We start from the raw sequence: 56437 nt of genomic DNA, 5'->3' as shown, positions 1-56437 counted from the left end.
GCCGATGTCGCCGACGAGGTTCGTCTTGAGCAGGGCAAGGAGCGATCGGGCCTGTTGTTCGCCATGACCGTGATGACCGCCAAGATCGCCGGGGCGGTCTCCATCGGCCTGACCTTCTTTGTCCTCGATAAGGTGGGCTATCTGGCGAAGGAGGGGGCGGCCAACACCCCCGAGGCGATCCAACACCTGGAGCTTGCCTATCTGATCGGGCCCGTGACCTTCGTGATGTTGGGGGGCGCCTGCATGATCGGCTACAAGCTGGGCGCGGAACGCCACGCCGAAATCCGACGGGACCTGGACGCGCGCGACGCCCTCTATGACTCCGCCCCGATCCTGGAGAGCGTCACCGGCGAGGCCGCCAATGTCAGCCTGAGCAAGGATTGAGCCGGTCGGACGATAATCTGGCCCCAGCATCGCGAAACAGCTTGCCTGCACATAGGTGATCGCGCGTAACCTGACCGCCTGCTTCATGCTTCCGACAGAAGAGCTGGGCGGACGTGGAGGAAGCCAATCTTGACCAGCGCCCCGACAGCCAACCCTTCAGGGCGCCTGTCCCTTGCGACCATACTGGCCTTCGCATGCACCAGCCTGCCGCTCTCGGCGCTGGGCATCGCCTTATCGGTCTATCTGCCGCGCTACTTCGCCAGCCACATCGGGGTCGAGCTGGCCATAGTCGGCGCGGTGTTCGCCACCGTGCGGATGATCGACATCCCCCTGGACCCGGCGCTCGGCATGATCATGGATCGGACCCGGACCCGCTGGGGCCGCTACCGGCTTTGGACGGTGATCGGGACGCCGATCCTGATGCTGGCGCTGCTGATGCTGTTCCAGGCGCCGGAGGGGTCGGGCCGGCTCTATCTCGGGGGCTGGTTGCTGGTCATGTACCTGGGCACCTCGATCCTGGGCCTCTCGCACTCCGCCTGGGCGGCGACCCTGGCCACGAACTATCACGAGCGCTCGCGCATCTTCGGGGTGATGACAGCGGTGGGCGTGCTGGGTTCTGTGCTGGTGCTGGCCATCCCCATCCTGCTGGAACAGCGGGGGATGACCGAGGCCCAGAGCGTGCAGGCCATGGGCTGGTTCGTGATCGCCCTGACCCCCATCGCCGTCCTGCTGGTGGTGGCCCGGACGCCGGAGCGGATCACCAAGGACGTCCACACAGGCCACTTCACGCTTCGGGAGTACTGGGCGCTGATCTCCCGACCGAACATGATCCGCATCCTGGCCGCCGACCTTTGCCTGTCGCTCGGCCCCGGGTGGATGGCCGCGCTCTATCTCTTCTATTTCAAGGACGCCCGTGGGTTCAGCACCACCGAGGCCAACATCCTGCTGGCGGTCTACATCCTGGCGGGCTTCGCCGGAGCGCCGGCCATCGGCTGGCTGGCGGCCCGGATCAGCAAACACCGGGCGGTGATGGTCGCCACCACCGGCTATTCGCTCATGCTGATGATGGTGGGTTTCCTGCCCAAGGGCGCCATGGGGCTGGCCCTGCCGGCCATGTTCGCCGCCGGCTTCCTGGCCGCCGGCTTCGGCGTGATGACGCGGGCCATTACCGCCGACATCGGCGACGAGGTGCGGCTGGAGGGGGGCAAGGAGCGGATCGGCCTGATCTACGCCCTGACCGTGCTCACCTCGAAGGTGGCAGGCGCCTTCTCCATCTTCCTGACCTTCACCGTCCTGGCGCGCGTCGGCTACAACGCCAAGGAAGGCGCGGTCAATTCCGCCCAGGCGATCCACAATCTTGAGCTGGCCTATCTGATCGGCCCGATCGTCTTCGTCATGTTGGGGGGCGCCTGCTTCATCGGCTACAAGCTCGATGCGAAGAATCACGCCGAGGTGCGACGCCAGCTGGACGAGCGGGACGCCCTCTACGACGAGGCGCCGATCATCGCCAGCGTGACGGCCGAGCCCGGCAACGTGGTGGTCGAGCCGCGAACCTGAAATCTTTTCCGCGCCCCTTCGGCGCACTCTGAATTTTTAGAACAGGCGCAATAAGCGCCGCCCCATTAGGAGGTCCATCATGGCGGTTTCGCCCCCAAGCCAGCGGCTATCCCTGCCGGTCGCGCTTTCCTTCGCCTCGACGGCCCTGCCCATCGCGGCCATCGGCCTGGTGATGGGCGTCTACCTGCCCCGGTTCTTCGCCGGGCACCTGGGTCTGTCCATGGTGGCGGTGGGGGCGGCGATCACCATCGTGCGCCTGCTCGACCTGGCCGTGGACCCCCTGCTGGGCATGGCGATGGACCGGACCACGTCGCGCTGGGGCCGCTATCGCCCCTGGCTGGTGGTGGGCGCGCCCCTGGTGATGGCCTCGGTCTACATGCTGTTCATGGCCGATACCGGCGTCAGCGAGGGCTTTGTCATCGGTTGGCTGCTGGTGCTTTATCTGGGGATCTCCATCGTCACCCTGGCCCAGGCGGCCTGGGGCGCCGCACTCGCCACCGACTACAATGACCGTTCCCGAGTCTACGGCGTCATCAGCGCCGTCGGCGTCATCGGCGCCGTGCTGATCCTGGTGGTGCAACTGGCCGTGAAAGGCAGCTTCGCCGACAGCGTCCACGCCATGGGCTGGTTCTGCATCGTCCTGCTGCCCATCACCGTCACGCTCTGTATCTGGATCAGCCCCGAGCGGGTGGCGCCCAAGACCACCGGCGAGCACGCCAGCTTCTCCGACTACTGGAAGCTGATCACCCGTCCCGAGATGATGCGGCTGATCCTCGCCGATTTCGTCATGGCGCTCGGCCCCGGCACCACGGCGGCCCTCTATCTGTTCTTCTTCCATGACGCCCGCGGCTATACGGGCCCGCAGACCTCGATCCTGCTGATGTTCTATATCGCCGCGGGTCTGGCCGGCGCGATCTTCTGGAGCTGGCTGGCCCAGAAGATGGGCAAGCACCGCACCCTGATGCTGACCTCGGTCTGCTACGCCTTCACCCAGTCGGCCCTGATGATCATTCCCAAGGCCACCATGGCGCTGGCCATCCCCGGCATGTTCGCCGTGGGCTTCGTCTCCTCGGCCTTCGTGCTGATCGTCCGCGCCATGGTGGCCGACGTCGCCGACGAGGTGCGTCTTGAAACGGGCGAAGAGCGGGCCGGACTGCTCTACGCCCTGGTCACCACCACCCAGAAGATCGGCGGGGCCATCACCGTCGGCATCAGCTTCACCGTGCTGGGCATGGTCGGCTACAACGCCAGCGAAGGCGCCGTGAACACGCCCGAGGCCATCCGCGGCCTGGAGCTCTGCTACGTGTTCGCGCCGATCATCCTGGTGTTCGTCGGCGGGGCCTGCTTCATCGGCTGGAAGCTGGACGCCGCCCGCCACGGCGAGGTCCGCCGTCAGCTCGACCTTCGCGACGCCCTGGCCGCCGAGGCCGGCGTCCTGGCCACCAACTCCGGCGTCTCGCTGCCTGACGCCAAGGCCTGACCTCCCGCGTCCTGGCCTCAGCGGGCCGGGACGCCCGGCGCCCCTACGGAAAGTGCTTGCGCGCGCTCTCCGCCCACGCTCTCCTGACCGGCATAAGCGCCCCCAGAGGCGCACCAGTTATTTTTGAGGAGACGCCCGTGGCTTCCAACACCGCCCCTTCGGCGGCCGGTCGGCTATCGACCCCAGTGATTTTCGCATTCGCCAGCGCCGGGGTTCCCGGCGCCATGCTCGCCCTGATCCTCGGCACCTATCTGCCGCGCTTCTATGCGGGCCACATCGGCATTTCGCTGCTGGCCGTCGGCGGGGCGGTGGCGATGGTCCGGCTCATCGACCTGGGCTTCGACCTGGTGATCGGCGGCGCGATGGACCGCACCCGCACCCGGTTCGGCCGCTACCGCGTCTGGTACGCGCTGGGCATCCCGCTCCTGATCCTGTCGATCTACAAGATCCTCAATCCGCCGGCCGACGCCGGGACGGGCTATCTCGTCCTCTGGCTGCTGGTGACCTACACCGGCACCTCGATCACCGGCCTGTCCCACGCCGCCTGGGCCGCGGCCCTGGCCACCGGCTACAACGAGCGCTCGCGCATCTACGGCTGGATGCAGGCCGTGGCTGTGGCCGGCTCCGTCACCCTGCTGCTGATGCCGCTGCTGACCCATGGCGCGATCCAGCCCGGCAAGGGCGAGAGCATGCAGGCCATCGGTTACATCATCATCTGCCTGATCCCCTTCACGGCGGCGGCCAGCATCTTCTTCGCGCCGGAGAAGATCACCACCGAAAAGCCCGAGCACGCCACCCTGAAGGACTACATGCAGGTCTTCACCCAGCCCTCGATGGTGCGGCTGGTGATCGCCGACCTGTTCCTGGTGCTGGGCCCCGGCACGACGGGCCCGATCTACATCTTCTTCTTCCACGACGCGAAGGGCTTCCCGATCACCCAGGTCAGCCTGTTGCTGATCCCCTATATCGGGGCGGGTCTGTTCGGGGCGCCGTTCTGGGCGCGCATCGCTCAGAAGCTCGGCAAACACCGCACCCTGCAGGTGGCGACGGTCTGCTACGCCGTGGCCCAGACGGTGCTGATGGCGATCCCCAAGGGCCTGTTCGTGCCCACCGCCGTGGGCATGTTCGCCGTCGGCTTCTGCGCCAGCGCCTTCGTCCTGCTGATCCGCGCCATGGTGGCCGACGTCGGCGACGAGCTGCGGCTGAAGACCGGCAAGGAACAGACCGGCCTGCTCTACGCCCTGGTGACCATGACCCAGAAGTTCGGGTCGTCGATCACCGTGGCCATCGTATTCCCGGTGCTGGCCTTCGTCGGCTACAACGCCAAGGACGGCGCCATCAACACCGAGACGGCGATCCGCGGCCTGGAGATGTGCTACCTGTTCGCCCCCATCGCCCTGGTGCTGGTCGGCGGCGCCTGCTTCTTCGGCTACAAGCTGGACCGCGACCGGCACGCCGACATCCGCAGCCAGCTGGACGCCCAGGCCGCCACCCTGACCGAGGCCATCGAGGACGAGCCCCTGACCACGGTGGGTTCGGGCCCCTCGCCCATCACGCCGACGCGGCCGACTTAGAGCAGCGCCTTGGCGATCTGGTTGAAGACGTTGGCCGCGGGGCTCGAAGGGGCCGCCGCGGTCACCGGTCGGCCGTCGTCGCAGGCCTGGCGCAGGGCCTGGTCCAGGGGGATCTCGCCCAGCAGGGGCAGGCCCATCTTCGCCGCCTCCGCCTTGCCGCCACCCTCGCCGAAGATCGGGATGCGGGCGCCGGTGGCGGGGTCGGGGAAGTAGGACATGTTCTCCACGAACCCCAGGATCGGGGTGTTGGTCTTCTGGAACATGGCCACGGCGCGGCGCGCATCGATCAGGGCGATCTCCTGCGGGGTGGAGACGATGACCACCCCGTCGAGCTTGATCTTCTGAACCAGGGTCAGCTGGATGTCGCCGGTGCCGGGCGGCATGTCGACGACGAGGATATCGAGGGGCTCGGCCTCGCTGCCCCAGGCCACGTCGTTGGCCATCTGGCGCACGGCCGAGGAGGCCATGGGCCCGCGCCAGATCATCGGCGCGGCCTCGTCTACCAGGAAGCCGATGGACATCACCTTCATCCCCCAGGCTTGCAGCGGGATCAGCTTCTTGTCGGGGCCGAAGCCCGGATCGCCGTCGATCCCCAGCATGCGCGGGGCGGACGGCCCGTAGATGTCGGCGTCCAGCAGCCCGACCCTCAGGCCCATGGCGGCGAAGGCGGCGGCGAGGTTGACCGAGATGGTGGACTTGCCCACCCCGCCCTTGCCGCTGGCCACGGCGATGACGCGGCGGACGTGGTCGGGACGGACGGCGTCGACGGGCGGCTTGGGGGCGGCGGTAGGATCCTGGGTCACCCGGGCGCCCTTGACCACGCGGGTGACGCCCGGCGCGGGCGGCGGCGGCTGGTCGGCCTCGACCGTCAGCATGACGCTGGCCTGGGCCACGCCGTCGACCTGCATCAAGGCGCGCTCGGCCTCGGCGCGGGTCGGCTCGTAGAGCGGGATATCCTTTGCCGCCACCTCCAGCACGAAGCCGGCGCGGCCCGGCGCCAGGTTCAGGCCGTGGACCAGGCGGGCGGCGACGAGGCCCTTGCCGGTCTTGGGATCCAGCACCCGATCCAGGGCGGCCAGGACAACGGCGCGTTCGGGGGCGGTTTCGGCGTTCATGACACCCGTGTGTCTTGCGTTGCGGGCTTGCGCGCCTCATATCCGGCTGACAGCGCCGGTTTACAAGCCCGACGACAGGCAGCAACTTCCGCCGCCGCGCCGAGACAAAGAAGCAGACGACGCGACCATGCCCTGGAACGACAATGCGAACCCCGGCCCCTGGGGTACTCCGCCTTCTGGTGAGGGCGGCGACAAGCAGCCCCCCAAGAGCTCCGGCCCGCAACGCGGCGGCGGTGGCCCACGCCGTCCCGGCGGCCCTGGCGGTCCTGGCGGACCCGATATCTCGGCGACCCTCGACCGGCTGATCGCGCAGCTGCGCGGCCTGCTGGGCGGCGCCGGTGGTCCCGGCGACGGCATCCGTCCCGGCGCCGTGGCCGCGGTGGCCGGCGCGGGCTTCGCGATCTGGGCCCTGTCGGGCCTCTACATCGTCCAGCCCAACGAGGAGGCGGTGGTCACCACCTTCGGCGCCTATTCGCGCTCGGAGAGCCCGGGCCTGCGCTACCACCTGCCCACCCCCATCGAGCATGTGGAGAAGGTGGCGGTCACCAGCCTGAACCGGATCGACGTCGGGGGCGCCGCCGGCGCCGACGTGCCGGAAGAAAGCCTGATGCTGACCGGTGACGAGAATATCGTGAACCTGGACTTCAGCGTGACCTGGCGCGTCGCCGACGCCGCCAAGTACGTGTTTACTGTCCGCGACCAGGAAGACGCCGTCAAAGCCGTGTCCGAAAGCGCCATGCGCGAGGTGGTGGGCAAGACCACCCTGCAGGACATCCTGACCACTGGCCGCGGCAAGGTGCAGACCCAGTCGGCCGAACTGATGCAGAAGACCCTGGACGGCTGGGGCGCGGGCGTCAGCGTCGTCGAGGTCCAGATCCGCAGCGCCAACCCGCCGCAGGAAGTGGTCGCCGCCTTCCGCGAAGTGGCCAACGCCGGCCAGGACGCCGAAAGCGCCGTCAACGAAGCCAATTCCTATCGCAACCGGGTGATCAATGAAGCCAAGGGCGACGCCGCCAAGCTGACCCAGTCGGCCCAGGGCTATCGCGAGCAGGCGGTGCGGGAAGCCATCGGTGAAGCCTCGCGCTTCAGCCAGATCCTGACCGAGTACAAGCGCGCGCCGGGCGTGACCCGGGACCGCCTCTATATAGAGACCATGCAGCGGGTGCTGTCGCGCTCCAACAAGGTGGTCATCGACGGCAAGGGCGCCAGCGCCCCGATCATCCTGCCGCCCGATGTGTTCCGGCCCAAGACCGCCACCGCCCGTGTCGAACCCCAGGCGGAGGGCGGCCGTGTCGTCACGCCCAGTCCGGGAGCCCCGCAATGAACCGCCGCCTGACCACCTGGGGCCTCATCGCGCTTGGCGTCGTGATCGTCCTGTTCAACACCGTCTTCGTCGTCGAGCAACGCCAGCAGGCCATCGTGGTCCGCTTCGGCGAACCGGTCCGCGTGATCAATGCGCCGGGTGAGAACGCGCCGGGCCTGAAGATCAAGGCGCCCTTCCTCGAGAACGTCATCAAGCTGGACAAGCGCAACCTGAAGCTCGAGGCCGACCAGGAAGAGGTCATCGCCGCCGACCAGGAGCGCCTGGTGGTGGACGCCTTCGTCCGCTACCGCATCTCCAATCCGCTGCAGTACTACCGGACCCTGCGCGACGAGCGGACCGCCAACGACCGCATCGAGCGGCTGCTGAACTCGTCCCTGCGCCAGATCCTCGGCTCGGCGACCTCCAGTGACATCATTTCCGGACGCCGCGGCGCCCTGATGGCCCAGACCAAGGTGGACGTGGCCAAGCGCGCCAACTCCTCGCGCCTGGGCATCCAGATCATCGACGTACGGATCAAGCGCGCCGACCTGCCCGCCGCCAACCAGGCGGCCGTCTATCGCCGCATGCAGACCAGCCGCCAGCAGGAAGCCGCCCAGCGGCGGGCCGAGGGCGAACAGAAGAAGCGCGAGATCATCGCCGGCGCCGACAAGGAAGTGGCCATCACGCTGGCCACCGCCACCGAAGAGGCCGAGACCACCCGAGGCGAGGGCGACGGCCAGCGCACCCGGATCTTCGCCCAGAGCTTCGGCCGCGATCCCAGCTTCGCGGCCTTCTACCGCTCGATGCAGGCGTACGAAGCCGCCCTCGGCCAGGGCGACACCACGATGGTGCTGTCCCCCGACAGCGCCTTCTTCAAGTACTTCGAACGCGGACCCAACGCGCGGTAATTGGCCCAGGTCCCTTCTCCCCTTGCGGGAGAAGGAATTTAACCCAGCAAACCCCGCACCTCGTGCAGGTCCGCAGCGATGCGGACGCAGAGGGCGTGCATCTCCTGCGTGGGGTCCAGCAGGTCGGGGACCATGATGGTCATCATGCCGGCCGACGACGCGGCGCGGACGCCGTTGTGACTGTCTTCCAGGGCCAGGCAGAACTCCGGCGCGATACCGAGGCGTTCAGCGGCCTTGAGGAAGGGGTCGGGGTTGGGCTTGCCGTTGACGTAGTCGCCACGGGCGATGACCGCGTGGAAGCGCGGGAGGACGCCGGTCTTGCCCAGATGGGCCTCCACGGCCCGGTGGCTCGATGAGGTGGCGATGGCGCGCGGCAGGTCCAGGGCGTCGAGGGTGTCCAGCAATTCGATGACCCCGGTCTTCAGGTCGATGCCGCGCTCGCAGGCGATTTCCACATGCTCCGAGACCCGGGCGTTGAAGGCCGCAATCGGGAAGTCCTCGCCGAAGTGGTTGAGCACCTGGCGGTCGCTCATGGGGCCCGGCAGGCCGATCATGCTCTTGAACAGCGAGAGCGGCATGTCGTGGCCGTGCTCGGCGGCGGTGGCGAACATGGAGTCGCGGTAGACGACCTCGGTGTCGCAGAGCAGGCCGTCCATGTCGAAGACGACGGCCTTGGGGATGCGGGGCAATGTCATGGTCTGGCCTTAGCGCAAGGCCCGCCCGCCCGCCCAATCAAGCCTGGCGTCAGTCTGTAACGAAGTCGGCCGCCGTATAGCCCTGGAAGTAGAGCAGCGCCGTCAGGTCGGCATAGTCCACCTTGGCGTCGGCCTCGGCGGCGACGATGGGCTTGGCGCGGTAGGCGACGCCGAGGCCCGCCGCGTTGATCATGGCCAGGTCGTTGGCGCCGTCGCCGACCGCCAGGGCGTCAGCCGGGGTGAAGCCCGCCGCGGCGGTCTCCTCGCGCAGGGCGGCCAGCTTGGCCTCGCGGCCAAGGATCGGAGAGCCCACCTCGCCAGTGAGCAGGCCGCCAGCCTCGATCAGGGTGTTGGCGCGGTTGGCCTGGAAGCCGGCGGCCTGGGCCACGCGGCTGGTGAAGAAGGTGAAGCCGCCGGAGACCAGGAAGGCCCCTGCCCCATTGGCGGTCATGGTGCGCACCAGGGTCCGCGCGCCGGGGTTCAGCCTCACCCGCTCGTCGTAGCAGCGTTGCAGGACGTCGACCGACAGGTCCTTCAGCATGGCCACCCGCTCGCGCAGGGCCTGCTCGAAGTCCAGTTCGCCGCGCATGGCGCGCTCGGTGATCTGCGAGACCCTGTCCTTCACCCCGGCGAAATCGGCCAGCTCGTCGATGCACTCGCAGCCGATGATGGTGGAGTCCATGTCGGCGATCAGCAGGCGCTTGCGGCGGCCGTTCCAGTGCTGGACGCAGGCGTCGACGGGCAGGCCTTCGAGGGCATTGGCGACCGCGATGCGGACGGGCGCGATGGCGTCGGCCTCGACGGCGAGATCGACGGCGCCCGGGCCCAGGACGCGGGGCTCCTTGACGCGGGCGCGGGCGCCTGCGAGCGCTGTGGTGATCGGGCCGATGGCGGCCTGGGCCGCCTCTGGCGTGGGACTGACGAGGGTAAGGGCGAGCTGCATGGAGCCCCGCATCTGGCTGATCGCCGGGCCCACCGCAAGCGGCAAGTCAGCCCTGGCCCTGCGTCTGGCTCAGAAGACCGGGGCCGAGATCGTCGGCGCCGACGCCCTGCAGATCTATCGCGACCTGCGGGTGGTGACGGCGCGGCCCTCCCACGAGGACGAGGCCTGGGTCCCGCATCACCTGGTGGGAACCGTGGACGGCGCCGACGGCTGGTCGGTGGGGACCTGGTCGCGGGCGGCCGCCCAGGAGATCGCCGAGATCACCGGGCGCGGGCAATCGGTCGTCGTCGTGGGCGGGACCGGGCTCTATTTTCGCGCCCTGACCCACGGCCTGGCGGAGATCCCAGCCACGCCGCCGGAGGTGCGCGACCAGGCCGCCGCCGACTATGACACGATGGGCGAGGTCGGCTTCCGTCGCCGGCTGGCGGACGCCGATCCCGCCGCCGCCTTGCGGATCAGTCCCGGCGACAAGCAGCGGCTGGTCCGGGCCTGGGAGGTGTTCGCCGCCAGCGGGGTTTCGCTCACCGATTGGCAGGGGCGTACGGACCCCGCCCTGCCCGCCGGCAGCTATTCGTCCGTCGCGCTGGAGCCGGACCGCAAGGCGCTCTACGACCGCTGCGACGCCCGGTTCGAAGCCATGCTGGCGGCGGGCGCCCTGGAAGAGGTGGCCGAACTGATGGCGCGGGATCTCGACCCCGCCCTGCCGATCATGAAGGCGGTGGGGGTGCGCGAACTGGCGGCCCAGCTGCGCGGTGAGCTGACCCCGGCCCAGGCGCTCACCGCCGCCCAGCAGGAAACCCGCCGCTACGCCAAGCGCCAGTCCACCTGGCAACGGGGGCAGATGGCCGACTGGCCACGGATCACGGCCACCGACCCGGACGACCAGTGGAGGCAGTTTCTTGCGCTGAACCCCGGCTTGACGCCCTGACGGGGGCATGGCATCAGCAGGGACCTTCGTTTCTGGAGAATGCTCGTGCGCGAGATTCTTGTACTTGTACGGCGACCTGTCGCGGACTGACGATCACGTCAGTCTGAACAAGGTCGCTTGCACCGGGCCCCCAGAGGGCCTTTTTTAATGCCCCACACCAGGCCCCCCGAAATGACCGCTCACCAGACCACCATCGAAGCCGATATCGAAACCCTGACCGGCGCGGAGATCGTCGTGCGCGCCCTGATCGACCAGGGCGTCGAGGTGCTGTTCGGCTATCCGGGCGGGGCCGTGCTGCCGATCTATGACGCGCTGTTCGAAGAGACGCGCCTGCAGCACGTGCTGGTCCGCCACGAGCAGGGGGCGACCCACGCCGCCGAGGGCTATGCGCGCTCCACCGGCAAGTGCGGCGTGGTCCTGGTGACCTCCGGTCCCGGCGCCACCAATGCGGTCACCGGCATCGTCGATGCTTTGATGGACTCCATCCCGATGGTGGTGATCACCGGCCAGGTCGCCACCCACCTGATCGGCACCGACGCCTTCCAGGAGTGCGACACCGTCGGCATCACCCGGCCGATCACCAAGCAGAACTATCTGGTGAAGTCGGTGGAGGACCTGCCGCGCATCATGCACGAGGCCTTCCACATCGCCACCTCGGGCCGTCCGGGGCCGGTGGTCATCGACATCCCCAAGGACGTGCAGTTCTCCAAGGGCGCCTATCAGGGTCCCAAGGCGGTCAAACACAACCACGAGTACAATCCCCGCACCAAGGGCGACGCCGGCAAGGTGGCCGAGGCCGCGGCCCTGATCGCCGGTGCGCGCAAGCCGATCCTCTACACCGGCGGCGGCGTCATCAATGCCGGCCCCAAGGCCGCCCAGCTGCTGCGCGACTTCGCCAAGCTGACCGGCGCGCCGGTGACCTCGACCCTGATGGGCCTGGGCGCCTTCCCGGCGTCCGATCCGCAGTGGCTGGGGATGCTGGGCATGCACGGGGCCTATGAGGCCAACCACGCCATGCACGACTGCGACGTCATGGTCTGCATCGGCGCGCGCTTCGACGACCGGGTCACCGGCCGGCTGGACGCCTTCTCGCCGGGGTCGAAGAAGATCCACATCGACATCGACGCTTCTTCGATCTCCAAGAACGTCAAGGCCGACATCGGCATCGTCGGCGACGCGGGCTCGGTGCTCGAGGACCTGATCGCCGCCTGGAAGAGCCGCAACGCGGCCACCGACAAGGCGGCCCTGACGGAGTGGTGGGCGCAGATCGACCACTGGCGCGCGCGCAAGGGCTTCGCCTATTCGCCCGATAGCAAGCTGATCAAGCCCCAGTACGCCGTCCAGCGGCTGTACGAGCTGACCAAGGACCGCGACACCTACATCACCACCGAGGTGGGCCAGCACCAGATGTGGGCCGCCCAGTACTATCACTTCGACCAGCCCAACCGCTGGATGACCTCCGGCGGCCTGGGGACCATGGGCTACGGCCTGCCGGCCGCCGTGGGCGTGCAGATGGCCCACCCCGACTCGCTGGTGATCGACATCGCCGGCGACGCCAGCGTGCAGATGACCATGCAGGAGATGGCCACGGCCATTCAGTACGACCTGCCGATCAAGATCTTCATCCTGAACAACGAGTGGATGGGGATGGTCCGCCAGTGGCAGCAGCTGCTGCACGGGGAACGCTACAGCCACTCCTATTCGGCCAGCCTGCCCGACTTCGTGAAGATGGCCGAAGCCTTCGGCGGGATCGGCATCCGGGCCGAAACGCCGGGTGAGCTGGACGACAAGATCCTGGAGATGATCTCGGTTCGAAAGCCCGTGCTGTTCGACTGCCGGGTCACCAAGGAAGAGAACTGCTTCCCGATGATCCCGTCCGGCAAGGCCCACAACGAGATGATCCTGGCCAATGATGGCCGCGACCTGGGCGGCGTCATCGACGACGCCGGCAAGCGACTGGTCTAGGACGTTTGGTGCGTCCTTCTCCCCTTGCGGGAGAAGGTGTCGCGCGAAGGTGCGACCGATGAGGGCGCGCTCCCTTCTCAGAACAACAACTCCCGTCATCCCGGACGGCCGATAGGCCGATCCGGGACCCAGGGGCCGAGCGCTCCGCCCCTGGGTCCCGGCTCTCCGCTTCGCTACGGCCGGGATGACGTGAACGAGTTTGCTTGAGAAGCCTGTCGAGTCCGCACTGTAGTAGGCGGCGGAGGCAAGAGATCGGCCTCCGCCTCTGTTCCGTTAGTCGTCGACGCGGGCTTCGGCGGAGCCGCTGAGCACTTCGACGCCGGCCTGGTTGACCGTCTTGACGTCGAACTCGGCGATCTTGGCGCCGTCCTTGTCGCTGATCGCCTTCAGCGTGGCCGTCGCGTCCAGGGTGTCGCCCGGCCAGACCTGGCTGGTGAAGCGCACGCCGTACTTGGTCAGCCGGGCGTCGCCCACATAGTCGGTGAGCATCTTGCCGGTCATGCCCATGGTCAGCATGCCGTGGGCGAAGACCGACGGGTATCCGGCCACCTGGGTGGTGAAGATCTCGTCGGTGTGCAGCGGGTTGTAGTCGCCGGACGCGCCGGCGTACTGGACGATCTGGGTCCGCTTGAGGTCATCCACCAGGCGGGCGGTGTGGGCGTCGCCCACCTTCAGGGATTTCGCGCTGAGCGCCATGTTCTTACGCCTTCTCAGCGGGTTGTTCGACGGGGCGTTCGGTGCGGACACCGACGCCGCGGGCGGTGATCACCAGTTCGCCCGTCTGGTCGCGGTACTCGGTGACGCTCTCGGAGAAGACCAGCTTGCCCGAGCGCTTGCCTTCCTTTTCCCAGGTCTTGCCGGGCGTCGTGGTGGCGGTGAGCACGTCGCCGGCCTTGAGCGCACGGTGATACTCGAAGTGCTGCTCGGCATGCAGGCCGCCGCCGCCCCCACCACCGCCGCCACCAGGCGCGCGGGTGATGCCGGTGGCGTTCTTGCCCGAGCCGAACCAGGGCTGGCCGATCTTGGGCCGCAGGCCGTAGTCGGGGTCGAACTGGGCGCTGGCCTGGGCGAAGGTCGGGGGGGCGATGATGCCGCCGGCTTCGGTGGTCTTGGCGTAGTCGGCGTCGGAATAGACGCGGTTATCGTCGCCGACCGATCGGGCGAACATGAGGATGTGTCCCGCTTCGACGGGGAATGTCTTGGTAGCCAATTGGCGCTCCCTCTCCTGTGCGGTCATTGCCGCTCTCAAAATTCTATACCGGCTACTTTAGGGTCAGCTAGCGCGCCGTCCACTCCGGCTGACCGATGCGGCTCACGCGGATCAGCCGGCCGTACAGACCAACCTCGCGGAATTGGTACAGCCAGGCCGCGGTCGGCGGGTTGATCCAGTTGTCGTCGGCGAACATCCGCAGGATGGGCTCGCCGCCGTCGGGGTGCTCCTCGCTCATCGGCGACCCCGGATGATCCAGACGCGCCACCGGCTCGAACCAGGCGCGGTCCACCTCCGTCGGATCGGGACTGAGGCTCAGGGTCTCGTCGGTCCAGAACACCACCGGGGTCACCACGTGGCCGCCCAGGGTCTCGAAGTCGTCCAACATCCCCAGAGCCTCCTCCGGCGCGATGGCGACACCCAACTCCTCGGAGGTCTCACGGATGGCGCCGGCGATAGCGTCCTCGCCTGGCTCCAGGTTGCCGCCCGGCAGGGCGTAGTTGCCGGCGCCCCGGCGCATGGTGAGCGCCCGGCGGGTCAGCAGGTAGGTGAGCTCACCGTCCCGGGCCGACAGCACGATGGCCACAGCCGCCCGCCGGCGCTCGCCCGTTTCCAGGGCGATGCGCGGAAAGGCCGCGAGGTTGGCGGCGATGCGGTCCCGGTCTGCGTGCATGTCGCCAAGCATGCCGACCTGGACCGCCAGGGCAAGCCGCTTACGCCTTGAGCCGTAAACCTCCCAGATAGTCGCGCTTGCCCAGCGGCACGCCCTGCATGCGCAGAATGTCGTAGGCGGTGGTGGCGTGGAAATGCAGGTTGGGCAGGGAGAAGGACATCAGGAAGCCCTCCGCCGTGAAGGGCATCCGCATCGAGCCCATGACAAAGGCCATGTCCTGGCCCTCGAAGCCGTTGACCTCGGCGGGGTCGAGGGCCTTCAGCGAGGCCTGCGCGTCGGCCACCAGCTTCTGCAGATCGGCGTAGCTGAGCGGCGGGGAGGCGCCGCCCGGCGAGAAGGTCCCGGCCCGCACGCCGTCGATGGCTTCGGAGGAGTGGTGCACCACCGACGAGATCTGGAACCAGAAGGGCAGCATGTCGGGGAACAGGCGGACGTCGACGATCGAGTTGGGATCGACATTGTTGTCGGTGAAGTGGGACAGGCCCCGGTCGAGGAAACCGGCAACGCCGTTCAGCGACTGCAGGAATGAAGTGACGCTGACGTCGTAGAGTGAAATCGCCATGGCCTGAGGCCTCCCGTGCTTGTTGTGAAGCTGCTTGTCCGACATCCGCGCCGGGGAAGGCCAGCGATTTTCGGACTCACCGCGCGGCGGCCATCCCTTGCCCGGAGGCGGCGCTTGTGACACCTCCCTGCCGACGCCTTCTGCGAGACCTCGACATGTCCGACACCCAGCCCGCCTCCGTCTATGACCTGACGCCTTCGGAAGAGGCCGAGAGCCTGGCGACCTTCGCCATCCTGGTGGACAACGAGCCAGGGGTCCTGCACCGGCTGGTGGGGCTGTTCGCGGCCCGGGGCTACAATATCGAGAGCCTGACGGTGGCCGAGACCGACCGTCGCGCCCACACCAGCCGCGTCACCATCGTCACCCGGGGCACCCCGCATGTGCTGATGCAGATCGAGGCCCAGCTGGAGAAGATGGTGGCCACGCGCCACGTGCAGGACATCACCCGCGACCCCAACGGCCTGGAGCGCGAACTGGCGCTGGTGAAGGTCAAGGGGTCGGGCGGCGACCGGGTCGAGGCCCTGCGCATCGCCGACATCTTCCGCGCCAAGGTGCTGGACACCACCATCGACAGCTTCATCTTCGAGCTGACCGGCGCCTCGTCGAAGATCGACAAGTTCGTCGACCTGATGCGGCCCCTGGGCCTGGTGGAGCTGTCGCGCACCGGCGTCCTGTCGATCACCCGCGGGGCCGAGGTCTTCTAGGTTCTGGTGACCAGGTGGTTACCCAATCATCTGATCGCTGATTCAAGGCTGCGAGCGCTATTCGCAGGGTCCGGGCGGCACGCTGCGGGACCTGATGACTCTTCGCTCCGGCCAACCCAGCTCAACGAAGAACTGTCGTTGCGGGTGCAGAAGAATTGTGGGTCAAGTCGATCGGAAGATCGGTTCCCCTGAAGCCATCATCGCTTGGCCGGGCGCTCGTCCACGGATTGCTGATCTCTCCACTTTGAGGGTGTCGAGCCCAACTCTCGCTTGAACGCCCGGCTGAAGGCCTCATCGGATCCGTAACCCACCTCCTCAGCGATTTGCGCGATCGTCTTGCGCGTTTCTCGAAGACGCCGCTTAGCTGTTTGAAGCCGCCAGTTCGTCAGGTACCGGATAGGCGGCATGCCGATCAGCGCCGTGAAGCGATCAACGAACGCGCTACGCGACATAGAGGCTTCCCTGGCCAGAGAGTCCGTCGACCAGGGCGACCGGATGTTGTGATGTATCGCGGCCAGGGCGCGACCGATCTGCGGATCGGCGACTCCCTTCAACCATCCCCCAGCCTGCCCGGTGAGCGTCACGGAGTATTGGCGCATCGCCTCGACGAAGAGCGTTTCGGAGAGCCGCGACATCAGGCCCGAGGAAGCGAGTTTGCCAGTCGTCAGTTCGCTGGCGGCATATCGCACCGAGGCTTCGACCCAGTCCCGCGATACACCCTCGGTGATGTCGAGTTTCAGCACTCTTGGCAGGGCGGCGATCAACGGATTGTAAGTTTCCTCGCTGCCGAGAAAGCCACACACAATGTGCGTCGCCTCGCCGCCGCCGCCATACAGAACTCGCGCCAGTCCGCCATCCGCCGACGGTTGGATAAGACTACGCGCGCTCGTTGGCGCGAGGCCCGATGTGCTGGCCAGCGTGTGGACGTCATTCCTGGGCAGGAGCACGATCTCGCCGGCTCGCACCTCGATAGTGGGTTCCTCATCGACGCTGAGCAGCAGTCCTCCAGCGATCACGAAGTGGTAGGCGATCAGAAGCGCCGGCTTGACTAGGAAACCCGCGCAATCCTCGGCAAGGATGTTGGTGCGCACGCACCATGGCGTCGTGAATTGTGCGTCGAGGAAAATGCCGCCCGTCAGGCGAACCGACCGAAGCACCTCCGAAAGCGGATCAATCACGGTGGCCACCCTCAGGCTTGGACGAACCGTCGGTTGATCCGGTCAGGCGATCATTCGCCCAATCACAATTCGCCCTATTAATGGGCGCCATTGGAAGTTCCAACCAACTGCTGCATCTCGACCCTCCCCGGCTGGTCGGCGTCTTGGCGGGTTGACGGACGTCCGATAATCGCCCGCGCGATCCACTGTCTGTTTCCGCCGCAGCCGTCGAAGGTGGGCAGACGCGCTTCATGCGGCAATCACAACGTTTTTGAAAACCCTGAGGAATCGAATGGCAGGTCTTGTTGCGGTCATATACGGCGTCATCGCGTACGGCGTCACGCTCGTTTCGCTACTCTATCTCGTTGGTTTCATGGGGAACCTCATCGTTCCGAAGTCGGTCGACTCAGGGATGGCGGGGCCTCTGCTTCCGAGCGTGATCATCGACATCATGCTGATCGGACTTTTCACGATTCAGCACAGTGTGATGGCGCGCCAGGGCTTCAAGCGCTGGTGGGCGCGGTTCGTGCCGCCCATGGTCGAACGCAGCACCTATGTGCTCGTCACCAGTCTCGCCTTGATGCTCCTGTACTGGCAATGGCGGCCCATCCCCACGCTTGTCTGGGCGGCGCGCGAACCGATCGCCGTGGCGGCGCTCGACGGCATCTTCTGGCTGGGTTGGTTCGTCCTGGTGGCCAGCACCTTTCTGCTCAGCCATTTCGAGATGTTCGGACTTAGTCAGGTCTTCGCGCGCCTGTTCGGCAAGGCGCAACCGGAGCCGAAATTCCGCGCGCCCCTCTTCTACCGTCGTGTCCGCCATCCGATCCAGCTCGGCGTCCTGCTCGCCGTCTGGGCCACGCCCACGATGACCGTGGGGCATCTGCTGTTCTCGGTGGTAACCACCGGCTACATCCTGGTCGGCATTCAGTTGGAAGAGCGCGATCTGGTTCAGCAGTTCGGCGACCAGTATCGCAACTACCGGCGTCAAGCGGCAATGCTCGTGCCGCTTCCGGGCCGCAAGTTCGTCGATCCGAAAGACGTCAAGCTCTAGTCGCGGGGACAACGGGGGCAGCTTACCGGGGTGGACCCCAGACTGGAGTGCGCCTCTGAGATGAGACAGATAGAATAGAGACAGTTTTCACCGGAAAATCGAACTCCAAGAGTCTGGCTCATAATACTCATGTCGAATTTCTCGGGCTTTTCAACATTTGCGTCATGAATTCAATCGAGGCGATCAGGATCCATGCGGTTGAATTCTCGTGGGTGGTCTCGAAGTCATTGACGAGGCGACGGCTTACGCTTTCCTGCTGCAGATCATCCAAAAAACTGATCCCCCGGCCAATAGGCCATCAACATAAGAACGACAACGCCATGAACCAGACGCAGCGATCAAAGTATCTACGGGCCGCATTGGAAGTATTGGCAGTGGTTGGCCTCGCCTTCGCCTCCGGGGCTGGGGCGACCCCTGCTCCCGCGGCGCCCGCTCCTCCAAACTGCAGTGCCGCCGCAGAATACCACCACTTGGATTTCTGGATCGGCGACTGGGACACCTTCGAGACCGAAGCCCCGGGCGGCCCGTCTCTGGCTCGCGCCCACGTCGATTCCATCGCCCAGGGGTGCGCCATCCATGAGCTCTATGAGCAGAACGATGGGCTCATTGGCGACAGCATCCTAAGCTACGATCCCGTGCGCAAACAATGGCAACAGACCTGGGTCACCAATCGCGGTTCGATTATGGTGATCGTCGGCAACTTCAAGGACGGCGCGCTGGTTCTCGAAGGCGAGGTGCACCTCCAGGATGGTAAGTCGGTCATTCAACGCATCACCTGGACGGTCCAAAATAAGGGCGTGCGGGAGTCGGCGATGTTGTCGAAAGACGACGGCAAGACGTGGTCGCCGGCGTTCGACGTACTGTTCCTCAAGCACAAAGATTAGTCATTAACGGGCGGGGATCATCGAATGAAAGCCGCGCCCATCATATCCAGGGCGCCGCAGTTCATTCCCCGCCGCCCTTTTTTGGGCCTGTAGTCAGAGGCTGACGACGTGATGGATGGTCTGGAACCTGCTGGCTCCGAGTATGAGGCGGGCGCAGCCGCGCGACTGTGGGTCAAGCCCGTCGTCAACAGGACCTGGAACGTCGGCGCGACAGACGACCACACAGGTTCGTGAAAAACAGACCGCTTGGACGGTTTGTTTGTTGACGCGCGGTGAGTCCGGGTGTCTTTTCCTGCCAACGACGAGGCTGATCGGCGCGGACCCGCGAGGGTCCGAGCCAGAACCGGCCCAGACGGGGATTTGGAAACGACAGGCGATCCATTCATCGCCAGCCTGCTTTTAGTTGATTGATAGATTTCGCCATTTTGCTGCTCGGCCCAATTTCAGGGCCGGGCCGCGCTGAGTAATTTTCAATTGGACGAATTTGACATTCAGACGGCTCGGCGCCGGCGGCTCCTCCAGGATGCCGCAGGCGTCATGGCTCACCTTCGGCGCCGGCGTCCGTGCGGTTTCGCATGGGCGCCGCGCTCCGATATCGGGCGCGGGAGTTCACAGATCACAGAGGTCCTCCCAAGCGGTCGCAAAGATCGTCTGGGCACTGGCGCCGGCGCGCGAGACGCGTCGGCGTCTCTTTTCTTCACCTTGCCTCCCGTGGCGGAACGCCCGCAGGATGGATTGAGGCTGGGAGACGACTGACATGGGCGACAAGGCGGTCATCGCCCCCGAGGCGCGGCGCAGCCAGGCCGAACGTACGGCCAGCATGCGGGCCCGGCTGATCGACGCCGCGGTCGATTGCCTGAACCGGCTCGGCTATTCGGCCACCACGCTCTCGACCATCGCCGAGGCCGCCGGCGTCAGCCGCGGCGGCATGCTGCACCAGTTCCCGTCCAAGGTGGACCTGATGCTGGCGGTGGTCGCTTACGCCTCCGGCGCCGACGAGCGGTCGCACCAGCCGCCGGCCCTGAACGACGACGATGACAAGCTGGCCTATTTCATGTCGCGCACCGAGACGACCTGGACGGTGCTGATCCAGGAGCCGGCCATGGCCAAGCTCGAGATCATGATGGCCGCCCGCTCCGACAAGGTGCTGGCCGCCAAGCTGCCCGACATGTTCAACAGCATCGAACAGAACCGCCGCCACCGGATGTGGGAGCTGGCCCAGGAGATCGGCATCGAGGACCGCGAGGCCATCGACGCCATGGTGGGCCTGCACATGGCGGCGATGCGCGGCCTGGCCATGGAGCTGCTGGTCACCGGCGACCGGGCCCAGGTGGAGCGCTCCTTCGCGCTCCTGAAGTCCTACAAGGACATCCTGATCACCGGCCTGCTCGCCAAGGCCCAGGCCGGCAGGGCCCTCGCCTAGGCGACACGCCCGCTAGGCCACCGCGCCTTCGGGAATTTCACGGCTGGCGATGATCCGGCGGCGCACGATGGTGCGCATGGTCACGTACTGGATCGCGAACAGGGTGAGTTTGGTGGCCAAGGGGAAGATCGCCATGAAGGCCACCCAGTGGTCGGTGAAGGCCACCGCCACGATGGCGTTAACGATGCCGCTCACAAACATCAGGCCAGCCCAGGCATAGCCGAAGGCGACCATGACATCCTCGCCGTGACCGGCGGCGATCGGCGGCATGTAGCGCAGCATCCAGCCGCGCTTGAGCATGAAGGCGCCCACCAGCACATAGATCACCGTCGGCTTGACCATCAGGAAGCGCATGTCGTGGGTCAGCAGGCTGGCCGTGCCGAACACCAGGACCAGGCCAAGGCCCAGCCACTGCAGCGGCGCGATGGGCCTCTTCATGATCTTGAGAACCACCACCTGCCCCACGCCGATGGCGATGGCGACGGTGGCGGCGATGGTGGGATCGACCTTCAGGGCCACCAGGACCAGGAAGACGATGGTGGCCAGGAAATCCAGGACCAGGGGGCGGGCGGCGTAGAGCAGGGGATGCATCGGCGGGCTCTCGGGACAGGGCGAAACGTGATGCCCAAAGGCTAGGGGCGAAGGCCGTTTTCCGCCTAACCCGCTCACGCAGAATCCGTGGTGGTCCGCGAACCCACCCGCCCATTCACGCATCGCGAGCCGCAGGAGACCTGTTTTTTCCATCGGTTCTTCAATCCTGAACCAATCGGGCCTATATGTGCGGGGTCGGGTTTCGGCCCGACTATGAGGATAAACGCGCTCGTAATAAGCGGACTGGACCCGGGTGCGATTCCCGGCGGCTCCACCAATCTTCCCCCCGGTTATCGCGGGCAAGTGCGGGGCCGATCAGCATCGACAGACGTCTAAAGGTGTTGCTTTCTTCCGGCTTGGCCCACCGTTTCGGGCCTTTATCTAAATGCGAACGATAACTTCGCTGAAGAAGTCCGTTTGGCCGCGTAAGCGACCCGATAGATTTCGACCTAAACTCCTAGCGTCTTAGCAGCGCTAGGCGGGGCCCGGAGGGCGCCTTGCAACAGAAGCCCTCCACCTTTCCCCCGTCCTCGTTTTCTCAGTTGAAGTGCGCGGGCCGGGCGCCGCCGCAGACGGCTTCGCGCGCGGCGGGCAGGAAGAGCACGTAGTCCGGTTTCACCTGCGCCATCACCCGCCAGTCGAAGGTGCAGCGGTCCTCGTGGATCCAGGCGAGTTTGCCGACGTGGGCGGCGAAATAGGGCGGCATGGGATCGGCGGTGAAGCTGTCGCCGACAATCAGCACCGTGGGGCCGGGCTTACCCGTGTCGATGACGAAGGGCTGCGCTGAGCGCGCCTCCAGGCCTGGGATCGGCGCGCGGGCGACGCCAGGCGGCAGGGCGGTGGCGTCATAGACCTCCACCTGCTCGATGGCCTGGGGCTGGCCGGCCAGACGCGGCAGGTCGCCGTTGTCGAGGGCGACGGTGGCCCAGGACAGCGCCTGCGGATCGATGCGCCAGCCGGGTTGCCCCATGGCCTCGACGATCTGGCCGTAGGCCATCAGTGACCCGCGCAAGGACCAGTGGCTATCGAGCTGGCGATAGGCCTGTCCGTCAGCGCGGGCGGCGCGCAGGACGGGGCGCAGGTCCACGGCGGTGACGCCGCATTGGGCGAGGCCCGCAAGGATCAGGTCGTACTCGGTGGGGGACTTGGCCGGTCCCGCCCAGTCGGGCGCCAGGTCCGGCTCGATCTCGGCCGGCGACGGGGCGAGGCTGGCCACCACGGTCACGCCGGGCAGTTTGCTCATGGCCTCGCAGACGAAGGCGGCGTAGTCGGCGGCGCGGGCGGGATCGACATCCTGGCCGGTGGAACGCAGCAAGCCGTCCACCAGGAACATCTGACCCTTGTGGCCGGTGACGGCGGCGGCGGCGGCCCCCTCCCCGCCCAGCTTGCGTTGCAGCTTGGCGGCGGCGCGCATCAGGGGGTCGCGGAAGCCGAAGTGATCGGCGAGATACGCGTCGAGGACGCGGGGCAGCTTGCGCCATTCGCTCGCCGTGGTCGGCATGGTCGGCGCGGACGCCAAGCGGCGGTTCTCCTGCAGCGACACCGTCTTGAACGGTGCGAAGGGCATGGCCAGCACCGGCGCGACCAGGACGGCCAGGACCGCGAGGACCAGATAGCGGCGGGGGCGGGTCATCAGCATGGCGGCCCCCTAGAACCGGAAGTACAGGAAGGGGCTATAGGCGCCCCAGGCGACCTTCAGCAGGCAGAGCGCCAGCAGGATCACGATCCCCGCCGCATCGGCCCAGGCCAGGCCCTGGAGCCTGCGCACGGCCCTGGGCAGGCCGAACACCGCCAGCAGGCCGGCCAGCGGGACCAGCCACAGATGCAGGGGTTGCAGCGCCGCATCGGTCTGGGCCTGCAGGCCGCCGAGCCCGCGCAGACCGGCCATGCCGGTCCAGAGGTCGAGGACGCGCCCGAGGTCATGGCTGCGGAACAGCACCCAGCCGAGGGTCACAGCGGCCAAGGCATAGACCCAGCCGATCATGCGCGGGAGCCTGGCCAGAAGGCGGCCCAGCCCGGCCCGCTCGATCACCAGGAAGACCCCATGCCACGCGCCCCAGAGCACGAAGGTCCAGGCCGCCCCATGCCAGAGGCCGCACAGCAGGAAGACCACGATCAGGTTGCGCCAGGTCTTCCAGGCCGGACCGCGATTGCCCCCCAGCGGGATGTAGAGATAGTCGCGGAACCAGGTGGACAGGCTGATGTGCCAGCGCCGCCAGAACTCGGTGATCGAGGCCGAGGCATAGGGCGTGCGGAAGTTGCGTGGCAGGGAGAAGCCGAAGATGACGCCCAGACCGATCGCCATGGTCGAGTAGCCGGCGAAGTCGAAATAGATCTGCAGGGCGTAGGCGCCGGCCCCCAGCCAGGCCTCGATCAGTCCGGGCGCCTTGGCGTGGTCGAAGACGGCGTCGGCCAGGGGGGCGATGGGGTCGGCGATCAGCAGCTTTTGCGCCAGACCGATGATGAACAGCCGCATGCCCGCCGAGGCCCGCCCCAGGCTGTGGCGCCGGCTTGCGAGCCGGCGCGCGATGGTCTTGTAGCGGACGATGGGCCCGGCGATCAGCTGCGGGAACAGGGCGATGTAGAGCGCCACCTGGGCCGGATCGCGATTGGCGGGGAAGCGGCGCCGGTAGGTGTCGATCAGGTAGGACAGGCCGTGGAAGGTGAAGAAGGAAATCCCCAGCGGCAGGGGGATCTGTGGGTCCGGCAGCCCGGCGCTGACCGCGATCAGGCCCACATACTTGAACACCGTCAGGGTCGAGAGATTGATCGCCACAGCCAGGGCCAGGGCGGTCTTGCGCGCCGCGCCGTCGCGGGCGTCGATGGCGAGCGCCGCGGCGTAGTTCACCAGAGTCATGGCCGCCATCAGCACGACGAAGACCGGCTCGCCCCAGGCGTAGAACACCAGGGAGGCGGCCAGCAGGACGGCGTTCTTCGCCGGCGTCGACGGGCTGGCGAAATAGGCCGCCAGGCACAGCGGCAGGAAGACGAACAGGAAGGTCGGCGATGCAAACAGCATGGTCTTGGACGGCGGCCCCCGGACAGATTCCGCAATAGGGGCATCCGCCATGTCCGCCAAGCGCGTGGCGCCGACGACGCAGCGCGCGTTTTGACTCGCCTGCCGCCTTGCGCGGACGCCGGGAGGCGTTACCCTTTGTGAAGTTACCTATCGCCCCTCGGAGACACCATGGCTCAGGACCCGCCGGCCCAAGACCAGATGCACTACGAGGCGATGGCTCAGGAAGCGCTGCGTGGTGTGGTCAAGGCCGCCCTGAAGCGCGCCGCGGCTCCCGACGGCCTGCCGGGGGCGCACCATTTCTACATCACCTTCAAGAGCGAGGCGCCCGGGGTCTCCGGCCCCGCCGACCTGCTGGGCAAGTACCCGGACGAGATGACCATCGTCCTGCAGCACCAGTACTGGGACCTGGCGCCCGGCGAGACCTTCTTCTCCGTCACCCTGAAGTTCGGCGGCCAGCCCAAGCGGCTGTCTGTGCCCTATGCGGCGGTGACCCGGTTCTACGACCCCAGCGTCCAGTTCCTGCTGTCCTTCGAGCCCACGCCGGTGGCCGGCGAGGTCCGGGCTCCGGCCGCCGAGAAGGCCGCGCCCGCGACGGACGCCGCCGATGTCGATCCGGAAGCGGCCAACGTCGTTTCCCTGGACCAATTCCGCAAGAAGTGAGCCCCCGACCATGACCGACGTCGCAGCCCCGGAGGCCCTGACCGACGAGGCGATCCTGGCGCGCTTCCTGCGTTCCAAGAACCAGCCCACCGGCTCCCAGACCCTGGGCTTCCGCATGGTGGCCGTCAGCCAGGCCGAGAAGTCGGTGGAGGTGGCCTTCGAGGCCCGGGCCGAACTGCTGCTCAACCCGATGAAGCAGATCCAGGGCGGCTACCTCTGCGCCATGCTGGACGAGGCCATGTCGACGGCCTGCATGGTGGCCTCGGGCATGACCCATGTCGCTCCTACCGCCGAGATGAAGACCACCTTCTTCCGCCCCGCCATGCCTGGCGTCCTGAAGGGTATCGGCCGGGTGGCCAAGTGGGGGCGGACCATCGCCTTCACCGAGGGCGAGCTCTACGACGCCGACGGCCGACTGGTGGCCAAGGCCACGGGCACGGCGGTCCCCACCCCCTTCCAGAGCTACAAGAAGTAGCATGGGCGCGCGCCGCGGTTTCCTCGGCGTCCTGATCGTCCTGCTGCTCGGCTGGACGGCCCCGGCCTTTGCGGCGACGGGCCCCTTCTCCGACTGGGCCGCGGTGGTCGTGGCCGGCGACTGGCACGCCCACTCGGGCGGCCCTTCCGAAGCCTTCGACAACGCGCGCCGCGATGTCTCCCAGGAACTGGAGCGGATCGGCTTCGACAAGGCCAACCTGCGGCAGCTTTCCGTCCGGCCCGAGCGCTACAAGGACGTCAAGGCCGGCAAGTCCAGCCCCAAGGCCATCTACGAGGCCCTGACCGAGATCGCCCCCAAGGCCCAGGGCGGCTGCCTGGTCTATTTCTCCTCGCACGGCGCGCCGCAGGGGGTGCTGGTGGACCAGAGCATCCTACCCCCGCCCCTGCTGGGCGCGATCCTGGACCGCACCTGCGGCCAGCGTCCGACGGTGGTGGTGATCTCGGCCTGCTTCTCCGGCGTCTTCATCCCGGATCTGGCCCAGCCCAACCGCATGATCCTGACCGCCGCGCGGCCCGACCGCACCTCCTTCGGCTGCGGCGAGGCCAACAAGTATCCGTTCTTCGACGAATGCTTCCTGCAGTCGAGTTCAGCGGCCCATGACTTCCCGAGCCTGGCCAAGGAAGTCCAGGCCTGCGTGGCCGCCCGCGAGAAGAAGGAGGGCATGACGCCGCCCTCCGAACCCCAGGTCTGGATCGGCCCGCAGTTGCGCCCGATGCTGCCGCTGTACCCGTTCCCGGTGGGTCCACCGCCGAAGGGGTGATGGCAGGGGTGACAACCTGTCTTCCCTTACGGTCAGGCGCCGGGTTGAAGAGCGCGCAGGCGTCTCTACAAGGAGGTCTCGCGCCAGCCCTTCACCCGAAGCCGATCTCTCCGATGAATTCCGTCGCCAAAGCCGCCTTCGCCGCGCTCCTCCTGCTCCTGGCCGCTCCGGCCGCCGCCCAGGATGCGGCCGCGTCCTCGGCGACCGCCGCCGCCAATCCCAAGGGACCCGTGCCCTACGAGGCCCTGAAGCGGCCCGCCCAGCCCGCGGTCCGCGCCACCGTGCGTCCCGCCGCCGCGAAGCCCGGCGCTGCTTCCGTCACGATCCCCAGTCTGACCACCCTCGCCCCGGCTGCGCCACTGACCCCCGCGGGCGCCCGCCTAGCCGCGGGCCAGGCCCTGCCGCCGGCTGAGCTCGAGGCCTATGTCGACGGCGTGGTGAAGGACGCCATGGACCGCGAGCATATCGCCGGCGTCACCGTGGCGGTAATCCAGGACGGCCAGGTGGTGCTGAAGAAGGGCTACGGCTTCGCCAGCCTGTCGCCGGCCCGCAAGGTCAATCCGGACACCACCCTGTTCCGGGTAGGCTCAATCTCCAAGACCTTCACCTGGATCGCCCTGATGAAGGAGGTCGAGGCCGACCGCATCCGCCTGGGCCAGCCGATCAACCTGTACCTGCCCGAGCAGCTTCAGGTGAAGGACCAGGGCTTCCACACCCCGATCCGCGTCCGCAACCTGCTGGACCACTCCGCGGGCTTCGAGGACCGGACGCTCGGCCAGCTTTTCGAGAAGAGCCCCAACCGCGAACGGCCGCTGGCGGCCTATCTGCGCCAGGAGCGCCCGCGCCGCGTCCACGCGCCGGGCGCGGTGGCCAGTTATTCCAACTATGGCGCGGCCCTGGCCGGCGAGGCGGTATCCTACGTCTCCGGCAAACCCTTCGAGCGGCTGATCGAGGAGGAGATCCTCCTACCGCTCGGCATGAACCACACCACGTTCCGCGAAGCCCGTCCCGCCAAGCCCGGCCTGCCGGCTCCAATGCCCCAGGCCCTGCAGGGGGATCTATCAGAAGGCTATCGCTGGACGCCCACCGGCTACAGCGCCCGGCCCTACGAATATGTCGGCCATGTCGCCCCGGCGGGCTCAGCCTCCTCCACCGCCGGAGACATGGCGCGCTATATGCAGATGCTGCTGAATGGCGGCGGCCTCGATGGGGCGACGATCTACGGCCCCGCGGCGGCCAGGGCGTTCAGCACGCCGCTACGGCGCACGGCGCCAGGGATCAACGGCTGGCCGCACGGCTTCATGGCCTATGACCTGCCCGGCGGCCACAAGGGCTTCGGACATGCCGGCGGCACCCTGTCCTTCCTGTCCAACATGGTGGTGGCGCCTGACCTGAAGCTGGGCGTCTTCATCAGCACCAACACCGAGACCGGCGGCGCCCTGGCCACGCGCCTGCCCGAGCGTATCGTGGCGCAGTTCTACGCCGCCCCCATGCCCTTCCCCCGTAAGGGCGTCGCCGCGCTGGTCGATAGTCGCGCGGTCTATGAGGGCTACTATCTCGGAACGCGACGGGCCTATCGCGGCCTGGAGTCCTTTGTCGGCAAGGTGATCAACGGCGTCTCGGTCAGCATCACTGACGACGGCCGCCTCGTCACGTCCGGCGGCATGGGCGAGGCCGCTCGCAGCTGGGTCCCCGAGGGCGACCCGCTGGCTGGGCGGTTCATCTCGGCCGCCGGCGCCGAGCGGTTGAGTTTCGACATCCAGGACGGAAAGGCCATCAGCTTCAGCCGCGCCGACGGCGTCACCACCTTCGAACGCACCGGCTTCTGGAACCGGCCCTCCAACCTGCTGATCCTGGCAGGTCTGACAGCGTTCGCCGCCGCGGCGACCCTGGGCGCGGTGTTGATGCGCAATCGGCGCGAATTCCGCGAGACCGGCATCCAGAGCCAGGCCAGCCTGATCCAGAATATCCAGGCCGCCCTGTGGCTGACCTCGATGGTGCTGTTCCTGGTCTGGGTCTCGAAGACCCGCGACCTCGCCAACGTCATGTACGGCTGGCCGGGCCCCACTCTGGTGATCGCCTCGGCCTGCGCCTTCGTCGCCGCCCTGATGACGCTCGGCACCGTGCTCATCGTACCCGCCGTCTGGCGCGGCGGCCGCCGGGTCGACAGCTGGACCCAGGCGCGCAAGGCGGGCTTCACCTTCACGGTGCTGCTCTACACGACCTTCTCGGTGGTCCTGGGCCTCTGGGGCGCGCTGACCCCCTGGGGCGGATAGGCCCGAGCCCGAGCCCTCCTGCGACATCGCGTCCCCAGTCCGGGGACAGCGGCGCTCAGATGTAAACGGCTCGTTTACCAAGCACTGGGTAAATCCTGCCTAGCGGCGGGCGCATTCTGTGACGGCCCCCCGCTTTGGAAACAGGGACGGCCTCGCGTTGAACAGTTTCGTCGCCGCCTTGCAACGGTTCGGTATCGGACGTCTCGCCGCCATGCTGGGGGTCGGCATCGGGGTGGTCGCGGCGGTTGTCGCCCTGACCATGAACCTCGGCCAGCCCAAATCCCTGCTCTATTCGAACCTGGACCTGAAGGAGGCGAGCTCGATCACTGCGGCCCTCGACCAGGCCAACGTGAAATACGAGGTCAAGGGCGACGGCTCCACCATCATGGTCGGCCGCGACGAGGTGGCCTCCACCCGCCTGCTGCTGTCGGCCAAGGGCCTGCCGACGTCGGGTTCGGTGGGCTACGAGATCTTCGACAACGCCAACGCCATGGGCCAGACGGACTTCGTCCAGCAGCTCAACCGCCAGCGCGCCCTGGAAGGCGAGCTGGCCCGCACCATCCAGGCCCTGGACGGCATCACCTCGGCCCGCGTCCACCTGGTCCTGCCCAAGCGTGAACTGTTCGAGGAAGAGGCTGAACAGCCCTCGGCCTCGGTCAGCATCGGGGTTGGCGGCCGCGAGCCCAGCGCCGACCAGGTCCGCGCCATGCAGAACCTGGTGGCCGGCGCCGTTCCCAATCTGAAGCCGGACCGCGTCACCGTGGTGGACCAGCACGCCAAGACCCTTTCGGGCGGAGAGGCCGGCGACGCCATGGCCGCCGACGGCCGCAAGAGCGACGTCGAACAGCGCATCACCAAGACCATCAAGACCCTGGTCGAGGGTATGGTCGGCGCGGGCAAGGCCCGGGTGAACGTCACCGCCGACCTGGACCTGTCGCGCATCACCATCGCCGAGGAAAAGTTTGATCCGGACGGTCAGGTGATCCGGTCGGAATCCACCACCGAACAGACCGCCAAGGAAAACAGCCCGACCTCCTCGGGACAGGTCTCCGCCGCCGCCAACATCCCCGGCGCGCCCGGCGCGGACACCGACAACAGCGTCTCCAACAGCGGCAGCACCGAATCCACCACCAACTACGAGATCTCCAAGACCACGCGGACCGAGGTGAAGGAGCCCGGCCAGCTGAAGCGCATCTCCGTGGCCGTGGCCGTGGACGGGATCACCGCGCCGGGCAAGGACGGCAAGCCCGGCGCCTACACCCCGCGCAGCGCCCAGGAGATGCAGCGCCTGGAACAGCTGGTGCGCACCGCGGTCGGCTACGACCAGGCCCGCGGCGACCAGGTGACGGTGGTCAATGTCCGCTTCCCCTCCACGGTCGACGCCGACGGCGTGACGGCGGCCAGCCCGCTGATGGGCTTCGACAAGAACGACATCATGCGCGCCGCCGAGCTGGGGGTGATGGCCATCGTGGCGCTCGCCATGATGATCTTCGTCGTCCGACCGATGCTTGGCGGCGGCGGCGGTCGCGGCGGCGTCGTGGGCAACGGCCTGCCGGCCCTGACCATGGCCAGCGCCCCGCAGATGACCCGCATCATCACCACCGCCGACGGCCAACCCATGCAGGTCGCCGTCGACCCCAACACCGGCCAGTCGCTGGCCCTGCCCGGCCCCGGCAACGAGCTGGAGTCGCGGATCGACATCGCCCGGATCGAGGGCCAGGTGAAGGCCTCCTCCGTCAAGCGCGTCGCCGAGTTCGTCGACACCCACCCAGAAGAGTCGGTGTCGCTGCTGCGCACCTGGCTGCATGAGACCACCTGATGGCCGTCGGCTCCAAAGGCAAGGCGATCACCGACGTCACCCGCCTGAGCGGGCCGGAGAAGGCGGCCGTCATCCTGCTGGCGCTCGGCGAAGACCACGGCACCATCTGGCAGCAGCTGGACGACGAGGAGATCAAGGAGATCTCCCAGGCCATGGCCGGCCTCGGAAACGTGGCGGCCTCGGTGGTCGAGCAGCTGCTGGTGGACTTCATCTCCGGCATGTCCGGCGCCGGCGCGATCATGGGCTCCTTCGAGCAGACCCAGCGCCTGCTGGCCGCCTTCCTGCCGGCCGAGAAGGTCGACACCCTGATGGAGGAGATCCGCGGTCCCGCGGGTCGCACCATGTGGGACAAGCTGGGCAACGTGAACGAGGCGGTGCTCGCCAACTATCTGAAGAACGAATACCCGCAGACCGTCGCCGTGGTGCTGAGCAAGGTGAAGTCCGACCACGCCGCCCGCGTGCTGGGCGCTCTGCCGGAAGACTTCGCCCTGGAGTGCGTCACCCGCATGCTGCGGATGGAGCCGGTGCAGCGCGAGATCCTCGACAAGATCGAGCAGACCCTGCGGACCGAGTTCATGTCCAACCTGGCGCGCACCTCCAAGCGCGACAGCCACGAGATGATGGCCGACATCTTCAACGCCTTCGACCGTCAAACCGAGGCGCGCTTCATCGCGGCCCTGGAAGAGCGCAACCGCGAGAGCGCCGAGCGCATCCGCGCCCTGATGTTCGTCTTCGAGGACCTGTCCAAGCTCGACCCCGGCGGGGTCCAGACCCTGCTTCGCGCCGTCGAGAAGGACCAGCTGGGCCTGGCCCTCAAGGGCTCGTCCGACAGCTTGCGCGAGATGTTCTTCTCCAACATGTCCGAGCGCGCCGCCAAGATCATGCGCGAGGACATGGAGGGCATGGGCCCGGTGCGTCTGCGCGACGTCGACCAGGCGCAGATGGCCATGGTGCAGGTCGCCAAGGACCTGGCCGCCAAGGGCGAGATCATGCTGGCCGGGGCCGGCAGCGACGATGAGCTGATCTACTGATGGCCAGCGATATCCCTCACGAGAAGTTCGGCTTCGACACCGTGTTCGACGGCGCGGGCGACGTCGCCTTCGCCCAGCCGCGGCCGAAGCGCTCCTACAGCGCCGAGGAGGTCGAGGCCGTGCGCCAGACCGCCTTCGCCGCCGGCGAGAGCCAGGGCCTGGCCTCCACGGCCGCCCTGCAGGCCCAGGCCCTGTCGCGTATCGCCGACGCCGCCCGCGCCGCCCTGCCCACCCTGGCCGAGGTCGCACACGAACACCGGCTGGGCTCGGCCCACCTGGCCCTTGCCTGCGCCAAGGCCATCGCCGACGCCGCCCTGCTGCGGTTCCCCGAGGCCCCGATCCAGGCGGCCCTGGAATCGCTGGCCCGCGAAATCGAGGCCGCGCCGCGCCTGGTGGTGTCTGCCAACCCCGACCTCGCCGTCGCGCTCGAGCCCCTGCTGGCGGAGGTCGCCCAGGGCATCGGCTATGCCGGCGCCATCCACATCAAGCCGGCGGCGGGCCTCGGCCACGCCGCCTTCACCCTCGACTTCGGCGACGGCGCGGCGGCCTACGACCCCGGCGCCGCAGCCGAGCGCGTGGCGGTGGTCCTGGAAGCGGCGCTCGCCGCCGAGGGCCTGCACGCCGAACCCCTTATTCCTGGAAGTGAAGGCTAATCCCCATGGCCGAGAACGGACTTGAGCTCGACGAATTCGCCCCCGGCGATCCGCTCGCCGACATGTCGATGGACATGGAGGACAAGACCGCCACCGACCTGGCGCCGGTCTTCGACGTCCCGGTCTCGATTTCCGCGGTCCTTGGCCGCGCCACCATGTCGGTGGCCCAGCTGCTGCAACTCAGCTCCGGCAGCGTGCTGGAGCTGGACCGCAAGGTCGGCGAGGCCATCGACATCTACGTCAACAACCGCCTGGTCGCCCGGGGCGAGGTCGTCATCGTCGACGAACGCCTGGGCGTGACCATGACGGAAATCATCAAGGACGGGGACTCGGCGGCCTGACGGCCCCTGGAGTCTGAGGAGATTTGATATGCGGCTTCTGGTCGTCGGAAAATTGAACGGGCAACTGTCCACCGCCGTGAAGATGGCGATGTCGGCGGGCGCCAAGGTCAGCCACGTGGAGACCATCGCGGCCTGCACCCACGCCCTGCGCGCGGGCCAGGGGGCCGACCTGCTGCTGGTGGACTATGACCTCGACATCGCCGCCCTGATCGCGGCCAACGAGGCCGAGCGCATCCGGGTGCCGGTGGTGGCCTGCGGGGTCGACGCCGATCCCAAGCGGGCCGGCGACGCCATCCGCGCGGGCGCCAAGGAGTTCATCCCCCTGCCCCCCGAGGCGGAGATGATCGCCGCGGTGCTGGCCGCGGTCTCCGACGACAACAAGCCCATGGTGGTGCGCGACGCCGCCATGCAGGCCGTGATCTCGCTGGCCGACCAGGTGGCGGGCTCGGAAGCCTCCATCCTGATCACCGGCGAAAGCGGCTCGGGCAAGGAGGTCATCGCCCGCTACGTGCACCAGAAGTCACGCCGGGCCTCCAAGCCCTTCATCTCGGTCAACTGCGCGGCGATCCCCGAGAACCTGCTGGAGAGCGAGTTGTTCGGCCACGAGAAGGGCGCCTTCACCGGCGCACTCGCCCGCCGCATCGGCAAGTTCGAGGAAGCCAACGGCGGCACCCTGCTGCTGGACGAAATCTCCGAGATGGACGTGCGCCTGCAGGCCAAGCTGCTGCGCGCCATCCAGGAGCGCGAGATCGACCGGGTCGGCGGCTCCAAGCCGGTGAAGGTGGACATCCGCATCCTGGCCACCTCCAACCGCGACCTGGTCCAGGCCGTGAAGGATCACACCTTCCGCGAGGACCTGCTCTACCGCCTCAACGTCGTGAACCTGCGCCTGCCGGCCCTGCGCGAGCGGCCCGGCGACGTCGTCGCCCTGGCCGAATTCTTCGTCAAGAAGTACGCCGCCGCCAATGGCGTGGCCGAACGTCCGCTGTCGGGGGAGGCCAAGCGCCGCCTGGCCGGCCACCGCTGGCCGGGCAATGTGCGCGAGCTGGAAAACGCCATGCACCGCGCCGTCCTGCTGGCCATCGGCCCGGAGATTGACGAGGCCGCCATCCGCCTGCCCGACGGCCAGCCCCTGGCCGCCCCCGACCCCGGCTCGCGCACCGCCTATGCCGCCGCGACCGCCGCGGAATCGGCGACCCGCAACTTCGTCGGACAGACCGTGGCGACCATGGAACAGCAGCTGATCATCGACACCCTGGAGCATTGCCTGGGCAACCGCACCCACGCGGCCAACATCCTGGGCATCTCCATCCGCACGCTCCGCAACAAGCTCAAGGAATACAGCGAGGCCGGCGTCTCGGTCCCCGCGCCACAGGGCATGGGCGCCCACGCCGCCTAGTCGCCTGATCTCTTCGCTTTCCGCCTGCCCTCGTCAGAGGGCGGGCGCTTCGGATTCCACCCATGGCTGACGTCCCCGCAGGTTACGGTACGAACCGCCCCTCCGCCGGAGAGGTGTGGAGCTGGATCGCGCGTGGCGAGGTGGCCCTGGCCATCGGCGTCATCGGCGTCATCGTCCTGCTGATCCTGCCCATCCCGGCGTTCATGCTGGACGGGCTGCTGGCGATCTCGATCACCAGCGCGGTGCTGATCCTGATGACCTCTCTGCTCATCAGCCGGCCGCTGGAATTCACCGCCTTCCCGACGGTGCTTCTGGTCACCACCCTGTTCCGACTGGCGCTGAACATCGCGTCGACCCGCCTGATCCTCGGTCACGGCCACGAGGGGGCGCACGGGGCGGGTAAGGTCATCGAGGCCTTCGGCCACCTCATGACCGGGGGCAGTTTCGCCATCGGCCTGATCGTCTTCGCCATCCTGGTGCTGGTGAACTTCGTGGTCATCACCAAGGGTTCGGGCCGGATCGCCGAGGTGGCGGCCCGCTTCACCCTGGACTCTATGCCCGGCAAGCAGATGGCCATCGACGCCGACCTGTCTTCGGGCCTGATCGACGAGGACTTGGCCAAGAAGCGCCGCAAGGAGCTGGAGCAGGAATCGACCTTCTTCGGGGCCATGGACGGCGCCTCGAAGTTCGTGCGCGGCGACGCGGTCGCCGGCCTCGTGATTGTCGCGATCAACGTGATCGGCGGCATTCTGATCGGGGTGATCCAGCACAAGGTTCCGATCGCGCAAGCCGCCTCCACCTACACCATCATGACCATCGGCGACGGCCTGGTCAGCCAGATCCCGGCCCTGATCATCTCCATCGCCGCGGGCTTCCTGGTGTCGAAGGCCGGCGTCGACGGCTCGGCCGACAAGGCGCTGGTCACCCAGTTGGCCATGAACCCCATCGCGCTCGGCATGGTCTCGGCCACCGCGGGCGTCGTGGCCCTGATCCCGGGCATGCCGATCATCCCCTTCGCCATCGTCTCCATCGCCTCGGGCGTGCTGGCCTGGCGGCGAGGCCATACCAAGCCGGCGGCGGCGGAATCGAATTCGCTCACCGTGGCGGCGCCCACCGCCGAGGAATCCGAAGAGCCGATCAGCCAGACCCTGGCCATAGACGAGATCAAGATCGAGCTGGGCTACGGCCTGCTGCCGCTGATCAACGACCTTGAGGGCCGTCGCCTGACCGACCAGATCAAGGCCCTGCGTCGGACGCTGGCCACCGACTACGGCTTCGTCATGCCGGCGGTGCGTATCCTCGACAACATGCGCCTGCCCAGCCAGGGCTACATGATCCGCATCAAGGAGATGGAGGCCGGCGGTGGCGAGGTCCGTCTCGGCTCGCTGATGGCCATGGACCCGCGCGGCGGCCAGGTGGACCTGCCCGGCGAACACATCCGCGAACCGGCCTTCGGTCTGCCCGCCACCTGGGTGGACGACAGCCTGCGCGAGGAAGCCACCTTCCGCGGCTACACCATCGTCGACCCGGCCACCGTGCTCACCACGCACCTGACCGAGATCCTGAAGGAAAACATGCCCGACCTGCTCTCCTACGCGGAGCTGCAGAAGATGCTGAAGGATCTGCCCGCCGAGCAGAAGAAGCTGGTGGAAGACCTGGTGCCCCAGGTGGTCTCGGCCACCACCATCCAACGCGTCCTGCAGTCGCTGCTGAAGGAACGGGTCTCGATCCGTGACCTGCCCTCAATCCTGGAAGGCATCGGCGAGGCCGCGCCGCACACCCAGTCCATCACCCTGCTGGTGGAACAGGTCCGTGGCCGCCTGGCCCGCCAGCTGTCCTTCGCCCACCGCGGCGACGACGGCGCCCTGCCGATCATCACCATGTCGGCCGAGTGGGAGAACGCCTTCGCCGACGCCCTGATCGGGTCGGGCGACGAGAAGCAGCTGGCGCTGGCGCCGTCGCGCCTGCAGGAGTTCATCCGCGGCGTCCGCGACACCTTCGAACGGGCCGCGCTGAACGGCGACTCACCGGTGCTGCTCACCAGCCCGCAGGTCCGCCCCTATGTCCGCTCGATCATCGAACGCTTCCGCGGCCAGACGCCGGTGATGAGCCAGAACGAGGTGCATCCCAAGGCGCGGCTCAAGACCGTCGGGACGATCTAGCCCCGCACAACGTGTGCGCCGTTGCAGGCGCGCTTTTCCACTGGTAGCGGTTTCGCCCATGGGGCGATTGTCAGCTCCGAGCTTGGACATCGCATGCGACCATCCAAACCCACTTACCAGCGCGGCGCGGGGGCCAGCCTGTTCTGGGACCTGCTGACCTTCGAGCGTCTGATGACCAACCAGGTCATCCACCTGATCTATTGGGCGGGCCTCGGCGTGATCGCCCTGATCGCCTTCGGGTTCATCGGCACCGCCGTTGGCGTGGCCCTGCGCGAAGAGCTGTTCATGGGGATTCTGCTGGCCGTCAGCGTGCTGGTGGGCGGCTTCCTGGTGGTGGGCGCCCTGGTGCTGCTGTGGCGCTCATTCTGCGAGCTCTACGTCGCCATCTTCCGCCTCAGCGACGACCTGCACGCCATGCGCCAAGCCGTGGACGCCGAGAATTCGGTCCGCGCGCCGCAACCGCCGCAACCGCAGTAGGTCAGCCGAGACCCTGAACCCAGGCCCGCGCGGCCGGTTTGGGATCACCATTGATATCGAACAGCAGCGGCGCGTCGGCGGCGTCCTCGCGCTTGCGCCAGGACTCCCGGTCGCGCAGGCCCCAGGTGGTGAAGGCGAACTGCTGGTGTTGCGGCAGGGCCGAGAAAGCCTCGGCGGCCTCGCGGTAGAGGTCGGCCTGGCGGGTCAGCCGCTCGGTGCGCCCGCCGCCCTCCTGCAGGGAGACGTCCATCTCGGAAATGTGGATCGGCAGGCCGAGGGAGGCGAGGTCGGCGATGGCCGCCTTGATGAGGCCCTTCTGGTCGCCGGCCGCCAGGTGAGTCTGGGTGCCCAGACCGCCCAGGGGCGCGCCGGCCTTCAGCAGGGTCTCGGCCAGTTTCAGATAGGCCCGTCGCTTGTTCGGCAAGGTTTCCAGGAAGAAGTCGTTGAGGAACAGCACCGCGCTGGGATCGGCCTCGCGGGCATGCTGGAAGGCCAGGATCATGTGCTCCAGCTTGCCCAGCTTGCGGGCCCACAGGCTGTCGCGCCAGCCGCTGCCGTCGTCCAGCACCGTCTCGTTGATCACGTCCCAGCCCACGGCCTGGCCGCGATAGCGGCCCACCACCGCCAGGATGTAGTTGCGATAGGCCGCGGCGAAGCTGACCCGGCTCTCGTCGAGTTTCTCGAAGGCCGCCGGCGCCTGGTCGTACCAGACCAGGGTATGGCCGAAGAGCCGGATGCCGTTGGCCTTGGCGAAGGCGGCGATCTGGTCGGGACCGTCGAACCGGAACGAGCCGTCCGGCTGGGCGATGTATTCCATCTTCATCTCCCACTCGGGCGTGAGTTGGGAGACCTGCTCGGTCAGCAGGCGGACCAGGGTCGGGTCCTGCAGATGGACGGCCTGGATGGCCGCGCCCACCGGGAAGGGGGCGACGGATTTCAGGGGCGGGATGGTGATCGGCGCGGTCTGGGCGTCGGCCGTGCGGTTGCAGGCCGCCAGCGCCAGGGCCGAGCCCACGAAGGCGCGGCGGTGCAGTCTCATCGGGCTCCAGCGGCCCTGCGCAGGCCCAGTTCGTCGAGGGCTGCGGTTTCCTGCTTGGCCACTTCCTTGCGGCGGGCCACGGCGATGCCCTCGGCCACCTGCTCGTATTTCTTCTGCTCTTCGTAGGCCAGGGAGAGGGCGTCGCGGGCGCCGGCCTCTTCGTCGGCGATGCGGTCGATCTCCACCTGTGCGGCGGCCTTGCGGATACGCAGCCCCTCCAGGAAGCCCACCTGATACCAGCCGTGCTCGGCGTCCTCGCGGGCGCGATGGGCCTCGGCCTCACCCTCGGCTTCCAGCAGGACCAGCTTCATCTCGGCGGCCATGCGCCGGTCGGCGATCTCGCCCAGGCGCTTTTGCAGGATCTCGACCTCATAGGTCGAGAGCTTGATCAGACTGTCGGCCCAGCTCATGCGGCTTCACTCATCAGGATCTGGGCCAGGAGTTCGAAGCTTTCGTCGAGGCTGGTGGCCTCGTCCTTGTCCTGGCCAAGGAAGGCTTCCAGTTGCGGGTTGAGCGCGATGGCCCGGTCGACCATCGGATCGGCGCCGGCGCGGTAGGCGCCGATGCGGATCAGCTCCTCCATGTTGGCGTAGGCCGATAGAGTCTGGCGGGCGTTGGTGACGATCTGCCGCTCATGGGGCAGGTGGCAGCCCGGCATGGTCCGGCTGATGGACTTCAGCACATTGATGGCCGGGAAGCGGCCGCGCTCGGCGATGGCGCGCTCCATGACGATATGGCCGTCGAGGATACCGCGCACGGCGTCGGCGATGGGCTCGTTGTGGTCGTCGCCGTCCACCAGCACGGTGAAGATGCCGGTGATGGGGCCTGCCGTCGTGCCGTCGGGCCGCACGGGCCCGGGACCGGCGCGCTCCAGCAGCTTGGGCAGCTCGGTGAAGACGGTGGGGGTGTAGCCCTTGGTGGTCGGCGGTTCGCCGGCGGCCAGGCCGATCTCGCGCTGGGCCATGGCGAAGCGGGTGACGCTGTCCATCATGCACAGGACTTCCAGGTCCTGGTCGCGCAGGAACTCGGCGATGGCCAGCGTCATGTAGGCGGCCTGGCGGCGCTTCAGCGCCGGCTCGTCGGAGGTGGCGACGACGACGATGGCGCGCTTGAGGCCCTCCTCGCCCAGGGTCTCCTCGATGAACTCGCGGACCTCACGGCCCCGTTCGCCGATCAGTCCTACCACGACCACGTCGCAGTCGGCCTCCTTGGCCAGCATGGAGAGCAGCACCGACTTGCCGACGCCGGAGCCGGCGAACACCCCCAGGCGCTGGCCGCGGCAGCAGGTGGTGAAGACATTCATGGACCGCACGCCCAGGTCCAGGCGCTCGCCGACCCGGCCGCGGGCATGGGCGGCGGGCGGGGCGGCGCGCAGGGGATAGGCGACGGGGCCTTGCGGCAGGGGGCCGAGCCCGTCGATGGGATCGCCGAAAGCGTCGATGATGCGGCCCAACCAGGCCCGCGTCGGGCGCACGGCCGACCCCATGGGGTCGATGCGGATTTCCGCGCCGGGGGCGACGCCTTCAACCGGACCGAAGGGCATCAGCAGGGCGCGGGTTTCGCGGAAGCCGACGACCTCGGCCTGAAGGGGGGTGTCAGCCCGGCGTTCGATGGCCGCTCGCGCGCCTACCGACAGGCGGGTCAGCCCGCCGCGGGCTTCGATCAGGAGACCATTCACCGCCGCCACGCGGCCCGAAACGGTCAGCGGATCGATACGCTCGACGGCGGCGACGAGGTTACGCAAAAGGGTCACTCCGGGGCGCGGCTCAACCCCCCAAGAATCCACCCTGCGGCCTTAACTTCGAATGAAGATTCAGGGCTGCGACACCCTGCCCGCCGCCTTGAAGATCGCCAGCGGCGGACCGGCGGCAGGATCGAAGGCCGTCCAGTCCAGTCCGAGCGACTTGAGCCCCGTGGCGGCCACCTGATTGGCCCCCAGGCAGTCCTTGGTCGGCGTGACCTGGGGCGCGATGGACGGACCGATGGCGGCGATCCAGGTCTCGTCCGAACCCGGCCAGGCGGGCTTGCCGTGGCTCTTCCACGCCTCGGGCCGGGCGTCGGTCCCGCGGCCGTGATCGGTGGTGACGATCAGCGTGGTCTTGCCGGCATAGGCCGGGTCGGCCTGAAGGGCCGCCCAGAGCTCGCCGATGAAGGCGTCGGTGCGCCGCGCGGCGATCAGGGTCTGGTCGTAGAGGCCGTCGTGGGCGAAGTCGTCGGTCTCGCCATAGGAGACATAGAGCACCCGAGGCTTGTCGTGCTTCAGGGTCTCCAGGGCGTAGCCGTGGGTGAAGAGATCAAACCGCACCCCGGCCCAGCGGCGCGGGGTCTGGGCCTGGAGGCGCGCCAGGGTGGCCTCCATCGGCGTGCGCGAGGCCGAAGTGGCCCAACCGGCGTTGACCGCAAGCTTGCTGCGGGAGGCGGCGAGAATGTCGTCGAAGGTGTTCCACGAGGTGACCGCGCGGACCTTCCCCTGGAACCCCGGCTGGCCGTTCAGCCACTCCAGGACCGTGACGTTCTTGTTTTGGCCGTGCTCATTGGAGGTGATGGCCGGATCGACGCGGCCCGTCAGGATCTCGTTGTACCCGGGATAGGAGAACCACATGTCGTTGGTGACCCTGACGCAGCCCCCGTGGTCGCGATCCCCCAACAGGACCCCCTGCTTAGCCACCACGTCGTGCAGGAAGGGGGTCAGGGCGCGGGCGCGGTCGGGAACGTCGATGAACTGCGGCTTCAGGGCGGCGGGATCCTCGACGAAGGTCTTGTCGGCCGCGCGGGCCGGGTCGGCGCCGTGGAACAGCTCCTGCCAACTCAGACCGTCCACCGTCACGAGAACCAACCGTTCTTCCGCCGGCTTGGCCAGGGCCGGAGCGGTGGCGGCGAGGGCCAGGGCGAGGGCCGCGATGAGGGCGCGTGGCAGGGTCATTTTGGTCTCCCGGAGGCGAAAAATAGGAGCCGAGCACAGACGCCCGGCTCCAGTTCGGGGATAAACTAGAAGGTCTTGCGGACCGTGACGAAGACCTGCCGCGGAGCGCCAGTCAGGAGGGTCTGGCTGTCGCCGCGGATAGCGAAGCCGTTGGAGTCGATAGTGGAGATGTAGGCTTCGTCGAACAGGTTGCTGACATTGAGCTGCAGTTCCAGGCCCTCCAGCACCGGCGAACCGGCGAACCGGTAGCCCAGGGTAAGTTCGGCCAGGGTCTGGGAGGGGACGCCGCGGTCGTTCTCATAGGTGAAGAAGCGCTGGCTCAGATAAGACAGGCCGAACTTCCCGAACAGCGACCCATTGTCGTAGTTCAGATCGGCCTTGAAGAGGTTCTCGGGCGTGTCGACCGTGGTCTTGCCGGCGGTGCGGGCGACGATGGCGCCGTTGCCGTCGCGGGTGTCGTCGTCATAGGTCGAGTCGTTGTAGGCGTAGGAGGCGAATAGCGACCAGTCGGGGGCGAAGTTCCAGTCCGCGGCGGCCTCGAAGCCCTTGGCCGTCACCCCGCCGACATTGGCGAGTGCAGCGGGATTGCCCTGGATGCCCGAGCCGACCGCGACACCGAACAGCCGGTTCTTGAACTGGACATGGTAAAGGGCCACGACGCCCTGGAAGTCCGAGGTCTTGTAGCGCCAGCCGGCCTCAAAGGTCTGGGAAAGCTCGGGCTTCAGCTTGTTCTTGATGGCGTTGAAGCCCGCCTGGGACGCTGAGAAGGGACCAGAGGTGCCGGAGCTGGCGAAGGCGCGCATGTTCTCCGAATAGCCGGCGAAGAATTGGCTGTCGGGGGTGAGGTCGAAGCGGACCCCGATCTGCGGCAGGAAGTTCTCTTCGGCCTTAATCGTCCCGGTCTTGTTGGCCCCCACCACGGTGGTGGCCTGGTTCTCAACCGACAGCGATTTAAAACCGAAATTGACCGCCAGCACGTCGCTGATCGACCAGATGTCGGACAGGTAGAACTTCCGGGTGGTGGTCTTGAAATCGTACTCCCAGTCTGTACGGAAGGCGCCCGACTGCATCGCCAGGATGTCCCGCGAGAACGAGGTGCGGTTCAGGGCGTAGAAGCGCCGGGCCTGGGTGAAGTCGTTGCCCTCGTACCAGAGGCCGCCCCCAATCTCGTGGTCGCCCAGGGTCAGGGTCGCGCCAGCCACGACGCCGCGCCGGCTGATGTCGTACTCGGTCGTACGGATCGACAGGGGAGAGTCATTGGCCGTGGCCCCAGCGACGCCGTAGTTGGGCGAGGCCACATAGGGCGTCACCCAAAGGCCCTGGCCCTCATTGGTGTGGCCATAGGCCGTCGCCTGGACGCGCAGGGCCTCCGTCACCGGCATGTCCAGGGTCACGGCGCCGATCAGGTCGTCGCGCAACCCCGAGGCGTCGTAATAGGCGTCGTCGGCATTGGTGATCTTGCCCGGATAGACGGTCCCGAAGGCCGGGAACTTCGGGGCGACCCCGGTCTCCCCGCGGTTATTGCCGATCTCGGCCGCCTGCACGGCGGCCGCATAGTTGGGCGCGAAGTTGTCCCAGTTCGGGCCCAGGCGGCTGATCATCTCCAGCGACAGGTCCTGATAGTCGTTCTCCTGGCGGGTCGACCAGTTGACCCAGCCGGTGAGCGCGCCCTCGCCGATGGGCTGAACAGCCTTGAAGTTTACCTGCGTCTGGCGCTGCTCGCCGTCGCCCTTCCACTTGCCGGCGGTATTGTAGGAGTAGCTGAGATAGCCGCGCGCGCCGGTGGCCAGCTCGCCGCTATCGAGGCGGACGAAGCCACGGTAGGTGTCGTCGGAGCCTGCGGTCGCCGCAGCCAGGACCGCGAACTCGGCGGACGGCGCGCGGGAGCGGAACTGCAGGGAGCCCCCCAGGTCGCTCGATGAGGCCACCCCCAGGGCGCCCGCGCCCTGGGCCAGGGTCGCCTGGCCGACGTTCTCACCGGCGATGGCGCGGGAGATGTGCAGGCCGTTATGGTTGCCGTAGGTCATGTCGCCAAGCGGCACGCCGTCCAGGGTGAAGCCCAGGCGGTTGCGGTCAAAGCCGCGGATCGAGATGCGCGAGGACCATTCGTAGGCCCCGAAGGGGTCGGCCGACTGCAGGTTCACGTTCGGCAGCTTCTCGACCATCTTCAGCGGACTGGCGCCGGCCACCTCCAGCTGGAGGTCCGATCCGTCCACCGTCTGAACTTGTCGAGCTTCGCCACGACCTAAGACCACCAATTCATCAACCGAGGCGGTCTCAACGGCCTCAGCGGCAGCGGCTGCGGCGGCCGCGCCATTGGCCCAGCCCAACAGGATGGCGCCCAGAGCGGCGCCGGCGAGAAGATGGCTTTTCATGGATGCCCCCGGTCGACTGAAACCACCCGTTGCGGTTTCAGTGGTCTGGGTAACAGGGCTCTTTGACGGCTCGGATTCAGATATGCGACATTATTCCAACATAATTATTGTTGGATGAACACAATAAATGAACTGGGTTCAGGCGACCACGGTCAGGCCGGTTGCCGCGCCGGAGAGCGCCTCGACCAGAGCGGTGTCCGGCGGCTGGTCGGTGAAAACATCGTGCAGGGCCGAGAGCGGGCAGACGACCTCCAGCATGTCGACGTTGAACTTGCCGTGGTCGATGAGCAGGCTGGTGGTCCGGGCTCGCTCGATCATGGCGCGCTTGACCCAGGCCATGGAGGACTCCGCCTCGGTTGGCCCTTCAGTGGTCAAGCCGCTGGCGCCGATGAAGGCCCGATTGGCGTTGAGGCGTTTAAGGAACTGCCAGGTCTCGGGGCCAACCAGGCCGCTCTGGGGGGCGTTGAGCTCGCCGGGGCAGACGATCACCCGAATCTGGGCGCACTTGCCCAAGGCGTCGGCGATGGCCAGGCCGTTGGTGACGGCCACCATCGGCCGGTTCAGATCGGCCAGGGCTATGGCGAGGTGCAGAGTAGTGGAGCCGGCGTCGATCATGATCGCCTCTCCCGGCTCCACCAGGGCCGCGGCGGCCTGGGCGATACGCCAGCGTTCCCGCGACATCAGCCGGTGGCGGTCGCGGATGTCAGCCTCGAAGGCCAGCGGCGGGGTGCCACCGCCGTGGGTTCGATTCAGCAGACCTTGGCGGCCCAGGAGGTCCAGGTCCCGACGGATCGTCTCGGTGGAGGTCCCGAAGCGGTCAGCGAGGTCGGCGATACGCACCGCGGCGTTGGCGCGCACCTCCGCCAGAATCTGCTCCTGGCGCTGCTGCTTCGAGATGGGAGTCTTGACCCGGACCATGGCTCACCTGCTTGCGCGCGACAGCGCGACTGCGCCGTCCCTAGCGGCCTTGGCCCAAATGACAAGGCTGGACCCCTAGTCGCAAGGCGGTCAGCGCAGGCGGGTCAGCCAGCGGGCGGTGGCGCGGGGATGACGCAGGGCCATGCCGGCCGCCTGGAGCGGGCGGCTTGCCACAGCCCGGATCAGCACCGGACGCGCGGCTCTCGCCAGCAGGGGCCTGGCCGTGCGGGCGATGGCGCCGCGCCCGGCGATGGCGGCGATCCCGCCGATCACCAGGCCGCCGAGGGCGAAGGCCAGAACCGGATGCTTGCGGACCTGCTCGCGCAGGGTGGGCTTGGCGGCCGGCGCGGGCTCGGGCAGGGGATCGCCGGTGACGGCGTCATTGGCCGCGCCGCCCTGCAGGATGCCTGCGCTGGCCTCGAGAGGTTCCTGGAGGATCGGGGCCAGGGCGACGGGTTTGGACGACGTGAACATGGGCTTGTCCTTCAAGGGGTTCGCCCGTGCAAACTCTCCAGCCCCTCCCCCGTTCCACCGGCGATGGCCCGGGCGACCGTCGGAACGGCCGAAGGATCGCTGATCAGGCTCATGTGCCCGATCCCCGGCAAGAGGGTGATCGGAACCGGGCGGGGGAGGTCCGCAAAGGCTTGAGCATAGCGCTCGGCGTACATGATCTCGTCGCGGTCCCCGGCCAGCAGGAGAATGGGGCCCGGGGCGCGGGCGGCGTCGGCGCGGTAGCCCTGGGCGTCGCCCGCGCCGAGGCTCTGGCTGACCGCGAAGTTCTGCATCAGGCGGAAGGACCAGGTGCGGGGCTTGGCGACCGCCGGTCCCGCGAAGGCCAGGGTCGGCAGGCCGTCGAACGCGTGGACGCCGAAGCGGTTGAGGATCGACAGGCCGATGATCCGTCCGGTGTATGACGCCACCCAGCCGCCGCTAGCTGGCCGCGACGTCGGCGCCGCGTAGCCGAGATAGGGCGCCAGCAGGATAAAGCGCTGGAACAGCCGTCCCTGCGGCGCGCCGGCCACGCGCAGGACAAAGCCGCCGCCGGAGGAGTGCCCCACCAGGACAAGATCTGCCCGCGGATAGGGTCTTCGGATCACCGCCACGAAATCGGCGAGGTCCTCCTCCAGCTGCCCCAGGTGGCCGATGTCGCCCCAGGTCCCGCTGTCGCCGTGGCCGCGGATGTCCGGCGCGAAGGCTGGTACGCCCCGGGCGGCCAGGGCCTGGCCCAGGATGGTCATGTCGGCGCTGGAGCCGCCCGAGCCATGGATCAGCACCGCGACCTCTCCGGACCCGCCCGGCGGCTGGTAGCTGCGATAGGCGAGTGGTGCGCCATCACGGGCGGTGAAGCGCTGCAGGGACGGCTGGGGCTGACGGGCGGCGGCGGCCACAGCGACCGCTGTGACGGCGGGCATGGGCGGCGGCGGCGGCGCGGTTCCAAAGGCCACGAGGATGGCCACGACAGCCATGGGCAGGAGGATCAGGCCGACCAGCAGCCAGGGCAGGTACTTCAGGGTCATGTGGGGTCCTCTCAAGATCCGCACCTCGCTGGGGTGGCGCCCCTGTCGCCAGCGGCCCTGCGTGAATGGGCGAGCGGGTTCGCGAACGGACCGACGGGCCGCTTCGCCCGGCCCCGCCGCCCGGCTATAGAGGAGCCATGGGCTGGGCGGATCTGAAGGGCTGGACGCGGGACGTCGCCGGGGCGGCGGCGGTCGGCCTGTTCGTGGGCGTGATCGGGCCCTTCGGCAGCTATTCCAACGGCTCGGCGCTGGTGCGCGTCGCCTACTGGGTCGCGGTCATGGTGCTGGGCGTCCTGATCTACGGAACCGCGCTGCGGCTGGCCCATCGCCTCGCCCGCATCTGGAGGCTTCCGGCCTGGGCCGGCTTCCTGACCGCGGTCGTGATCGCGGCCGCGCCCATGGCCGGTGTCTGTGTCCTGATCGCGTCCCAGGTCTGGCCGTTCCTGACGCTGTCGCCGCTGACCTGGTATCTGGAGTGCCTGGTGATGGGGCTGCCGCTGGCGGCGGGCTACGAGCTGCTGCTGCGTCGCGACGCCCGCCGGGCCAAGGCGAGGGGTGAGCCGCCTCGCCGTTTCGGCCGCGAGGTGATTTGCCTGCAGATGGAGGATCACTACGTCCGGGTCCACACGGCGGTCAGATCGGAATTAATCTTGATGCGGCTTTCGGACGCGGTCGCGCGCACCGGCCGTGAAGGCCTTCAGGTCCACCGCTCGTGGTGGGTGGCCAGGGACGCGGTCACAGAGGTGATCCGCGACGGCCGCAACCTCAGACTCAAGCTGTTGAACGGACTCGAAGTTCCGGTGGCCCGCAGGGCCGTGGTGCGCCTCAAGGCCTTGGGACTGGAGCCCAGCTGACACAGGCCCGACGCACGACGAGGCCTGTCCAATCACAAAAGATTCAACGGACCTGCGACTCTCCGTCCGGCGGCCGCGCTTGCTGGGGATTCCGAAATCGAGTTAACGATTCGGACAGAGGCCTTTCATTATTAACCGGTCTTAAATTAACTCGCTGGCAAGGTAGCCGTGAGGGACGACGTGGATTCCGAAGAATCCTAATTTAGGCGCTGGCGGTTCAGGAGAATTTTATGCGCGTACTGTTGATCGAGGACGACAGCGCTACTGCGCAGAGCATCGAGTTGATGCTCAAGTCGGAAGGCTTCAACGTCTATACGACGGACCTCGGCGAAGAGGGCGTGGATCTGGGCAAGATCTACGACTACGACCTCATTCTGCTGGACCTGAACCTGCCCGACATGAGCGGCATGGACGTGCTCCGCACCCTGCGCGTCGGCAAGATCAACACCCCGATCATGATCCTGTCGGGCTCCGCCGAGATCGACACCAAGGTTAAGACCTTCGGCGCCGGCGGCGACGACTACATGACCAAGCCCTTCCACAAGGACGAGTTGGTCGCCCGCATCCACGCCGTGGTCCGCCGCTCCAAGGGCCACGCGCAATCGGTTATCAAGACCGGCGACATCACCGTGAACCTCGACGCCAAGACTGTCGAAGTGAACTCCAGCCGCGTCCACCTGACCGGCAAGGAATACCAGATGCTGGAGCTGCTCTCGCTCCGCAAGGGCACCACGCTCACCAAGGAGATGTTCCTGAACCATCTCTACGGCGGCATGGACGAGCCCGAACTGAAGATCATCGACGTGTTCATCTGCAAGCTGCGCAAGAAGCTGGCCGCGGCCGCCGACGGCAAGCACCACATCGAAACCGTCTGGGGCCGTGGCTACGTGTTGCGCGACCCCCAAGAGAACGCTGTCGCGGCCTAAAGACCGCCAAGCGTTCCACGTCCAGGAATTCGGCAGCGCGCCCGCCCACACCGGCGGGCGTTTCTGTTTGCGCTCTACCAGGATTTGCGTCCCAGCCCCCCTAGCCGTTAACCTCCGCCTCTGAGCTTGGGGAGCGTTGCGTTGAGAAAAGACATCCTGGTGGCCATCGTCTTCGGGGTCGCCCTTCTCGCGGCGGCCGTGGCGAACATGACGCCCAAGCCCCTGGGCGTAGACGCGCCGGCCGGCGTCTTCTCCGCTGGCCGAGCCATGGTCGACGACCGGGTGATCGCCAAGGTTCCCCACCCCGTGGGCTCACCCGCCAACTATGCGGTGCGCAACTATCTGGTTGGCCGCATGACGCAGCTGGGCCTCGCCCCCCAGGTCCAACGCGTCGACGCCTTCCAGGAACGCCCGGGCAAGGAGCCCCTGGTGATCGGCGGGGTTGTCGAGAACCTGATCGGCGTGCTGCCCGGCAAGGACCGCAAGGCGCCGGCCCTGGCCTTGATGGCCCATTATGACAGCGTCCCGGGCTCCCCCGGCGCCGCCGACGATGCGGCCGGTGTCTCGGCCGCCCTGGAGGTGATGCGCGTCCTGAAGGCGGAGGGCACGCCCGCCCGCGACGTGGTCCTGCTGCTGACCGACGGCGAAGAGGCGGGCCTGCTGGGCGCCACCGGCTTCTTCCAGAGCCACCCCTTGGCAAAGCAGCTCGGCTTCGTCATCAACATGGAAAGCCGCGGCGGCGGCGGGCGGGCCAACATGTTCGAGACCGCGCCGGCCAACGGCGCGGTGATCGACCTGTTCCGCAAGGCCTCGACCGCGCCGGCCTCCAGCTCGCTGATCGTCTATCTCTACAAGCAGCTGCCCAATGACACGGACTTCACCGTGCCGCGCAAGGCCGGGATCGCGGGCCTAAACTACGCCTTCATCGCCCGGCAGTTCGACTATCACTCGCCCGTCTCGACGCCGGAGAACCTGAACCAGGGTAGCCTGCAGCACCTGGGGGACGAGGTGCTGGCCACGGCCCGCGAGGCCGCCTTCGCCCCTGCCCTGCCCGGCAAGGCGCCCGACAAGGTCTACGCCAACACGCTGGGCAATCACCTGCTCACCTACCCCACCCTGGCCGGGTGGGGCCTGCTGGCCCTGACCCTGGCCGTGATGGCGCTGGGGGTCTGGCGCGCACGGCAGGCCGACGCCTTCGCCTGGCCCGACGTGGCCAAGGGGGTCGGCGCGGCGCTCTATCTGCTGCTGACCTCGGCGACCTTGTTCATGCTGGCCCGCCGGGTCACGGGGGCCGGCTTCGGCTTCTATGACCAGGCCAAGCTGCTGGCCAATGTCCATCTCTGGGAAGTCGCCCTGCTGGGTGTCGGGATCGGCGCCTTGCTCTACGCCGCTGCCGCCGTGGGCCGGGGCCGCATGCGCCTGGCCGCCGCGGGCCTCGCCCTGTTGGCAGGCGTGCTCTGCACCGCCTTCTCCGGCTGGAACCTGATCGGACTGGGGATCGGCGGGGCCGGCGCCGTGGTGGCCCTGCTGGCCTTCGGACGTCCCGCCGGGGTCGCCGGGACCTGGACCGGAATCCTGGGGCTGGCCTTCCTGGCCGCCCTGGTGCTGCAGGTCGTGGCCCCGACCGCCGCCTTCCTGATCGCCTGGCCGCTGGCCTTCGCCGCCCTGGCCGGCGCGGTCAGCGCCATGGGGACCTGGCGGCCCGTCGCCGTGCCCATCGTCGTGGCCTTGCTGGCGGCGCTGGCCCTGCAATGGGTGCTGTCCTTCGCCCACGGGGTGTTCATCGGCATCGACCTGGTGGAAATCCAGGCCCTGTTCGTCTGGCTGTCGGCCCTGCTGCTCTGGCCGTTGATCCATGCGGACCCGGAGGAGACCCGTCCGCGCACCGTCGCCCTCATTGTCCTGGCCGTAGGCTTCGCGTTCGTCGGCCTGGTCCGCGTGATCCCGCCATGGAGCGCGCGCCACCCGCAGCCGGCCATCATCACCTATGTCGTCCAGGGCGCTACCGGCCAGTCCAAGCGCTTCAGCCTGGCGCCCAACGCCCCGGACTGGGCGCGCGGTGTGCTCAAGGCCGACGGCGGCCACATCGTGAAGGACGATCCGCCGATCGGCTTGCGCACCGCCCCCGGCGACACCCTGTCGGCCTGGGCCAAGCCCGTGAATCCGCTGCCGCCCGCCGTCGCCCTCAACCGGCTGATCGACGGATCTCTGGAGGTGAAGATCACACCCCCGGCCGGGGCTCGGGCGCTGGCCATCGACCTCCGCCCCACCGGCAAGCTGACCGACGCCACGGTGAACGGCCGTCCGGCCAAGATCCTCACCGAACCGGGCCAGTGGACCCGCATTTACTGGCAGGGCGCGGCCCAGGGCGTGGCCATCGGCTTCCGCGCCAAGGGCCCCGGCGTCATCGACACCCGTTACGCCACCACCACCGAGGCCTGGCCCGCCGACGCCAAGCCCCTGCCGAAAATGCCGCCCAAGATCTCAGGAAACTCCATCTCCGGCTCCACCATCGTCACCGGCGAGCAGCGGTTCACCTGGTGACGCCAAGGGATTACAAGGGACCGATGAGCGACATCACCCTCTATCACAACCCCGCCTGCGGCACCTCACGCAACACGCTGGCCCTGCTGCGCGAGAAGGGCCTGGAGCCCACGGTCGTGGAATACGTGAAGGTCGGCTGGACGCGCGATCAACTGCACGACCTGACCAAGGTCATGGGTGTCGGAGCCCACGACATCCTGCGGGTGCGCGGCACCCGGGCCGACGAACTGGGGCTGAGCGACCCGGCCGCGTCGGACGAGGTCCTGTTCGCCGCCATGATCCTCGACCCTATTCTGGTGAATCGGCCTATTGTGGTGACACCGAAGGGGGCCGCCCTGTGCCGCCCCGCAGAGCTTGTGCTTAGTCTTCTGTAGAGGAGGGCCAGATAAGCAGAACGGGCGACCCGATGTCGCCGCAATCTCACTGGATGAGCGTCTGCCGTGACAAAAGGACCAGTCCACGGCGGGGTCATATACGGTTAACCAAGACGGGCCACGATCATCCGGCCTGCGTTTTGCTGGCCTACCTGCCAGATGCGCCATTTTGAACTAGCCAAGGTCAAGCTTGGCTAGAGCGATATTAGTAACGGGGGCACGATGCACGAGTTCGATCCGCGACGTCCGACCCTGCGTCTCGCCCCGCGCCTGCTCGTGGGCGTGGCCGGTTTCGCCGCGCTGGCGCTCGGCTGGAAGCTGACCGCCGCCGAGGCCACCGCCCCGACCCCGCCGCCCCTCGATCCCGCCGCCATCAGCGCCCTGCAGCACGCCGCCTTCACCCAGGCCGAGGCGCAGCCCGGTTTCACCCGGCCCGAGAACATCGCCGTCAAGATTCAGCCGGGCGAGACCTTCGAGGCCGCCGTCCTGCGGGCCGGCGTCGCCCCCGATGAGGCCCGCCAGGCCGTCGAGACCCTGGGCGAGGCCATGGACACCGTCCACATCAAGGCCGGCATGGCCTTCGACGCCGCCATCGCCAAGCCCCGCGGCCAACGCGGACCGGCCCGCCTGATCGGCCTGTCCCTGCGCACCGGCCCGGCCACCGCCGTCACCGTCTCGCGTACCTTCGACGGCGCCCTGCGCCTGCGGGAGATGGAAGAAAAGATCCGCGACGAGACCACCGTCGCCCAGGGCGCCATCACCGGCTCGCTCTACGAGAGCGCCTCGCGCCTGGGGGCCACCTCGTCGATCACCGCCCAGATGGTGAAGCTGTTCTCCCACAAGATCGACTTCGACCGTGACATCAAGCCGGGCGACAAGTTCGAACTGGTTTTCGACCGCAAGGTCACCGAGAGCGGCCGCACGGTGGAGACCGGCGACCTGGAATATGCCGAGATCAAGGGCATCCGCTTCTATCGCTTCGTCATGCCCGGCGGCAGCGTCGAGTACCTCGACGACGCCGGCAAGAACATCAAGGGCTTCCTGCTGCGCACCCCGGTGGACGGCGCGCGGATGACCTCGACCTTCGGCATGCGCCGCCACCCGATCCTTGGGTACAACCGCATGCACCAGGGCATCGACTTCGGCGCCGGCATGGGCACGCCCGTCCTGGCCGCCGGCGACGGCGTGGTCGTCGAGGCCCGCCGCTGGGGCGGCTACGGCAACTGGCTGCGCATCCGGCACTCCAACGGCTGGGAAACCGGCTACGGCCACCTCTCGCGTTACGCCAAGGGCCTGAAACCCGGCATGCACGTGTCCCAGGGTCAGCTCGTGGCCTATGTGGGCTCCACCGGCGCCTCGACAGGCCCCCACCTTCACTATGAGACCTGGCTCAAGGGCGCCCGCGTCAACCCGGTCGGGGTCAAGGTCCCCACCGGCACCGTCCTGGCCGGCGCTCAGCTGGCCGCCTTCCGCGCCCAGAAAGCCCATATCGACCACCTGGTGGACCAAGGCGAGAGCGCCGACGCCGCCAGGGACGACGGCGCCCCTCAGAAACTCGCCTCGGCCGACCCGATCAAGGTCGCCGGGCTGCGCCGCTAACTAACCCCGCCAGGGAAACAGCGACCGCAGCCGCGCGTCGCGCAGCCACAGGCCGCCCCAGGCGAACAGCGCCAGATAGACCCCGAACAGGATGTGGCTGAACAGCGGGCTGTCGATCCGCAGGTGCGTGGCGATCGCCCCGCCCAGGTATCCCGTCACCAGCACCGCCCCCAGCACCGCCGTGCGGGGATAGAGATAGAGCGCCAGGCCGGTGAGCTGCAGCGCCCCCAGCAGCCGGGCCTTGTCGGTGGGCCAGCCCATCTGGGTCATGGTGTCGGCGACCACCTTGAGGTCCAGCAGCTTCATCGTCAGGTCCATCAGCATGAAGGCCGCGAACAGACCGGTGAGAACGCGTCCGGTCCACAGCATGGCCTTCGGCGTGGTTCGATCGGCGATGGTCATGGAGGTCCCTCCCTCTGCCTGGCCTCCCCTCGAGACCTGCACCCAGGACGAATGAGGTTACCCCTGGCCGACAGCGGCGCGCGACTTTTCGCCGACGACATCATGCTGCCTTGCAGGCGCGTTCCGCTGGGCCGCTTTTCTGGAGCACGCCGCGGCTCTAAGATTTGGCTTAAGTCTCTGTCGGAGCAACGATTCCATGGACCCTGTCGCCAGCCAGCCCAAGGCCCGCGCCCGCTACGCCGCCAAGCGCGAGGCGATCATGGCCGCCGCCACGGAGGTGTTCAACGATCGGGGGGTGTCCGGCTTCACCCTGGCCGCCGTCGCCAAGATGATGGACCTGCATCCGGTCAGCCTGACCTACTACTTCAAGCGCAAGGAGGACCTGGCCGCCGCCGTCCTGCTCGACGCCATCCGGCGCTGGGACGCCATGCTGGACGAGGCCTTCCAGGAAACCGAGCCCGCCGCCCGCCTGCGCCGGTTCGTCGGCGCCTATTTCGAGGTCCGCCGCCAGATCGAACGGGGCGAGCAGCCGCCGTTGGCGCCCTTCAGCGAAGTGCACCTGATCGAGGGCGACCAGCACGAGCCGCTGATGGAGGCCTTCCGTGCGCTCTATGTGCGGATCGGCCGGTTCGCCAAGACCGAGGCCATGCCGTGGATGACCCGGCCGCGGCGCACGGCGCTGGCCCGCCTGATCATCGACCAGCTGGGCTGGGCCGACGCCTGGCTCGCCCTCTATGAGCCGCAGGACTACGCCCGGGTCGCCGAGCGGATCGCCGACACCATGCTGAACGGTCTGGCCGGCCAGGGACAGGCCTGGCCGAACCTGCCGCTACTCACCCTCGGCTCGCCGGTGGCCCAGAACGACGAGGTGACCCGCGAGCGGTTCCTGATCGCCGCCACCAACCTGATCAACCGCGAGGGCTATCGCGGCGCTTCGGTGGACAAGATCTCGGCGCAGCTGAAAGTCCCCAAGGGCTCATTCTACCACCACAACACCGACAAGGATGAGCTGGCCGCAGCCTGCTTCCAGCGCACCTTCGACCTGATCGACGAGGCCAAGGGACGCGCCGCCGAACAGCCCGACGGCTGGCGGCGCATCTGGCTGGCGGTCTGCTCTCTGATCCTCCACCAGGCCTCGGGCGAGGCTGGCCGCATGCTGCGTCACCACGCCATGGCCGCCGTACCTCACTCCATGCGCCGCAAGCTGCGCCTGCGCTTCCAGCAGATCAGCCACGCCTTCGCCGGCGAGATCAGCGACGGGATCGCCGATGGTTCGATCCGGCCGGTGGACCCCCTGTTGGCCGCCCAGATGCTGATGGTGGCCTTCAACAGCGCCAATTCCATGGACCCGGCGCGCCATCCTGGCTCCACCCAAGGGGTGATGGAGGACTATGCGCGTCCGGTGCTGATGGGCGTCTTCGCCGCCTAGCCCGCGGCCGTTGCCATGCTGGCATACCCAGGCGCAGAATGACGCCAGGGGCCGTTAGAGCCCTCACTCAGGAGGAAGCTCAGATGGCCGACGACATGGCGCCCGCGCCGCTCACCCGCACCTCGGTGGTCAAGACCAGCAATGGCCCGGTTCGCGGCTATGTCGAGGGCGTGTTGCAGGTGTTCAAAGGCCTGCGCTATGGCGCGCCACCGACTGGCGAACACCGCTTCAAGCCGCCGCAGCCGCCCGCCCCCTGGACCGAGACCGCCGAGGCCACCAGCTATGGCGCCCCGGCCATCCAGTCGGGCATGGCGCCGGGCGAGCGCGGCTCCTCAGCCGGCGACCCACCTGCGCCCGACGAGCCGGGCTCGTCGGAGGACTGCCTGTTCATCAACGTCTGGACGCCGGGCCTCGACCAGGCCAAGCGCCCGGTCATGGTCTGGCTGCACGGCGGCGGCTTCGCCAACGGCTCCGGCGGAGCGGCCATGTACGACGGCGGCGCCCTGGCCCGAAAGGGCGACGTGGTCACCGTCACCGTCAACCACCGCCTCAACGTCTTCGGCTACCTGCACCTGGGTGACGCTTTCGGCCCCGACTACGCCCAGTCGGGGATCGCCGGCATGCTGGACATCGTCCAGGTGCTGGAGTGGGTGCGCGACAATATCGAAACGTTCGGCGGCGACCCCTCCAACGTCACCATCTTCGGCGAGAGCGGCGGCGGCTGGAAGGTCTCCCTGCTGCTGGCCATGCCGGGCGCAAAGGGCCTGTTCCACAAGGCCATCATCCAATCCGGGCCCGGCCTGCGTGGGGCTACCAAGGCCGACGCCGCCAAGATCGCGCAGAGCTATCTGGACGTGCTGGGGGTCAAGGACGCGGCGGGCGTGGCGGCGCTGGACACCGAGACCCTGAGCCGGGCCAGCGTGAAGGTCGGCGACCGGATGCGCGGCTTCACCCCGGTAGTGGACGGGGCCGCCCTGCCCCGCGATCCCTTCGTCCCCGATGCACCCGCCATCAGCGCCGACGTGCCGGTGCTGATCGGCACCAACAAGGACGAGAGTACGCTGTTCATGATCGGCGACCCGAAGTTCGGCGAGCTGACCGAGGAGGATCTGGCCAAGCGGTCCAAGGCCGCGGCCGGCGACAAGGCGCAGGCGCTCGTCGCCGAGCTGCGCATGGTTCACCCCGACTATTCGCCGACCTACCTGACCAGCGCCGTCCAGACGGCGACCGGCATGTGGCTGGGCTCCATCACCATCGCCGAGCGCAAGGCCGCGCAGGGCGCCGCGCCGGCCTATGTCTACATGCTGACATGGGAGACCCCGGTGTCACGCGGGCGGCTGAAGTGCCCCCACGCCCTGGAGATCCCGCTGGTGTTCGACAATGTCGAGAAGGCCCGCAACTTCGTGGGCCGGGGCGACGAACCGCAGACTGTGGCCGACCAGATGTCGTCGGCCTGGTTGGCCTTCGCCCACACCGGTGACCCGAACGCTGAGGGCCTGCCGGCCTGGGCGCCCTATGACACCACGACCCGGGCCACCATGCTGTTCAATGTCGAGAGCCGGGTGGAGAACGACCTCAACGCCGGGGTGCGCAAGGTCCTGCAGGGCTAGACGCGCCCAAGAAAAAGGCCCTCCCGCGAGGGAGGGCCTTTCCGTCCGGTTTGGCGCCGGAGCGATCAGTCGAACATGATGACAGAGCGGGCCAGCCCGCCCTTCTTCATGTCGTCGAAGCCCTCGTTGACCTGTTCCAGCTTGATGCGCTGGGAGATCATCTCGTCGAGCTTCAGCTTGCCCGACATGTACATGTCCACCAGGCGCGGCATGTCGACCGGGAAGCGGTTCGAGCCCATCATCGAGCCCTGAAGCTTCTTCTCGCCCAGGAAGGCGGCGCCCATCAGGGTGATGGTCTGGCCGACCGGGATCATGCCGATGATGTTGGCCGTGCCGCCACGTCGCAGCATGTTGAAGGCCTGCTCGGCGGTCTTGCTCAGGCCGATGGCCTCGAAGGAGTGGTGCACCCCGCCCTTGGTCATCTCGAGCACTTCCTTGACCGCATCGGTCTGGGAGGCGTCGATGAAGTCGGTGGCGCCGAACTGCATGGCGAGATTGTGCTTGGAGCCGACGTTGTCGATGGCGATGATCCGGCCGGCGCCGGCGATCGCCGCGCCGTTGACCGCCGCCAGACCGACGCCACCCAGGCCGATGACGGCCACGGTTTCGCCCGGACGGACGCTGGAGGTGTGGATCGCGGCGCCGACGCCGGTCATCACCGAGCAGCCGATCAAGGCAGCGCGGTCCAGGGGCATGTCCTTGCGGATGGCGACGCAGGCGTGCTCGTGGATCAGCATCTGCTCGGCGAAGGACGACAGGTTCAGGTATTGGGCCATCGGGCCGTTGGCGGCGCTGAGGCGGGGCTCATCGTCCTTGCCGCGCTTGGTCTCGGGCGAGACGCAGAGCGACAGGTGGCCGGTGAGGCACTGATCGCAGTGGCCGCAATAGGCCGACAGGCAGGTGATGACGTGGTCGCCGACCTTCACCGTGCGGACCTCGGACCCCACCTGTTCGACGACGCCGGCGCTCTCATGGCCGAGAACCGTCGGCAGGACGGTCGGGTATGAGCCCAGCATGAAGTGGAGGTCGGAGTGGCACAGGCCGGCGGCCTTGGTGCGGATCAGCACCTCGTGCGGGCCCGGCTTGTGGATCTGGACGTCTTCGATCTGAAGCGGCTTGCCCACTTCGCGCAGCACTGCGGCTTTCATCCTGGCGTTCCCCGAACAGCGCCCGATTGATCGGGCGGATTATCGAAGTCTGGGTATGCCCAAGACTTTCGAGAGGCAAACCTTATCGCCGTTCAGGTGTCGCGCGCCAAGGGAAATTGGCGTTCGGCGGGTCCGGGCGTGAGCGCCCGGACCCATGACGCGGCGAAGTCCTACTTCTGGCCCCAGATCGAGGCCTTGGTCTGGGTGGAGATCAGGTTGCCGCCGCTGAGCGACAGGCTGGAGGCAGGTAGCTTGGCGCTCTTGCCGCCCGCGCTGAGGGTCTCGGAGGTCTCGGCGCTGGTCTTCACTCTGGAGATGGCGCCGATACCGTGACTTGTTCCCTAGGCCGGAGCCGACGACCTGGCCTTGAGCTTGGGAACCTGGCTGATGTCTAGCCACCGCGGCCAGTTGAGCTTGAGCTCCCACCGGCGCGGAATGCAGCCCTCCAAGGTGGCCAGCAGGTCCTCGGCCGGCCCGTCGTTGAGAAAGTGGTTGGCGCCGATCACCCGCTCGAACCGCATGGGCCGGCGGGTACGGGTCTCGGCCACCAGCTTTTCGGCCAGTTCGATGGGGGCGAAG

The 56437-nt window shown here is 67.8% G+C and carries 53 protein-coding genes and 1 other RNA gene (2 of these 54 cut by a window edge); 31 read left to right on the top strand and 23 right to left on the bottom strand.

Annotated features, from left to right (window positions below; genetic code table 11):
• The 4 genes from JKL49_RS06145 to JKL49_RS06130 form a co-directional block, all read left to right on the top strand.
• On the top strand, window positions 1-384 hold the end of the coding sequence (locus tag JKL49_RS06145) for an MFS transporter (protein ID WP_215339024.1). 1038 nt of this gene lie to the left of the window's left edge; 384 of the gene's 1422 nt are visible here — the last part of the coding sequence; the start codon falls outside the window, past its left edge; the stop codon is at window positions 382-384.
• 129 nt (window positions 385-513) lie between these two features.
• Window positions 514-1941 (top strand): MFS transporter, encoded by a 1428-nt coding sequence (locus JKL49_RS06140; protein WP_215339022.1) that lies wholly within the window; start codon window positions 514-516, stop codon window positions 1939-1941.
• A 79-nt stretch (window positions 1942-2020) separates the two neighbouring features.
• On the top strand, window positions 2021-3421 hold the full coding sequence (locus JKL49_RS06135; protein WP_215339020.1) for an MFS transporter: 1401 nt from the start codon (window positions 2021-2023) through the stop codon (window positions 3419-3421).
• A 137-nt stretch (window positions 3422-3558) separates the two neighbouring features.
• Window positions 3559-4995, top strand: coding sequence for an MFS transporter (locus JKL49_RS06130; protein WP_215339018.1), 1437 nt, complete (start codon window positions 3559-3561; stop codon window positions 4993-4995).
• Here JKL49_RS06130 and JKL49_RS06125 read toward each other — a convergent pair.
• A complete protein-coding gene (locus JKL49_RS06125; RefSeq protein ID WP_215339016.1) occupies window positions 4992-6110 on the bottom strand; it encodes an Mrp/NBP35 family ATP-binding protein in 1119 nt (372 codons plus the stop codon). The genes JKL49_RS06130 and JKL49_RS06125 overlap by 4 nt on opposite strands.
• A 127-nt stretch (window positions 6111-6237) precedes the next feature.
• Here JKL49_RS06125 and hflK point away from each other — a divergent pair, with 127 nt between their 5' ends.
• On the top strand, window positions 6238-7434 hold the full coding sequence (gene hflK, locus JKL49_RS06120) for an FtsH protease activity modulator HflK (protein ID WP_215339014.1): 1197 nt from the start codon (window positions 6238-6240) through the stop codon (window positions 7432-7434).
• Window positions 7431-8321 carry a protease modulator HflC gene (gene hflC, locus JKL49_RS06115; RefSeq protein WP_215339012.1) on the top strand — a complete coding sequence of 297 codons (891 nt, stop codon included), beginning with the start codon at window positions 7431-7433 and terminating at the stop codon, window positions 8319-8321. Before hflK ends, hflC begins: the two co-directional genes overlap by 4 nt.
• A 38-nt stretch (window positions 8322-8359) precedes the next feature.
• Here the strand turns inward: hflC and JKL49_RS06110 are convergent, their stop codons facing one another.
• Together JKL49_RS06110 and serB are read right to left on the bottom strand one after the other, a co-directional pair.
• Complete coding sequence (locus JKL49_RS06110; protein WP_215339009.1) at window positions 8360-9016, bottom strand: HAD family hydrolase; 657 nt, start codon at window positions 9014-9016, stop codon at window positions 8360-8362.
• 49 nt (window positions 9017-9065) lie between these two features.
• Window positions 9066-9959 carry a phosphoserine phosphatase SerB gene (gene serB / locus JKL49_RS06105; protein ID WP_215339007.1) on the bottom strand — a complete coding sequence of 298 codons (894 nt, stop codon included), beginning with the start codon at window positions 9957-9959 and terminating at the stop codon, window positions 9066-9068.
• Between serB and miaA the strand changes: the two genes are divergently transcribed.
• Window positions 9958-10887, top strand: coding sequence for a tRNA (adenosine(37)-N6)-dimethylallyltransferase MiaA (gene miaA / locus JKL49_RS06100; RefSeq protein ID WP_215339005.1), 930 nt, complete (start codon window positions 9958-9960; stop codon window positions 10885-10887). The genes serB and miaA overlap by 2 nt on opposite strands.
• Window positions 10888-11058: 171 nt before the next feature.
• Window positions 11059-12852 (top strand): acetolactate synthase 3 large subunit, encoded by a 1794-nt coding sequence (locus tag JKL49_RS06095; protein WP_215339003.1) that lies wholly within the window; start codon window positions 11059-11061, stop codon window positions 12850-12852.
• Between the two features lie 273 nt (window positions 12853-13125).
• Here the strand turns inward: JKL49_RS06095 and JKL49_RS06090 are convergent, their stop codons facing one another.
• The 4 genes from JKL49_RS06090 to JKL49_RS06075 are packed head-to-tail and all read right to left on the bottom strand — an operon-like array spanning window position 13126 to window position 15297.
• Entirely contained in the window at window positions 13126-13548 is a 423-nt protein-coding gene (locus JKL49_RS06090; protein ID WP_215339001.1) for a MaoC/PaaZ C-terminal domain-containing protein, read from the bottom strand.
• Between the two features lie 4 nt (window positions 13549-13552).
• Complete coding sequence (locus JKL49_RS06085; protein WP_283816625.1) at window positions 13553-14089, bottom strand: FAS1-like dehydratase domain-containing protein; 537 nt, start codon at window positions 14087-14089, stop codon at window positions 13553-13555.
• Between the two features lie 40 nt (window positions 14090-14129).
• Window positions 14130-14735, bottom strand: coding sequence for an NUDIX hydrolase (locus tag JKL49_RS06080; protein WP_215338997.1), 606 nt, complete (start codon window positions 14733-14735; stop codon window positions 14130-14132).
• Window positions 14736-14775: 40 nt separating this feature from the next.
• Window positions 14776-15297, bottom strand: coding sequence for a DUF1993 domain-containing protein (locus JKL49_RS06075; protein ID WP_215338996.1), 522 nt, complete (start codon window positions 15295-15297; stop codon window positions 14776-14778).
• Between the two features lie 155 nt (window positions 15298-15452).
• On the opposite strand from JKL49_RS06075, the gene ilvN reads away from it, so the two are divergent.
• Complete coding sequence (ilvN, locus tag JKL49_RS06070) at window positions 15453-16001, top strand: acetolactate synthase small subunit (RefSeq protein ID WP_215338995.1); 549 nt, start codon at window positions 15453-15455, stop codon at window positions 15999-16001.
• Window positions 16002-16198: 197 nt separating this feature from the next.
• On the opposite strand, the gene JKL49_RS06065 is transcribed toward ilvN, so the two are convergent.
• Window positions 16199-17188: an AraC family transcriptional regulator gene (locus JKL49_RS06065; protein WP_215338994.1), complete on the bottom strand. Its 990-nt coding sequence runs from the start codon at window positions 17186-17188 to the stop codon at window positions 16199-16201.
• Between the two features lie 262 nt (window positions 17189-17450).
• Between JKL49_RS06065 and mddA the strand changes: the two genes are divergently transcribed.
• From mddA to JKL49_RS06050, 3 genes are all read left to right on the top strand, one after another.
• Window positions 17451-18209: a methanethiol S-methyltransferase gene (gene mddA / locus JKL49_RS06060; protein WP_215338993.1), complete on the top strand. Its 759-nt coding sequence runs from the start codon at window positions 17451-17453 to the stop codon at window positions 18207-18209.
• A gap of 320 nt (window positions 18210-18529) precedes the next feature.
• Window positions 18530-19093 carry a hypothetical protein gene (locus tag JKL49_RS06055; protein WP_215338992.1) on the top strand — a complete coding sequence of 188 codons (564 nt, stop codon included), beginning with the start codon at window positions 18530-18532 and terminating at the stop codon, window positions 19091-19093.
• A gap of 757 nt (window positions 19094-19850) precedes the next feature.
• Entirely contained in the window at window positions 19851-20516 is a 666-nt protein-coding gene (locus JKL49_RS06050; protein ID WP_215338991.1) for a TetR/AcrR family transcriptional regulator, read from the top strand.
• A 12-nt stretch (window positions 20517-20528) separates the two neighbouring features.
• On the opposite strand, the gene JKL49_RS06045 is transcribed toward JKL49_RS06050, so the two are convergent.
• Window positions 20529-21107: an inner membrane-spanning protein YciB gene (locus JKL49_RS06045; protein WP_215338990.1), complete on the bottom strand. Its 579-nt coding sequence runs from the start codon at window positions 21105-21107 to the stop codon at window positions 20529-20531.
• A gap of 155 nt (window positions 21108-21262) precedes the next feature.
• Between JKL49_RS06045 and ssrA the strand changes: the two genes are divergently transcribed.
• Window positions 21263-21625: a transfer-messenger RNA gene (gene ssrA / locus JKL49_RS06040) on the top strand.
• Between the two features lie 20 nt (window positions 21626-21645).
• Here ssrA and JKL49_RS06035 read toward each other — a convergent pair.
• Window positions 21646-22746: an alginate O-acetyltransferase AlgX-related protein gene (locus JKL49_RS06035; protein ID WP_215338988.1), complete on the bottom strand. Its 1101-nt coding sequence runs from the start codon at window positions 22744-22746 to the stop codon at window positions 21646-21648.
• Between the two features lie 9 nt (window positions 22747-22755).
• Window positions 22756-24126, bottom strand: coding sequence for an MBOAT family O-acyltransferase (locus tag JKL49_RS06030; RefSeq protein ID WP_215338986.1), 1371 nt, complete (start codon window positions 24124-24126; stop codon window positions 22756-22758).
• A gap of 168 nt (window positions 24127-24294) precedes the next feature.
• Between JKL49_RS06030 and JKL49_RS06025 the strand changes: the two genes are divergently transcribed.
• From JKL49_RS06025 to JKL49_RS05975, 11 genes are all read left to right on the top strand, one after another.
• Window positions 24295-24786 carry an SspB family protein gene (locus JKL49_RS06025; protein ID WP_215338984.1) on the top strand — a complete coding sequence of 164 codons (492 nt, stop codon included), beginning with the start codon at window positions 24295-24297 and terminating at the stop codon, window positions 24784-24786.
• A gap of 10 nt (window positions 24787-24796) precedes the next feature.
• Window positions 24797-25261 (top strand): PaaI family thioesterase, encoded by a 465-nt coding sequence (locus tag JKL49_RS06020; RefSeq protein WP_215338982.1) that lies wholly within the window; start codon window positions 24797-24799, stop codon window positions 25259-25261.
• 1 nt (window position 25262) lies between these two features.
• On the top strand, window positions 25263-26042 hold the full coding sequence (locus JKL49_RS06015; protein ID WP_215338980.1) for a C13 family peptidase: 780 nt from the start codon (window positions 25263-25265) through the stop codon (window positions 26040-26042).
• Window positions 26043-26155: 113 nt separating this feature from the next.
• Window positions 26156-28318: a serine hydrolase domain-containing protein gene (locus JKL49_RS06010; protein ID WP_215338977.1), complete on the top strand. Its 2163-nt coding sequence runs from the start codon at window positions 26156-26158 to the stop codon at window positions 28316-28318.
• Window positions 28319-28475: 157 nt separating this feature from the next.
• On the top strand, window positions 28476-30137 hold the full coding sequence (gene fliF, locus JKL49_RS06005; RefSeq protein ID WP_215338975.1) for a flagellar basal-body MS-ring/collar protein FliF: 1662 nt from the start codon (window positions 28476-28478) through the stop codon (window positions 30135-30137).
• Window positions 30137-31168, top strand: a complete 1032-nt coding sequence (fliG, locus tag JKL49_RS06000) for a flagellar motor switch protein FliG (RefSeq protein ID WP_215338973.1) — start codon at window positions 30137-30139, stop codon at window positions 31166-31168. The genes fliF and fliG overlap by 1 nt, the downstream gene beginning before the upstream one ends.
• Entirely contained in the window at window positions 31168-31821 is a 654-nt protein-coding gene (locus JKL49_RS05995; protein WP_215338971.1) for a FliH/SctL family protein, read from the top strand. The genes fliG and JKL49_RS05995 overlap by 1 nt, the downstream gene beginning before the upstream one ends.
• 5 nt (window positions 31822-31826) lie before the next feature.
• Window positions 31827-32162, top strand: a complete 336-nt coding sequence (fliN, locus tag JKL49_RS05990; protein WP_215338970.1) for a flagellar motor switch protein FliN — start codon at window positions 31827-31829, stop codon at window positions 32160-32162.
• Window positions 32163-32190: 28 nt separating this feature from the next.
• On the top strand, window positions 32191-33561 hold the full coding sequence (flbD, locus tag JKL49_RS05985; RefSeq protein WP_215338968.1) for a sigma-54-dependent transcriptional regulator FlbD: 1371 nt from the start codon (window positions 32191-32193) through the stop codon (window positions 33559-33561).
• A gap of 62 nt (window positions 33562-33623) precedes the next feature.
• Window positions 33624-35723, top strand: a complete 2100-nt coding sequence (gene flhA, locus JKL49_RS05980) for a flagellar biosynthesis protein FlhA (protein WP_215338967.1) — start codon at window positions 33624-33626, stop codon at window positions 35721-35723.
• A 93-nt stretch (window positions 35724-35816) separates the two neighbouring features.
• Window positions 35817-36200: a DUF4282 domain-containing protein gene (locus JKL49_RS05975; protein WP_215338966.1), complete on the top strand. Its 384-nt coding sequence runs from the start codon at window positions 35817-35819 to the stop codon at window positions 36198-36200.
• Between the two features lies 1 nt (window position 36201).
• On the opposite strand, the gene JKL49_RS05970 is transcribed toward JKL49_RS05975, so the two are convergent.
• The 8 genes from JKL49_RS05970 to JKL49_RS05935 all read right to left on the bottom strand — a co-directional run bounded on the left by JKL49_RS05970 (window position 36202) and on the right by JKL49_RS05935 (window position 44972).
• The gene (locus JKL49_RS05970; RefSeq protein ID WP_215338965.1) at window positions 36202-37239 is read right to left on the bottom strand and encodes an endo-1,4-beta-xylanase; all 1038 of its coding nucleotides are present in this window, start codon (window positions 37237-37239) and stop codon (window positions 36202-36204) included.
• Window positions 37236-37649 carry a flagellar export protein FliJ gene (locus JKL49_RS05965; protein WP_215338964.1) on the bottom strand — a complete coding sequence of 138 codons (414 nt, stop codon included), beginning with the start codon at window positions 37647-37649 and terminating at the stop codon, window positions 37236-37238. The genes JKL49_RS05970 and JKL49_RS05965 overlap by 4 nt, the downstream gene beginning before the upstream one ends.
• Window positions 37646-38983 carry a flagellar protein export ATPase FliI gene (gene fliI / locus JKL49_RS05960; RefSeq protein ID WP_215338963.1) on the bottom strand — a complete coding sequence of 446 codons (1338 nt, stop codon included), beginning with the start codon at window positions 38981-38983 and terminating at the stop codon, window positions 37646-37648. Before fliI ends, JKL49_RS05965 begins: the two co-directional genes overlap by 4 nt.
• A 69-nt stretch (window positions 38984-39052) precedes the next feature.
• A complete protein-coding gene (locus JKL49_RS05955; RefSeq protein WP_215338962.1) occupies window positions 39053-40162 on the bottom strand; it encodes an alkaline phosphatase family protein in 1110 nt (369 codons plus the stop codon).
• A gap of 65 nt (window positions 40163-40227) precedes the next feature.
• Complete coding sequence (locus JKL49_RS05950; RefSeq protein ID WP_215338961.1) at window positions 40228-42537, bottom strand: TonB-dependent receptor; 2310 nt, start codon at window positions 42535-42537, stop codon at window positions 40228-40230.
• A 138-nt stretch (window positions 42538-42675) separates the two neighbouring features.
• Complete coding sequence (locus JKL49_RS05945; protein WP_215338960.1) at window positions 42676-43455, bottom strand: DeoR/GlpR family DNA-binding transcription regulator; 780 nt, start codon at window positions 43453-43455, stop codon at window positions 42676-42678.
• A 90-nt stretch (window positions 43456-43545) separates the two neighbouring features.
• On the bottom strand, window positions 43546-43929 hold the full coding sequence (locus tag JKL49_RS05940; RefSeq protein WP_215338959.1) for a hypothetical protein: 384 nt from the start codon (window positions 43927-43929) through the stop codon (window positions 43546-43548).
• 11 nt (window positions 43930-43940) lie between these two features.
• Complete coding sequence (locus JKL49_RS05935; protein ID WP_215338958.1) at window positions 43941-44972, bottom strand: alpha/beta hydrolase; 1032 nt, start codon at window positions 44970-44972, stop codon at window positions 43941-43943.
• Window positions 44973-45109: 137 nt separating this feature from the next.
• On the opposite strand from JKL49_RS05935, the gene JKL49_RS05930 reads away from it, so the two are divergent.
• From JKL49_RS05930 to JKL49_RS05910, 5 genes are all read left to right on the top strand, one after another.
• Window positions 45110-45826 carry a LytTR family DNA-binding domain-containing protein gene (locus tag JKL49_RS05930; RefSeq protein ID WP_215338957.1) on the top strand — a complete coding sequence of 239 codons (717 nt, stop codon included), beginning with the start codon at window positions 45110-45112 and terminating at the stop codon, window positions 45824-45826.
• A gap of 230 nt (window positions 45827-46056) precedes the next feature.
• On the top strand, window positions 46057-46752 hold the full coding sequence (gene ctrA / locus JKL49_RS05925; protein WP_215338956.1) for a response regulator transcription factor CtrA: 696 nt from the start codon (window positions 46057-46059) through the stop codon (window positions 46750-46752).
• Window positions 46753-46893: 141 nt separating this feature from the next.
• Window positions 46894-49296, top strand: coding sequence for a M20/M25/M40 family metallo-hydrolase (locus tag JKL49_RS05920; protein ID WP_215338955.1), 2403 nt, complete (start codon window positions 46894-46896; stop codon window positions 49294-49296).
• A 23-nt stretch (window positions 49297-49319) separates the two neighbouring features.
• On the top strand, window positions 49320-49670 hold the full coding sequence (gene arsC / locus JKL49_RS05915; RefSeq protein ID WP_215338954.1) for an arsenate reductase (glutaredoxin): 351 nt from the start codon (window positions 49320-49322) through the stop codon (window positions 49668-49670).
• 222 nt (window positions 49671-49892) lie between these two features.
• Entirely contained in the window at window positions 49893-51269 is a 1377-nt protein-coding gene (locus JKL49_RS05910) for a M23 family metallopeptidase (protein WP_215338953.1), read from the top strand.
• On the opposite strand, the gene JKL49_RS05905 is transcribed toward JKL49_RS05910, so the two are convergent.
• The gene (locus tag JKL49_RS05905; protein ID WP_215338952.1) at window positions 51270-51671 is read right to left on the bottom strand and encodes a DoxX family protein; all 402 of its coding nucleotides are present in this window, start codon (window positions 51669-51671) and stop codon (window positions 51270-51272) included. It abuts the gene before it with no gap.
• 196 nt (window positions 51672-51867) lie between these two features.
• Between JKL49_RS05905 and JKL49_RS05900 the strand changes: the two genes are divergently transcribed.
• Together JKL49_RS05900 and JKL49_RS05895 are read left to right on the top strand one after the other, a co-directional pair.
• Window positions 51868-53100 carry a TetR/AcrR family transcriptional regulator gene (locus JKL49_RS05900; protein WP_215338951.1) on the top strand — a complete coding sequence of 411 codons (1233 nt, stop codon included), beginning with the start codon at window positions 51868-51870 and terminating at the stop codon, window positions 53098-53100.
• A gap of 83 nt (window positions 53101-53183) precedes the next feature.
• On the top strand, window positions 53184-54710 hold the full coding sequence (locus JKL49_RS05895) for a carboxylesterase/lipase family protein (RefSeq protein ID WP_215338950.1): 1527 nt from the start codon (window positions 53184-53186) through the stop codon (window positions 54708-54710).
• A gap of 65 nt (window positions 54711-54775) precedes the next feature.
• Here JKL49_RS05895 and JKL49_RS05890 read toward each other — a convergent pair whose 3' ends face one another.
• The 3 genes from JKL49_RS05890 to JKL49_RS05880 all read right to left on the bottom strand — a co-directional run.
• Window positions 54776-55858 (bottom strand): Zn-dependent alcohol dehydrogenase, encoded by a 1083-nt coding sequence (locus tag JKL49_RS05890; RefSeq protein WP_215338949.1) that lies wholly within the window; start codon window positions 55856-55858, stop codon window positions 54776-54778.
• 170 nt (window positions 55859-56028) lie between these two features.
• Entirely contained in the window at window positions 56029-56166 is a 138-nt protein-coding gene (locus tag JKL49_RS05885) for a hypothetical protein (RefSeq protein ID WP_215338948.1), read from the bottom strand.
• Window positions 56167-56199: 33 nt separating this feature from the next.
• Window positions 56200-56437, bottom strand: the end of a protein-coding gene (locus JKL49_RS05880) for an alpha/beta fold hydrolase (protein WP_215338947.1). 686 nt of this gene lie beyond the right edge of the window; 238 of the gene's 924 nt are visible here — the last part of the coding sequence; the start codon falls outside the window, past its right edge; its stop codon occupies window positions 56200-56202.

Source organism: Phenylobacterium glaciei, assembly GCF_016772415.1.
GTDB lineage: Bacteria > Pseudomonadota > Alphaproteobacteria > Caulobacterales > Caulobacteraceae > Phenylobacterium > Phenylobacterium glaciei.
Note: the sequence above shows the minus strand (reverse complement) of the source record. Positions and strands in the feature narration are given on the sequence as shown.

Bases quoted from the DNA above. Each gene is read 5' to 3' on its own strand.
- JKL49_RS06075 (WP_215338996.1), bottom strand. From the start codon at position 15,297: ATGGCGATTTCACTCTACGACGTCAGCGTCACTTCATTCCTGCAGTCG.
- JKL49_RS06035 (WP_215338988.1), bottom strand. From the start codon at position 22,746: ATGCTGATGACCCGCCCCCGCCGCTATCTGGTCCTCGCGGTCCTGGCC.
- JKL49_RS06030 (WP_215338986.1), bottom strand. From the start codon at position 24,126: ATGCTGTTTGCATCGCCGACCTTCCTGTTCGTCTTCCTGCCGCTGTGC.
- JKL49_RS05940 (WP_215338959.1), bottom strand. From the start codon at position 43,929: ATGTTCACGTCGTCCAAACCCGTCGCCCTGGCCCCGATCCTCCAGGAA.
- JKL49_RS06080 (WP_215338997.1), bottom strand. From the start codon at position 14,735: ATGCACGCAGACCGGGACCGCATCGCCGCCAACCTCGCGGCCTTTCCG.
- JKL49_RS06085 (WP_283816625.1), bottom strand. From the start codon at position 14,089: ATGACCGCACAGGAGAGGGAGCGCCAATTGGCTACCAAGACATTCCCC.
- JKL49_RS06135 (WP_215339020.1), top strand. From the start codon at position 2,021: ATGGCGGTTTCGCCCCCAAGCCAGCGGCTATCCCTGCCGGTCGCGCTT.
- hflC (WP_215339012.1), top strand. From the start codon at position 7,431: ATGAACCGCCGCCTGACCACCTGGGGCCTCATCGCGCTTGGCGTCGTG.
- JKL49_RS06050 (WP_215338991.1), top strand. From the start codon at position 19,851: ATGGGCGACAAGGCGGTCATCGCCCCCGAGGCGCGGCGCAGCCAGGCC.
- JKL49_RS06090 (WP_215339001.1), bottom strand. From the start codon at position 13,548: ATGGCGCTCAGCGCGAAATCCCTGAAGGTGGGCGACGCCCACACCGCC.
- flhA (WP_215338967.1), top strand. From the start codon at position 33,624: ATGGCTGACGTCCCCGCAGGTTACGGTACGAACCGCCCCTCCGCCGGA.
- JKL49_RS05900 (WP_215338951.1), top strand. From the start codon at position 51,868: ATGGACCCTGTCGCCAGCCAGCCCAAGGCCCGCGCCCGCTACGCCGCC.
- JKL49_RS06055 (WP_215338992.1), top strand. From the start codon at position 18,530: ATGAACCAGACGCAGCGATCAAAGTATCTACGGGCCGCATTGGAAGTA.
- JKL49_RS06125 (WP_215339016.1), bottom strand. From the start codon at position 6,110: ATGAACGCCGAAACCGCCCCCGAACGCGCCGTTGTCCTGGCCGCCCTG.
- JKL49_RS05890 (WP_215338949.1), bottom strand. From the start codon at position 55,858: ATGAAAGCCGCAGTGCTGCGCGAAGTGGGCAAGCCGCTTCAGATCGAA.
- flbD (WP_215338968.1), top strand. From the start codon at position 32,191: ATGCGGCTTCTGGTCGTCGGAAAATTGAACGGGCAACTGTCCACCGCC.
- arsC (WP_215338954.1), top strand. From the start codon at position 49,320: ATGAGCGACATCACCCTCTATCACAACCCCGCCTGCGGCACCTCACGC.
- JKL49_RS05970 (WP_215338965.1), bottom strand. From the start codon at position 37,239: ATGAGACTGCACCGCCGCGCCTTCGTGGGCTCGGCCCTGGCGCTGGCG.
- serB (WP_215339007.1), bottom strand. From the start codon at position 9,959: ATGCAGCTCGCCCTTACCCTCGTCAGTCCCACGCCAGAGGCGGCCCAG.
- JKL49_RS06110 (WP_215339009.1), bottom strand. From the start codon at position 9,016: ATGACATTGCCCCGCATCCCCAAGGCCGTCGTCTTCGACATGGACGGC.
- JKL49_RS06020 (WP_215338982.1), top strand. From the start codon at position 24,797: ATGACCGACGTCGCAGCCCCGGAGGCCCTGACCGACGAGGCGATCCTG.
- JKL49_RS05935 (WP_215338958.1), bottom strand. From the start codon at position 44,972: ATGACCCTGAAGTACCTGCCCTGGCTGCTGGTCGGCCTGATCCTCCTG.
- JKL49_RS05930 (WP_215338957.1), top strand. From the start codon at position 45,110: ATGGGCTGGGCGGATCTGAAGGGCTGGACGCGGGACGTCGCCGGGGCG.
- fliG (WP_215338973.1), top strand. From the start codon at position 30,137: ATGGCCGTCGGCTCCAAAGGCAAGGCGATCACCGACGTCACCCGCCTG.
- JKL49_RS05895 (WP_215338950.1), top strand. From the start codon at position 53,184: ATGGCCGACGACATGGCGCCCGCGCCGCTCACCCGCACCTCGGTGGTC.
- JKL49_RS05910 (WP_215338953.1), top strand. From the start codon at position 49,893: ATGCACGAGTTCGATCCGCGACGTCCGACCCTGCGTCTCGCCCCGCGC.
- JKL49_RS06095 (WP_215339003.1), top strand. From the start codon at position 11,059: ATGACCGCTCACCAGACCACCATCGAAGCCGATATCGAAACCCTGACC.
- JKL49_RS05905 (WP_215338952.1), bottom strand. From the start codon at position 51,671: ATGACCATCGCCGATCGAACCACGCCGAAGGCCATGCTGTGGACCGGA.
- JKL49_RS06025 (WP_215338984.1), top strand. From the start codon at position 24,295: ATGGCTCAGGACCCGCCGGCCCAAGACCAGATGCACTACGAGGCGATG.
- JKL49_RS05955 (WP_215338962.1), bottom strand. From the start codon at position 40,162: ATGACCCTGCCACGCGCCCTCATCGCGGCCCTCGCCCTGGCCCTCGCC.
- fliN (WP_215338970.1), top strand. From the start codon at position 31,827: ATGGCCGAGAACGGACTTGAGCTCGACGAATTCGCCCCCGGCGATCCG.
- JKL49_RS05975 (WP_215338966.1), top strand. From the start codon at position 35,817: ATGCGACCATCCAAACCCACTTACCAGCGCGGCGCGGGGGCCAGCCTG.
- JKL49_RS06015 (WP_215338980.1), top strand. From the start codon at position 25,263: ATGGGCGCGCGCCGCGGTTTCCTCGGCGTCCTGATCGTCCTGCTGCTC.
- JKL49_RS05950 (WP_215338961.1), bottom strand. From the start codon at position 42,537: ATGAAAAGCCATCTTCTCGCCGGCGCCGCTCTGGGCGCCATCCTGTTG.
- JKL49_RS05945 (WP_215338960.1), bottom strand. From the start codon at position 43,455: ATGGTCCGGGTCAAGACTCCCATCTCGAAGCAGCAGCGCCAGGAGCAG.
- JKL49_RS05965 (WP_215338964.1), bottom strand. From the start codon at position 37,649: ATGAGCTGGGCCGACAGTCTGATCAAGCTCTCGACCTATGAGGTCGAG.
- ctrA (WP_215338956.1), top strand. From the start codon at position 46,057: ATGCGCGTACTGTTGATCGAGGACGACAGCGCTACTGCGCAGAGCATC.
- JKL49_RS06010 (WP_215338977.1), top strand. From the start codon at position 26,156: ATGAATTCCGTCGCCAAAGCCGCCTTCGCCGCGCTCCTCCTGCTCCTG.
- JKL49_RS06045 (WP_215338990.1), bottom strand. From the start codon at position 21,107: ATGCATCCCCTGCTCTACGCCGCCCGCCCCCTGGTCCTGGATTTCCTG.
- mddA (WP_215338993.1), top strand. From the start codon at position 17,451: ATGGCAGGTCTTGTTGCGGTCATATACGGCGTCATCGCGTACGGCGTC.
- hflK (WP_215339014.1), top strand. From the start codon at position 6,238: ATGCCCTGGAACGACAATGCGAACCCCGGCCCCTGGGGTACTCCGCCT.
- ilvN (WP_215338995.1), top strand. From the start codon at position 15,453: ATGTCCGACACCCAGCCCGCCTCCGTCTATGACCTGACGCCTTCGGAA.
- miaA (WP_215339005.1), top strand. From the start codon at position 9,958: ATGGAGCCCCGCATCTGGCTGATCGCCGGGCCCACCGCAAGCGGCAAG.
- JKL49_RS05995 (WP_215338971.1), top strand. From the start codon at position 31,168: ATGGCCAGCGATATCCCTCACGAGAAGTTCGGCTTCGACACCGTGTTC.